The sequence below is a fragment of the Paraplanobispora takensis genome (assembly GCF_016863195.1).
GTDB classification, from domain to species: Bacteria; Actinomycetota; Actinomycetes; order Streptosporangiales; family Streptosporangiaceae; genus Planobispora; species Planobispora takensis.
In genome coordinates, this window is sequence record NZ_BOOK01000016.1 from 172,371 (window position 1) to 229,237 (window position 56,867).

Genomic DNA, 56,867 nt, shown 5'->3' on the forward strand with positions numbered 1-56,867 from the left:
GCCGCCGTCCCCACCAGGCGCCCACCATGTCGGAGACCATGAGCTCGGCGTCCAGCGGGCTGCGGACGGCGAGGAGCTCGCGGGCGGCCAGCAGCATCTCCGAGAACACCTCGTCGGGAGCCTGGCTCTCCCGGGGGTCCCTGCGGTGCCGGCGGCTCAAGCGGCCTCCCCCGCCGGCCGCGCTGTCCCGGGACCGTGGTCTCCGCCGGTCCGTCCGCTCCGCTCGATCACGTTCAACCTTCTCGCGTTCCCGACTCCATGGGTGAATGGAACGCGACATGGTGACCGTTCGGTTCAACGGCTCTCTCGGTTGTTCCTGCTTCACCGATCTGGGCCGACAGCCGCCCGCGGGTCTGTCCGGTCTCCGCAGGCGCTTTCCGTTCCCAGGGCGGGAATCACCCGGCGACGCCACATTTGTGTGATCACCCGCTCGGGCCCCTCCGCCTTTACGCGCGATCGGGGGCAATCCTAGCCCATGAAGGCCGATCGGCACGGAGGAACGGGGAACGGCCGCCGTCCGGACGCTATCGGAGGCCTCGCGGCGGGGGCGCCGAGTTCACGATCGCGAGGAGATGCTCGCGGGCGACACGTTCGATCACCTCGGCAGTGGCCTCGACGCCCAGATGCTCGGTGCACGCGAAGACGTCGGCCACGCATCTGTCCACGGTGTCGAGCGGGACGGTGAGGAACTCGGCGGCCAGGCGGGCGCTCACGGGCTCACGGAGTCCCGTCGGGCCGTTGGTGAAGCGGGTGGCGAGAGCGGGCATGGATGTCACATTCCTCCGGGTTACCGGGATATTCCCGGATGGGCGGCGAGGACGTGCGTTTTCATTCCATAACGTATCGCGCCAGTGTCAAGCCTCCGATGGGTGACATGGAAAGCTGACCCATGTCTTGACTGGCCCCTACCACGGGAGGGTAAAAGGATGTCCCGGAACGGGAAGCCAAATAGGGTGCGGGTCAGTAGGCTGATCTTGTCAGGACTCCGACCGAGACGAGGTGGGCGGTTGTCGGGACGGTCCGGCTCGATCCTGCTAGTGTCCTGGCCGCGAGCGCTGCGGGACGCCGGCGGTGCTCGCGCCGGTGTGATCAGGTCCTCGCCGTCCCCTCCGGGAGGCGGGACCGGGGGGTGCGGACGCCGGCCCGGTGGTGCGGCCACCGGTCGGCCGCGTGCCCGGCGGGGCCCTGCGAGGCGCCGTCATGCTGGAATCCCGGCGCGTTACCGTGGACATCCCGGTCCTCGGGCCGGGGGGGTCATCGCATCATGGGCGGGGCTTCCGTCCGTAGGTGCCCATCGCCGATGATGTAGTGCAGGATCCGGTTCCCCGGAGCCGTGCTACGACGATTCGCAAGTTTGGAGATGTGCCTCGTGGGAGACCCTGGCACGCGACGGAGGTGCCGACCATGAGCGCCGAAACCTCCGTGCCCCGTCCCCGGGAGTCGGATGTGGACATCTCGGACTCGGGCCTTCTCCAGGGCCTGTTGTCTCAGTCGCCGTTCGCCTTCGCGTTCTTCGACCTCGACGGCCGCTTCCAGCGGGTGGACGAGGTCTTCGCCGGCGTCGTCGGCCTGCCCGCCGAGCGCCTGGTCGGCCGCGCCCCGGGAGAGCTGCTGTCCGCCGATCTCACCGCTCTGGTCGAGGGATCGGTCCGCGGCGTCGTGGCGGGCGCCGCGGTCGAGAACGGCCAGCGGATCCGGGTGCGCACGGCCGAGGGGCAGACCCACCACTGGTCGCTGACCTTCTCGCCGGTCCACGACGACAAGGGCGTGCTGCGCGCGGTCTGCCTGGTCGGCGTCGACGTCACCGAGAGCCGGAAGGTCGAGGAGGACCTGCGGCGCAGCGAGGAGCGCTACCGCTCGCTCGTCGAGGCGCAGTCGCAGCTCGTGTGGATCACGGCTCCGAGCGGCGCGACCGTGGAGGACGCCCCGCAGTGGCGGGCCATCACCGGCCAGGGGCTCGACGAATACCTCGCCCACGGCTGGCTGGAGGCCGTGCACCCCGACGACCGCGTGCACACCGAGGAGGCGTGGCGCGAGGCCCTGCGCGGCCGGACCATGTTCGAGTGGAACTACCGCGTCCGCACCCGGGCCAGCGGCTACCGCCACTTCGAGGTGCGCGCCGTACCGATCATCCGGCACGGCAAGGTCGTCGAGTGGGTCGGGGCGAACACCGACGTCACCCCGCAGCGCGAGGCCGAGGAGATGCGCGGCCGGCTGACCGACCAGCTCGGCGCCGCGGCGCTGCGCACGGCGCGGCTGCAGGGCGCCACGGCCATGCTGGCCGAGGCGCTCACCGTCGAGCAGGTGGTCCAGGTGATCATCGACGTGGGCCGCACGGCACTGGCCGCCGACCGCTCGGCGGTGGCGCTGCTCGACGCCGACCGGGCCGCGTTGAAGCTGGTCAACAGCGGCGGCATCCCCGACGTCCCCGGTGCGCCCGGCGAGGAGATCCCGCTGTCGCACTCCAGCGTGATGACCATGGCGGTCAACAGCCGCCGCCCGGTCTTCGCCGAGTCGCCCGACAGCCTGCTGTCCCAGCTCGTCGACGCCGGAGGCGACGAGGATCTCATCAAGGGATTCGTCACCCACAGCGACGAGCGGGCCTGGGTCGGGCTCCCGCTGCTGGCCGCGGGCCGCGCCCTGGGCGCGCTGCGCTTCGCCTTCACCCGCCCCCAGAAGATCTCCCAGGAGGACGGCGTCTTCCTGGAGGCCCTGGCCGGGCAGTGCGCGCTCGCCGTCGAGCGGGCGACCCTGTTCGAGCGCGAGCACCGCACCGCCGAGACGCTCCAGCGGAGCCTGCTGCCCGACCGCCTGCCGGTGGTCCGCGGGCTGACCCTGGCCCAGCGCTTCCGCTCGGGCAGCCGTCACGTGCAGGTCGGCGGCGACTGGTACGACGCGTTCGTCCTGCAGGACGGCCGGGTCGCCGCGGTGGTCGGCGACGTCATGGGCAAGGGCGTCAAGGCCGCGGCCGGGATGGGCCGCATCCGCAACGCCATGCGGGCGCTGGCGCTGACCAACCCGCCGCCCGCGGCGGTCCTCACCGGCCTGGACCGGGTCTTCGAGGCGACCGAGGAGGAGGAGCAGGTCACCACGCTCGCCTACATGGTGGTCGAGCCCGGCACCGGAGAGGGCACGCTGGCGCTGGCGGGCCACCCGCCGCCCCTGCTCGTCTCACCGCAGGGCGTGCCGCTGCTGTGCGAGGGCGAGCCCGGCACCCCGCTCGGCTGGCCGGCCAGCCGCCGGCAGTTCCGCTTCTGCGTCCCGCCGGGCCACACCGCCGTCCTGTACTCCGACGGGCTGGTGGAGAACCGCAAGCGAGGGCTGGATGCCGGACTCGCGGAGCTTTGCTCGGTTGTGACCGAAGCGCCGCTAGAAGTTGTGGGAAGTCCCCATATGCTGCTGGATTTCCTGGTGGATCGCATGTTGGCGGGGTATGAGCAGGATGATGACGTCACGGTGCTCGCGATTCATGTCCCTCCGACGACGAAGAGTGACTGAATGAAACAGTCATAAGGGTTGCTTTCGGATATCGGTGCCCCGCTTCCGTACGCACTACTGTCTTCGTCGGCCTAGGGTGGAGGGCAACCGCCGGGAGGCGGCCGTATGAATCACGGTGCCGTGCCAGAATGTTGTGCAGGTGCGTCGCGGTTCGCACGGCCTCGCTGATCGCAACTAGAGGCATCCGCCCCTAGCGGGCATCAGAGTCCATTCTCGTCTCGCTTTCCTTCGAGAGGTGTTCGTGTCGCCTGCAAGTTCGACTCGCTCGAAGCCATCCGAGCTGAACGAGCCCGTCATTCAGCAGCTGATGGAGCGGGGGCGCTCGCAGGGGTTCCTCGAGTCCGAGGATGTCCGCAAGGCCGTCGAGGAAGCGGACATTCCGATGGCGCAGGTCGCTGGAATCCTGCGCAGCCTCAGCAAAGAGGGCATCACCGTACGACTGACTGCTGAGGACTCCGCCGGCCCCAAGAAGTCCCGGCCCCAGGCCAAGCGCCGTACCCCTGCCACGCCCGCCGCCCCGGTCAAGAAGACCAAGACCGCGGCCGCGGCGGCCAAGGAGCAGCCGGAGACCGTCACCGCGGTCGTCGGCGGCTCCGAGCCCGCCCCGGCGGCCAAGAAGCCGGCCGCCCCCGCCAAGAAGGCCGCCCCGGTGGCCAAGAAGCCGACGCCCGGTCCGGCCAAGGCCGCAGGGCCCGAGGCGCCCGCGGCCAAGGCCGACTCCAAGCCCAAGGCGGTCGACGCCGAGGACGAGGAGGAGATCGACCTCGACGACGTCGAGCTCGAGGACTTCGACCTGGAGGCCGAGGCCGAAGAGGTCGAGGTCGAGGTCGAACCGGAGCCCGAGGCCGAGGAGGAGCCCAAGGTCGAGGCCGAGGCCGGCCCGCAGACCGAGGACGAGGTCCTGATCCTCTCCGACGACGACGACGACGCCCCCGTGGCGCAGGTCGCCGCCGCCGGCGCCACCGCCGACCCGGTCAAGGACTACCTCAAGCAGATCGGCAAGGTCCCCCTGCTCAACGCCGAGCAGGAGGTCGAGCTCGCCAAGCGCATCGAGGCGGGTCTGTTCGCCGAGGAGCAGCTGGGCACCGACGGCGAGAAGCTGCCGGTGGACGTCCGCGCCGAGCTGGAGTGGATCGCCGAGGACGGCCGCCGGGCCAAGAACCACCTGCTGGAGGCCAACCTCCGTCTGGTGGTCTCGCTGGCCAAGCGCTACACCGGCCGCGGCATGCTCTTCCTGGACCTGATCCAGGAGGGCAACCTGGGCCTGATCCGTGCGGTCGAGAAGTTCGACTACACCAAGGGCTACAAGTTCTCCACCTACGCCACGTGGTGGATCCGGCAGGCGATCACCCGGGCCATGGCCGACCAGGCGCGGACCATCCGCATCCCGGTCCACATGGTCGAAGTGATCAACAAGCTGGCCCGCGTCCAGCGGCAGATGCTGCAGGACCTCGGCCGCGAGCCGACCCCCGAGGAGCTGGCCCGCGAGCTCGACATGACCCCCGAGAAGGTCATCGAGGTCCAGAAGTACGGCCGCGAGCCGATCTCCCTCCACACCCCGCTGGGCGAGGAGGGCGACAGCGAGTTCGGTGACCTCATCGAGGACTCCGAGGCGATCGTTCCCGCGGACGCGGTCAGCTTCACGCTGCTGCAGGAACAGCTCCACTCCGTTCTGGACACGCTGTCCGAGCGCGAGGCGGGCGTCGTCTCCATGCGGTTCGGCCTCACCGACGGCCAGCCGAAGACCCTCGACGAGATCGGCAAGGTCTACGGGGTGACGCGCGAGCGCATCCGCCAGATCGAGTCGAAGACGATGTCCAAGCTCCGTCACCCGTCCCGGTCCCAGGTCCTGCGCGACTACCTGGACTAGGACCGGATCGGGAAGATCGATCGTCGGCGGCCCGCACCTCCCGGTGCGGGCCGCCGCGTCGTTTACACGGTTGTAATCGATCGATAACGCAGAGTGGCGGGCGGGCGGTTACTCTCACCCGCCATGGGTGTGATCGAAACGGCCGGGGGCCGGGTCCGGGGAGCACGCGTGATCGTCGACCGCCCGTGGGCGGACGGGATGCTCGACGAGGCGGTCACCGCGGTGCACCGGGGTTTCCTCGACGCGGGGGCGGCCGCGCTGGGCGCCACCCGCGGCGACCCGGAGCACCGCGCGCTGCGCGCCGAGGCCCTGGCCAGGGCGGCGACGGGGTGGAGTCGCGACATCGAGGCCATGGCGGTCCGCGACCGGGCCGACCCCGACCTGTGGCTATGGCTGGGCCGTACCCTCATCGAGGAGGCCTGGGCGCTCAAGCCCGGCGCCAGGGCGCGTGCCGTGCAGGCGCACCGCCTGCAGGCCTTCCACCGGGCGATGGACGCCGCCCGGCGGCCGCTCCTGACGGCCGCCGCGCTCGCGCCGTCCGACCCGGTGCCCTGGGAGTCGATGATGTGGCTCACCCTCGGCCTCGACCGGCCGCGCTCCGACAAGGACGCCGTCTGGTTCGAGATCGCCCGCCGCTGCCCGGCGCTCTTCCCGGCCAACGTGGCCCGGCTGATGACGCTCTCGCCCACCTGGGGCGGGACGGCGCAGGAGACGCTCGCCTTCGCCAGGGACGCCGTGTCCCGGGCGCCCGACGGCGGCCCGATGCCCGCGCTGCTGCCGCTGGCCCACTTCGAGTGCGCCGCGGCCGGGCGCTCGCCGATGTCGCGGGGCGCCTGGTTCACCGACGAGGCGCTGCGCGAGGTCGTGGCGCACGCGGGCCGGTGGCGGACCGCGGGCCGGCACCCGCGGTCGGTGGAGGCCCACAACCTGTTCGGGGCCGCCTTCTATCTGGGCGGCCTGCGCCGGCCCGCCCGGAGGCACCTGGCCGGGACCGGTGGCAGGGTCAGCCGGCTGCCCTGGTCGTATCTGGGCGATCCGGCCCGGCAGTTCGAGCGGGCCTGCGGCAAGCTGGACCTCGTCATGGAGTGACCCCGGGCCTGGGCCCCGTCACGTCAGGACGTCGAGGGTCCAGGAGCGCCTGGCCGACGGGGCGGGACCGAGGCTGACGGTGTGGCCGAGGTCGTCCAGGACCTTGGCGAGCTGGTCGGGGGTCTGCGGGTCGGCGTCCGCCTCCAGGAGGGAGCGGGCGATCGCGCCCCGGGTCGCCTTGGCCATGTGGCTGACCACCTTGCCGTCCTTGAGCACCCGTACGGCCACCGCCCGGTCCCCGGGGTTCCAGGCGGCCGCGTAGGTGCTCGATCGCAGGTCGACCACCAGCCCGGACCCGGCGTCGAGCAGGGGCGTGATCGAACGCCGCCAGAAGGCGCCCAGGCCGCCCAGCGGCGGCAGCCTCACGCCCATGGACAGCCGGTACGGCGGGATCCTGTCGGTGATCTTGAGTAGTCCCCACAGGCCGGAGAAGACGAGCAGGCTCTCCGCGGCCCGGCCGGCGGCATCGGGGGACAGGGAGTCCAGGCCGAGGTTGTCGTAGAGCACCCCGGTGTAGAGCTCGGCGGCCGTCAGCGTGGGCGCGGTGCGCAGCTCCCGGTTCTTGCCGATCTCACCGAGCCGGCCCTCGGACAACCCGAGCACGGTGCGCGCCTGCGGCGTGTCGCACAGCGCGGTCAGCGCGTCCAGGACGGTCTGCCGGGGCAGGGACGGGAAGCTCAGGGCGGACAGGTCGAGGGCGGGACCGCGGCCCGCCTCGGCCTTGCCCTCCGACGGGGGCAGCAGGATCAGCACGTCTCCCGAGCCTAGTGCGGTTCCGGTGGCGCCCGGACCGGCACCTAGAATCCCGTTTCATGATCGATGAGGAGTTCGACCGGCTCGTCGACCGGGCCTGGCCGGCCACCGGCAGGGTGCCGGCCGGGAGCTGGACGCTGCGCACCGCCGGCGGGGTGACCAAGCGGGCCAACTCGGTGCTGCCGCTGGGGGAGCGGGAGGACCTGGAGGCGGCGGTGGAGGAGGCGGAGAGGTTCTACGCCGGGCACGGGCTGCCGTGCGTGTTCTCCATCGGCATGGGCGCGACCCCGGGGCTGGACGTCCTGCTGGAGGCGCGCGGCTACCGCGTGGTGGATCCCACGCTGATCATGACCCGGTCGCTGGCGCCCGCCGTACCGGACGGGGAGCCTGCGGGACCGGACGGGGAGCCTGCGGCGGGGGTGACGCTCGCGACGGCGCCCGACCGGCGGTGGCTGGAGGTCTGGTGGAGTGTGGACGGCAGGTACGGCGAGGGCGTGGAGAAGGCCGCGCGGATCCTGACCGGGGTGCCGGCCGTCTACGCCTCGCTGGACGGGGAGGCGGTGGGCCGGGGCGTGCCGCAGGGCGGGTGGCTGGGCGTCTACTGCATGGCGACGCTGCCGCACGCGCGGGGACGCGGTCACGGGGGGCGGTTGTTGAACGCCCTGCTCTCGCACGGGCGGGAGCAGGGCGCTGATCGGGCATATCTAGTTGTGGTGGAGTCCAACACCGGGGCCCGGTCGCTCTATGAACGACTGGGGTTCACGGTGTCGGGCCGATATCACTATCGGGTCCGGTGAACTCCTACCGCTCTTCGTCTCGTGCGATAGAGGGGGTGGCGCTGAGGCGTGCCGACTCGTCCTGAATGTCGGCACCCTTGTCCCTCAGCACGGCCACGTGCTGACGCCCGTGGTGGGCGCAGAACAGCAGCTCCCCCCCAATGGGAAGGGTCGCGCGGATGTAGGCCTGGGCGCCACACCGGTCACAGCGGTCCGTGGCCGTCAGCGGCTTGGCGGGGGCGAGAGCTCCAGTCACGTATCGCCTTTCGGGTCATCCCCGGGGTGGGGGATCTGGCGTCAGTCACTTGAGACAACATCTAACCCGATGAGGACGTTCCCAACCGACCTGCGAGTACGCCGAGAGCGGAATGTTCCCCTGAGTGACGGAGAACGCGCCTGATGTAACACGGATGTCCACCTGGTGGCAAGCTAGGACACGCCTCACCGGGAAGAGCGCGGTAGGCTACGCACACGTGTTCGAAGCACGGCACGGAGGGAGTGGGTGTGACCGCAGTTAGCACGGAGGCGGGTTATACGGCCCGTCACCTGTCGGTCCTGGAAGGCCTCGAAGCCGTCCGCAAGCGCCCGGGGATGTACATCGGGTCCACCGACAGCCGCGGTCTCATGCACTGCCTGTGGGAGATCGTGGACAACGGCGTCGACGAGGCCCTGGCGGGCTTCTGCGACCGCATCGAGGTCGAGCTGTACGCCGACGGCTCGATCGAGGTCCGCGACAACGGCCGGGGCATCCCCGTCGACGTCGAGCCGAAGACCGGCCTGGCCGGCGTGGAGCTCGTCTACACCAAGCTGCACGCGGGCGGGAAGTTCGGCGGCGGCTCCTACGCCGCCTCCGGCGGCCTGCACGGGGTCGGCGCCTCCGTGGTCAACGCCCTGTCCTCCCGGCTCGACGTCGAGGTCGACCGCGACGGCCGGATCCACGAGATCAGCTTCCGCCGGGGCGTGCCCGGCGTCTTCGACGGCGACGGGCCCGGCGCCAAGTTCAAGAAGAAGTCCGGCCTGCGCGACGGCGGCCCGCTGGCCCGCAAGGGCACCGGCACCCGGGTCCGCTTCTGGGCCGACCGCCAGATCTTCCTGCCCGACGCCGAGGTCTCCCTCGACGAGATCCACGTGCGCCTGCGCCAGACCGCGTTCCTGGTCCCCGGCCTCACCTTGTCCGTGCGCGACAGCCGCGGCGAGGAGCCCACGGAGGAGGAGTTCCGCTTCGACGGCGGCATCTCCGAGTTCACCGAGTTCCTCGCCCGCGACGAGGCCGTCTGCGACGTGCTGCGCCTGCAGGGCGTCGGCCACTTCCACGAGACCGTGCCGGTCCTGGACGACCTGGGGCACATGACCCCCACCGAGGTCCAGCGCGAGCTCACCGTGGACGTCGCGCTGCGCTGGGGCAAGGGCTACGACGTCACCGTCCGCTCCTTCGTCAACGTGATCGCCACCCCCAAGGGCGGCACCCACGTCAACGGCTTCGAGCGGGCCATGGTCCGCACGGTCAACGAGCAGCTGCGCGAGACCCGTCTGCTGAAGAACGGCGACGCCCCGGTCACCCGTGACGACATCTTCGAGGGCCTGACCGCGGTGGTGACCGTCCGGGTGCCGGAGCCGCAGTTCGAGGGGCAGACCAAGGAGGTCCTGGGCACCTCGGCGGCCAGCCGGATCGTCTCCCACGTGGTCTCCCGCGAGCTGAAGGAGCTGTTCTCCAACCCCTCGCGCACGCTCAAGCCGCAGCTGCGCGCGGCGCTGGAGAAGATCGTCGCCGCGGCCAAGGCGCGCATCGCCGCCCGCGAGCACCGCGACAACCAGCGGCGCAAGACCGCCCTGGAGAACTCCGCGCTCCCCGCCAAGCTGGTCGACTGCCGCAGCGACGACGTCGACCGCACCGAGCTGTTCATCGTCGAGGGAGACTCGGCGCTGGGCACCGCCCGCGCGGCCCGCGACTCGGAGTTCCAGGCGCTGCTGCCGATCCGCGGCAAGATCCTGAACGTGCAGAAGGCGTCCGTCGCCGACATGCTGAAGAACGCCGAGTGCGCCGCGATCATCCAGGTCATCGGCGCGGGCTCGGGCCGCTCGTTCGACATCGAGGCCGCGCGCTACGGCAAGGTCATCCTGATGGCCGACGCCGACGTCGACGGCGCGCACATCCGCTGCCTGCTGCTGACCCTGTTCCACCGCTACATGCGGCCACTGGTCGAGGCCGGGCGGGTCTTCGCCGCGGTCCCGCCGCTGCACCGGATCGAGATCACCAACCCCGGCCGGGGCAAGGAGAAATACCTCTACTGCTACTCCGACGCCGAGCTCCACCGCACCCTGCGCGACCTGGAGCGCCGCGGCAAGCGGTGGAAGGACCCGGTCCAGCGCTACAAGGGTCTGGGTGAGATGGACGCCGACCAGCTGGCCGAGACGACCATGGAGCCGCGCCACCGCACCCTGCGCCGGGTCCGGATCGAGGACGTCGAGAAGGCCGAGGAGATCTTCAGCCTCCTCATGGGCAGCGACGTGGCCCCGCGCCGGGAGTTCATCGTCAACAGCGCGGCCGAGGTCGACCGCGACCACATCGACGCCTGAGAGCCCTTCACCGGCCCGGGAGCGCCCCGGGCCGGTTTCCCTATGTCCGGGGCCGTTCGCGGCCTTCACGGGGCCGTACAGGCGCCTCAGCGCCCCCGTCGGGGCCCACGGGGCTCCGCTGCCCCCGGTTTCCCGGACGGGCCGTACGGCCTCCGCCGTCTCAGGCGGCTTCCCGGCGACTCAGCCGGTACGGCGCAGCAGGAACGTGACGAAGCCCAGGATGCCGCGATAGCCGTCCAGCCACATGTCCCGGTGTTCGAGCGCGGCGGTCAGGGCCGCCTCGCCGTCCGGGCCGGGATTGTCCAGGGCCCAGCGGGTCAGGCTGCCGGTCCACGACCATTCGTACTCGTCCCACTCGGCCCGCTCGCTGGTGTGCCCGTAGACGACCCGGAAGCCGGCGTCCTCGACGGCGCGGACGGTGCCGGGCAGGTCGGCGTACTCCTCGGGTGCCGCGCCGAGCCGGGCCAGGGCCCGCGCAGTGGGCTGCTCGTCCCAGAACCCGTCGCCGACGAGCGCCAGGCCGTCCGGCCGCAGGAGCCCGCGCACGGCCTCCAGCGCCGGTCCGAGCCCGCCGAAGGCGTGGACGGCTCCGACGCAGAGCACCAGGTCGTAGGGCTCGGCGGGGGTGAAGCCGGCGGCCGGCCTCTCGTGCAGCCGGATCCGGCCGCGGAGCCCCCGCGCCTCGGCCTCCCGGGCCGCCGACGCCAGAGCCTCCGCGGAGATGTCCACCCCGTCGGCCGTGACGTCCGGATGGAGCTCCAGCGCCCGCAGCGTCCAGGCCGCCTGCCCGCAGCCGAGGTCGAGGACGCGCGCCCCGGCCCGCAACCGCGCCCGGGTCAGCAGGCGGTCCAGGGAGGCCTGGCTGACCGGGGCGGCGATCGGGTGGTCCGCGTGGGCGACGAGGCTGATCAGTTGACGGTCCATGGGGAGCCATCCTGTCGCGGGTCCCGCACGCTCTTCCATCGAATATGCAGGTGAGGGGAGTGGTTCGCGGGGAGGCGGTCCCGGGGCCGGGCGCGCGGCCCCCGGAGGGGCCTCACAGGTCCACGGGCAGGATCTTGCCGGTGTGCACGTCGTAGATCGCGCCGCCGATGGCCAGGCCCTCGGGGAGGAACGGGCTGGTCCTGGCGCGGACCAGGTCGTGGCGCAGGGCGGCGTCCTGGTCGGGGACGGTGTGGAACTCCAGGCTGCGGGTGTCCACGCCCTGCCCGGCGGCCAGCCGATGCACGTCGTCGTCGGTGGCCTTGGCCATGCCGCAGTCGGTGTGCGGCATGATCAGCACCCGGTTCACGTTCAGCAGATAGACCGCCAGGACGAGCGTGCGCAGCACGTCGTCGGTGACCCGGGCCCCGGCGTTGCGCAGGATCTTGGCGTCGCCCGGCTTGAGGCCGAACAGCCCCAGCGGGTCGATCCGGGAGTCCATGCACGTGACCACGGCCAGCCCCCGGGCGGCTCTGCCGGTCAGTTCCGAGTCGGTGAACGTGGCGGAGAACTCCTCGTTGGCGGCCAGCAGGTCGTCGAAGGCACTCACGTATGCATCCCTCGGTCGGTGAAATCGTCGGACTAATGATTCCCCATGCCCGTTTCATGGATATTTCCGGGCGGCCCTCAACGGTCAACTTGCCGAAGGCTGCGTGATCATCGTTCACGATGCGTAATGATGCCGTCACGAAAGGCGTAGGACTTCAGGACTTGTGGAGAGTGTGGAGTGTGATGAGCAGGACCGAATCCCTGGCCGACTATCTGCGCGCCCAGGCCAGAAAGAAGCTGGACCGGGTGGAGATCCGCGACAGGGGGCGCAACGCGCGCTCGGCGCTCGCCCTGCTCGACGCGACGGCCCATGTCGAGTCGCTGCCCGACGACGATCCGCTGCTGGAGGCCCTGGCCGAGGCCGGCTGCTTCGGCCCGCTCGGCGTCGGCGAGTTCCAGGCCGGAGAGGAGATCGACAGGCTGGTGCGCTTCTGGGAGTCCGGAGAGCCCGGGGAGCTGCTGGCGGCGATCAGGGCCCTCTTCCAGGGCCTGCGGGTGTGATCCGGGGTCGCCCGCGGCGGGGACGCCGTACGGCTGCGCGTACCGGACGGCCGGGCCGCCGGGGGCGCGGGGTGAGCGGAGGGGCCGGGTGAGCGGGGAGCCTGGGTGAGCGGGAAGCCTGGGGGACGGAGAGTCCGGACGGGGGGAGGCCCGGGTGAATGAGGGGCCCGGGCACGCATGTCCGGCCGCCGCGAGGGCACTGTCTTCCTGGAACGTCGGCAACACCCCCGTAAGACTGTTGCCGGTGACACAACACCGTCATAGGGTTTTCGATGGTGTCTCACACGGGAGGAATCATGGCAATCGCCCGCATGCGGTCCGTCGTCCTCGACTGCCCCGACCCCAAACGCCTGGCCGACTTCTACGGTGAGCTCCTCGGCTGGAAGATCACCGACCTCGACGACGACTGGGTGACGCTCTCCGACGGAGGGCCCGTACGGATCTGCTTCCAGCAGGCGTCCGACCACCAGCCGCCGGACTGGCCCGACCCGGACCGTCCCCAGCAGTTCCACCTGGACGTGACGGTGGACGACCTGGACAAGGCCGAGGCCGAGGTGCTCGCGATCGGAGCGGTCAAGCACGCCCACCAGCCGAGCGAGGAGGGCGACTTCAGGGTCTTCCTCGACCCGGCGGGCCACCCGTTCTGCCTCTGCGTGGACTGAGCGGCCTCGGGCGGGCGACGCTTCCGTCGTCGCCCGCCTTCCGCCGGATGACGGCGGCCGTTACTGCCCGTCCTGCTCGGGCGAGGGCGCCCGGCCGCCGGCGGACCGGTCGTAGACGACCGTGCCCAGCGCGCCGCCCACCGCCGCCACGGTGTGGGTGAGGCGGAGGCCGGAGCCGTCGCGGCGGCCCAGCTCATCGGGGAGCGGGACCGGCTTGCCGACGGCGGAGACGGCGCGGGCCGGGCCGGGGCCCGCCCAGGCGAGCAGCAGGACGTCTTCGCCCTTGAGGAAGCGCTGGGCGCGCACGCCGCCGGTGGCGCGGCCCTTGGGCGGGTATTCGGCGAAGTCGGAGATCTTCGCCCCGCCGATCTGGGTGCCGGGCAGGGCGGTGGAGGATCCGGCGATCGTCACGACCCTCGACTCCAGGGCCGGGTCCACGGCGCCGAACCAGATGACCGCGGCGCCGTCGTTCAGCCGGACGCCGGTCATGCCGCCGGCCGGGCGGCCCTGGGGCCGGACGCTGGAGGCGGGATAGCGCAGCAACTGGGCGTCGGAGGTGATGAAGACCAGGTCGTGGTCCTCGGAGGCCAGCTCCACGGCGCCGACCACGATGTCGTCGTCCTTGAGCCCGATGACCTCGAACTCGTCGCGGTTGGCCGGATAGTCGGGCACGACCCGCTTGACCACGCCCTGCGCGGTGCCGAGGGCCAGGCCCGGCCCGTCGGGATCCAGGGAGCCGATGCCCACGACCGTCTCGCCCGGGTTCAGCGAGACGTACTCGGAGACGGGATGGCCGCCCGACAACGACGGCGGGCTGGCCGTCGGCGGGAGCGTCGGCAGGTCGACCACCTGCACCCGGATCATCCGGCCCTGGCTGGTGACCACGCCGACCTCGCCCCGCACCGTGCTGTTGACGACCGAGACCAGCACGTCGTGGGCCGAGCGCGAACCCTCGCCCGGCAGCGGGGAGGCGTCGGCCATCCGGGCCAGCAGGCCGGTGGAGGAGAACAGCACCAGACACGGGTCGTCGGCCACCTCGAGGGCGACCGGCGCCTTCTTCGCCACTCCCGACGACTCCAGCAGGACCGTGCGGCGGGGGGTGCCGTAGGTCTTGGCGACCTGCGCGAGCTCGCCGGAGACCACCTTGCGCAGCCGGATCTCGGAGGAGAGGATCTCGGTCAGCTCGGCGATCTCGTCGAGCAGGGTCTGCTTCTCCCGGTCGAGCTCGATCTTGTCGTAGCGGGTCAGGCGGCGCAGCGGGGTGTCGAGGATGTAGTTGGCCTGGATCTCCGAGAGCTCGAACACCTCCATCAGACCCTGGCGGGCCTGGGCCGAGTCGTCCGAGGAACGGATGATCCGGATGACCTCGTCGATGTTGAGCAGGGCGATGACGAGGCCCTCGACGAGGTGCAGCCGGGCCTCCCGCTTGCTGCGGCGGTGGGCCGAACGGCGGCGGACCACCTCGAGGCGGTGGTCCACGTAGACCTGCAGCAGCTCGCGCAGGCCCAGCGTGCGCGGCTCGCCGTCGACCAGGGCCACGTTGTTGATGCCGAAGCTCTCCTCCATCGGCGTCAGCCGGTAGAGCTCCTCCAGCACGGCCTCGGGGATGAACCCGTTCTTGATCTCGATGACCAGCCGCAGGCCCCGGTGGCGGTCGCTGAGGTCCTTCAGGTCGGAGATGCCCTGGAGCTTCTTGGCGGTGACCAGCTCGCGGATCTTGGTGACGACCCGCTCGGGGCCGACGTTGAAGGGCAGTTCGGTGACGATGATGCCCTTGCGGCGGGGGCTGACCTGCTCGATGGCGCAGGTGGCGCGCATCCGGAAGGTGCCGCGGCCGCGCGCGTAGGCGTCGCGGACGCCGTCCAGCCCGATGATCACGCCGCCGGTGGGCAGGTCGGGGCCGGGGACGAACTGCATCAGCTCGTCGAGCGTGGCGTCCGGCTTCTTGATCAGGTGGCGGGCGGCGGCGATCACCTCGACGAGGTTGTGCGGCGCCATGTTGGTGGCCATGCCGACCGCGATGCCGGTGGCCCCGTTGACCAGCAGGTTCGGGAACGCCGACGGCATGACCGTGGGCTCGGTCTCCTGGCCGTCGTAGTTGGGCTTGAAGTCGACGGTGTCCTCGTCGATCGACTCCACCATGGCCATGGCCGAGGCGGCCAGGCGGGCCTCGGTGTAGCGCATCGCGGCGGGCAGGTCGTCGGGCGAGCCGAAGTTGCCGTGCCCGTCGACCACCGGCAGCCGCATCGAGAACGGCTGCGCCATGCGGACCAGCGCGTCGTAGATGGCGGTGTCGCCGTGCGGGTGGAGCTTGCCCATCACGTCGCCGACGACCCGTGACGACTTGACGTGCCCCCGGTCGGGCCGCAGGCCCATCTCGCTCATGGAGTAGAGGATGCGGCGCTGGACCGGCTTGAGCCCGTCACGGGCGTCGGGCAACGCGCGCTGGTAGATCACCGAGTATGCGTATTCGAGGAAGCTGGTGCGCATCTCCGCGGAGACGTCGATATCGACGATCCGTTCCTCGAAGTCTTCCTCTGGCGGGGGTGTGGTCGTCCGTCGGGCCATGTCGAACATTCTGCCGAACGACGCAGGGTGCCCGCGACATAACACGGTGACGGTCCGTTATGGGTGAGTACGGGGACCCGCGCCGGGCCAGGGGCCGGGAGTGGAGCCCTCGTCCCGGTCGCCGGGGACGCCGACCCTGGAGTCGTAGATCCGGAACCCCCGCGCCTGGTAGTTGGCCAACGCCGCCGGGCCGTCCAGGGAGCAGGTGTGCAGCCACACCCGGCGGGCCGGTTCGAGCCCGGGGTGCCGCTCGGCGATGTCCCAGGCGCGCGCCGTGCAGAACTCCAGCAGGCGCCCGCCCGCGCCCCTGCCGATGGCCCAGGGCAGGAGCCCGAAGGAGGCGACCTCGACCGTCCCCTCGCCCTGCGGGACCAGCTCCACGTATCCGGCCGGGGTGCCGCGGTGGTAGGCCACCCAGGTCTCCACCCCCTGCGACAGCCATTCGGCCCACTGCCGCCAGGTCCACGGCAGGCGCTCGGTCCACTGCCAGTCGCCGCCGACTGCGGTGTAGAGGAAGCGGTTCAGCTCGGGGGAGGGGACCTCCGCGCGGACGATGTCGAGCTCGATCGCCGGCGGCTTGGCGGGCAGCAGATCGGAGGGTGAGGTCTGTTCGAGATACCAGGTGATGACGTCCATAGTGGCCTCATGAAACCACGGTCCCGCAGGCCGGACGCATGTGGGTGAGCCGGTCGGTTTGTCACTAATATCCCGCCATGCCGAAACGCGGAACGACGATGATCATGGCGGCGTGCCTGGTGGGGACGCTGACGGGCTGCGGCCTCGCCGGGGGTGTGCTGGGAGAACTGGCCGGTGATCCGGCGGTGATCACCGCCGGGGCGCCGTTCGAGGGGTCGCCCTCGGAGAAGTTCGCCGACGGCGCCGCGGGGATCGCGGTCCCCGAGGCCGAGGCGGTGGGGAAGTTCTCCGCCCGGGACGTCCGATCGGCTCTGAACACCAGCAGCCGCCTGCTGCAGGCCGCCTATCTCGACCGGCAGACGCTGCTCGGAGGGAAGCCCGAGGCTTACGCCGCGCTGCTCGACCCCGAGCAGCGCAAGGACTTCCTGAAGGACCTCGATCACAAGGATCCGAAGAAGGACACCCGGGGATGGGTCACCAGTTTCGCGCCGGGGACGACGGAACTGGTCGGTGATGTGATCAAGGTTCAGGGGAGGCTGGAGCCGGCGGCGTCCAAGGACGCGGACGGCAACCCCGAGCTGAAGGTGAACTACGAGGCCCGGTTCGTCTACGCGGTACGGCCCGCGGGTAAGCCGGGCCCGATCGTCCGGGTGATGGCCTACGTCAAGTCGCACCACCTGTTCTGGCGGGACAGGCCCAAGGGCAAGCTTCGCAACTGGGACGGCGAGGCGGAGAACATGTGGACCGCCGGGGTGCGGTGCGAGACTCCCGGTGCTTTCCTGCAGCCCGACTTCTCCCAGGACGGGGGAAGCGGTCCGGCGGAGGACGCCTACAGCGACAAGCCCGCCCAGGCCGAGGAAGGAGAGTGCGGGTCGGTTGAGGAGATCTGAGCCGAGAAGGAGAGTGCGGGGCGGTCGAGGAGATCTGAGCCGAGGAGGTGTGACGAGGCCCCTCTCCAGGTGAGGACCGGCCCCGGCGCTCCGGTGAGCGCCGGGGCCTTCGCGTGCGGGAAGGTCCCGGGGCGCGGAAAGGTGCCGGGTTCGGAAAGGCTTCGCGCTGCCGGAGGCCTCCGGGGCGCGGGAAGGCTTCGGGGACCGGTCGAGTGACCCACGTCACTCTCTTCCGGAAGGCGATCAGGGCATATGCTTGACCAAGCGGTTGCTTGATTGGCGCGGTCGGCACCGCCCGGACAACAGGTCGCGGCCCGCGTGCGGCCACCGACGGAGGAGCGTCCCCAGATGATCGAGTTCAAGCAGGTGACCAAGCACATCGGCGCCGAGGTCAGCGGCGTCGATCTGCGCAAGCCCCTGTCGGAGGGCGAGGTCCAGGAGATCCGCCAGGGCTGGCTGAAGCACAAGGTGCTGTTCTTCCGCGACCAGCAGATCACCGACGAGGAGCACATCCGCTTCGCCGAGAACTTCGGCACCATCAACCACCCGGCCTTCAAGAAGGACAGCGGCAGCGCGATCCACGTCCTGGACCAGACCGACCCCAAGGGCGAGGGCGGCGACGAGTGGCACAGCGACAACACCTTCGAGCCGATCCCGCCGATGGGATCGCTGCTGCGCTGCGTCCACCTGCCCAGCGTCGGCGGCGACACCCTGTGGGCCAACGCCTGCATGGCCTACGAGGCGCTCTCCCCGCCCATCCAGCGGCTCTGCGACGAGCTCACCGCCGTCCACGACATCACGGCCTCGATGAAGAAGGCCATCTCCAAGGGCCACGACTTCGACCTCGCCGAGATCCAGGCCAAGTGGCCGCCGATCGAGCGGCCCGTCGTGCGCGTGCACGCCGAGACCGGGCTCAAGGCGCTGTTCGTCAACCGCGCCTCCACCACCAGGCTCGTCCAGCTCAACGACCGGGAGAACGAGGCGCTGCTGCCGTACCTGATCGACCACATCCGCTCGCCCGAGTTCCAGGTCCGGCTCAACTGGCGGCCGGGCACGCTGGCCTTCTGGGACAACCGCGGCACCCAGCACTACGCGGTGGCCGACTACACCGAGCGCCGCCGCATGCACCGGGTCACCATCAACGCCTTCCCGGAGCACCTGGACCCGGAGTACCGGGACGGGTGAACGGCCCGCGCCGGACCGGGTGACCGTCCGCGCGGCCGGATGGTCACCGCAAAGGCGCAAAACGTCACCGGGACCTGATAGCAATGACCGGTGAGCGAAGAGCTGATGCTGCGGGAAGAGGCCGAGGAACGGCTGCGGGCGCTCGCCGGAGACCACGCCCGGCTGCGTGAGGACCAGTGGGAGGCCATCAAGGCCCTGGTCATGGACCGGCGCCGGGTGCTCGTGGTCCAGCGCACCGGGTGGGGCAAGTCGGCGGTCTACTTCATCGCCACCGCGCTGCTGCGCGAGCTGGGCGAGGGGCCGACGGTCATCGTCTCGCCCCTGCTCGCCCTGATGCGCAACCAGATCGCCGCCGCCGAGCGGGCCGGGATCCACGCGGTCACGGTCAACTCGGCCAACCCCGAGGAGTGGGAGGAGATCTACGGGCAGGTCGCCGACGGCGTGGTCGACGTGCTGCTGGTCAGTCCCGAGCGCCTCAACAACCCCGACTTCCGCGACCACGTCCTGCCCGCGCTCGCCGAGAGCGCGGGCCTGGTCGTGGTGGACGAGGCGCACTGCATCTCCGACTGGGGCCACGACTTCCGGCCCGACTACCGGCGGCTGCGCACGCTGTTCGACGAGCTGCCCGACGGCGTGCCGATCCTGGCCACCACCGCCACCGCGAACGCGCGCGTCACCCACGACGTGGCCGAGCAGCTCGGCGACGAGACGCTCGTGCTGCGCGGGGCCCTGGAGCGCGAGAGCCTCCATCTGGGCGTCGTACGGCTGCGCGGCGCCGAGCAGCGCCTGGCCTGGCTCTCCCAGACCCTGCACGAGCTGCCCGGCTCCGGGATCGTCTACACCCTCACCGTGGCCGCCGCCCAGGAGATCGCCGCCTACCTGCGCGAGCAGGGGCACGAGGTGGCCGCCTACTCCGGCCAGACCGAGCAGGCCGAGCGGCTCGCCGCCGAGCAGGCCCTGCTCGACAACAAGATCAAGGCGCTGGTCGCCACCTCCGCGCTGGGCATGGGCTTCGACAAGCCCGACCTCGGCTTCGTCGTCCACGTCGGCGCCCCGCAGTCGCCGGTCGCCTACTACCAGCAGGTCGGCCGGGCCGGGCGCGGGGTCGAGCGGGCCGAGGTGATCCTGCTGCCCGGTGCCGAGGACCGCGAGATCTGGGCCTACTTCGCCTCGCTGGCCTTCCCGCCCGAGCCGGTCGTGCGCGGCGTGCTGGACGCGCTGGCCGAGGGCGGGGTCATGTCCACCGCGGCCCTGGAGAACCGGGTCGACCTCAGCCGCACCCGCCTGGAGACCATGCTCAAGGTCCTCGACGTGGACGGCGCGGTGCGCAGGGTCAGGGGCGGCTGGGAGGCCACCGGCGAGGAGTGGGCCTACGACGCCGACCGCTACGCCCGGGTCGCCGCCGAGCGCGAGGCCGAGCAGCGGGCCATGCTCGACTACATCACCACCACCGGATGCCGCGAGGAGTTCCTGCGCCGCCGCCTGGACGACGACTCCGCCACGCCCTGCGGGCGCTGCGACAACTGCACGGGCGTGCACCGCTCACCGGAGGTGGACGCCGGCGCGGTCGAGAGCGCGGCCGAGAGCCTGCACCGGCCCGGGGTGGAGATCGAGGCCCGGCGGCAGTGGCCGACCGGGCTGACCGACCTCAAGGGCCGCATCAAGCCCGAGCTGGGCGCCGAGCCCGGCCGGGCGCTGGGCCGCCTGACCGACATCGGCTGGGGCAACCGCCTGCGCGGGCTGCTGGCCGAGGGCGCCCCCGACGGCCCGATCCCCGACGACGTGTTCGCCGCCGTGGTCGCGGTGCTGTCGTCCTGGCAGTGGGAGCAGCGCCCGGTCGCCGTGGTCTCGGTGCCCTCGGCCACCCGCCCCCAGCTGGTCCGCAGCCTCGCCGAACGGCTGGCCCAGATCGGCCGGCTGTCCTACCTCGGCGAGCTGGGCTACCGCTCGGGCCCGCCCGGCCGCCAGTTCAACAGCGCCCAGCGGGTCCAGGCGGTCCGTGGCACCCTCGCCATGCCCTCGGCCCTGGGCGCCGCGGTCGCCGCGGCGGGCGGCCCGGTCCTGCTGGTCGACGACCACGTCGACTCCGGCTGGACGATGACCCTCGGCGCCGCCATGCTCCGCCACGCCGGGGCCCCCGCCGTCCTCCCCCTGGCCCTGGCGGTGACGAGCTGACGGGCCGGCCGCGCCTCCCCGTCTCAGAACGGGTACGGCGGAGCGGGCGGCGCCGCGGGCGGAGCGGGCGGAGTCGGCGGGGTCGGGGGGATCAGCCGGCCGCCCGACCCGCTCACACCCGCGATGAGGACGGCGGCGAGGACCGCCCTTCTGATCTTTGAGCCGTACATGCTGGTTCCTCCGTTGTCCGTCGGTGGGACCAGCCAAGCCGAGAGGCGGTTACAGGGCGGGAACAACGGCGGTTACCCCGTTGTAACCGGGGATGCGGCATCCTGGGTGGATCATGAAGGTGTTGATCGTCGAAGACCATGAAGAGCTGGCCTGGACGGTGGCCGCGGGGCTGCGCCGCGAGGGCATGGCCGTCGACGTGGTGCTGGACGGTGCCGTCGCGCTCGAGCGCACCTCGGCCAACCACTACGACGTCGTCGTCCTCGACCGCGACCTGCCCGGCCTGCACGGCGACGAGGTGTGCCGGGCGCTGGCCGGCTCGGGCCATCCGGCGCGGGTGCTGATGCTCACCGCCGCCGGGACGATCGACGACCGGGTGACCGGGCTGGGCATCGGCGCAGACGACTACCTTCCCAAACCGTTCGCCTTCGCCGAGCTGATCGCCCGGATCCGGGCGCTGGGCAGGCGGTCGGTCCAGGCCCTGCCGACCGTGCTCGTCCACGACGGCCTGCGCCTGGACCCCGCCACCCGGGTCGCCACCCGCGACGGACGACGGCTGCCGCTGAGCCCCAAGGAGTTCGCGGTGCTGGAGCTGCTGCTGGCCGCCGGGGGCGCCGTGGTCTCCGCCGAGCAGCTCCTGGAACGGTGCTGGGACGAGTTCGCCGACCCGTTCACCCAGACCGTGAAGGTGACGGTCAGCCGGCTGCGCCGCAAGCTCGGCGACCCGCCGCTGATCGAGACGGTCCCGCAGGCCGGATACCGGATATGAGGCTCACGGGGCGTATGAGGCAGACGGTACGGCTGCGCCTGACCCTCCTCTACAGCGGCCTGTTCCTGCTCGCCGGGGCGCTGCTGATCGCCCTCATCTACTTCCTGGTCGAGTACTCGCCCTTTCCCGAGCCGCCGACCGCCCCGGCCGCTCCTTCCGCCCCCGCCCCCGCAGAGCCCGGAGCGACGCCCCCGCCGGCCGCTCCTCCCGCCCCCGACCGGCCGGACTCGGCGGAGCCGCCGGCCCCGGCCGCCGGTCCGGACGACCGGCAGGCCGGTTCCCTGCGCAGGCTGCTGGTCAACTCCCTGATCGCGCTGGCCGTCATGGCGTTCGCCTCGATGGTGCTGGGATGGCTCATGGCCGGGCGCGTGCTGCGCCCGCTGGGCGAGATGACGGCCACCGTACGGCGCATCACGGCCGACCGGCTCGATCGGAGGCTGGCCGCGTCGGGGCCGGACGACGAGCTCAAGGAACTGGCCGACACCTTCGACGAACTGCTGGACCGGCTGGAGGCCGCGTTCACCGCGCAGCGGCGGTTCGTCGCCAACGCCTCCCACGAGCTGCGCACCCCGCTGACCCTGCAGCAGGCCATGGCCGAGGTCGCGCTCGCCGACCCGGAGGCCGACACCGCGTCTCTGCGGGCCGTACTGGAGCGTCTGCTGGCCGCCGGCAAGCACCAGGAACGGCTCATCGAGGCCCTGCTCACCCTGGCCCGCAGCCAGCAGGGGCTGCACCACCGGCAATCCCTCGACCTGGCCGGGATCACCGGGCAGGTCCTCGACCGGCGGGGGGAGGAGGTCCGCCTCACCTCCGCGCTGCGTCCGGCGCCCGCCTCCGGCGACCGCGCCCTGCTGGAACGCCTGGTCGTGAACCTGGTGGACAACGCCTCACGGCACAACGTGCCCGGCGGCTGGATCAAGGTGGAGACCGCCGTGCGGTCCGGCCGTCCGACGCTCAGGGTCGCCAACAGCGGTCCGGTGATCCCGCCCGATCAGGTCCCCGCGCTCCTGGAACCCTTCCGGCGGCCGGCGACCGGCAGGAAGGCCGTCGGCGACGGCCTGGGACTGGGCCTGTCGATCGTCGCCGCCATCGTCGGGGCCCACCACGGCACGCTGGAGGTCCGCCCGCTCCCGGAGGGCGGCCTGGAGGTGACCGTCACCCTGCAGCCGTGACGGAGACCGCGCGGGACCGCCGGGGCGTCATCCGGGCCCGGAGACGTCAGAGGCGGGGGCGGGCACCGAGGTGGGCGATGGCCTTGGCGGCCAGGCGGTTGCCGGCGGACAGGGCCTCGGCCGGGGGCTTGCCCGCCAACCAGGCGGGCAGGAAGCCGGCGGTGAAGGCGTCTCCGGCGCCGGTGCCGTCGACCACGCGCTCCACGGTCTCGGCGGGGGCCTTGATCGGCTCGCTGCGGGTGTTGGTGTACCACAGCGCGCCCTCGCCGGCGAGCTTGATCACGACCTGGGGGAACCAGGCGGTGAGCACCTTGGCGGCGGCGTCGGGCTCGTCGCGGCCGGTCAGGACCTTGGCCTGGTCGGCGTTGGCGAACAGCAGCTTGGCGTTCTGGGTCCACTCCAGGAAGGGCTCGGCGCCGGTGCGCTCCAGCGGGGCGGAGGAGGAGCAGTCGACCGAGATCGACATCCCGGCCCGGCGGGCCATCTCCAGAGCGGCGAGGCCGGCCTCGCGGGAGCCCTCGTTGATCAGGGTGTAACCCGAGACGTGCAGGTGGCCGCCCTGGGAGAACAGGTCCCGGGGGAGGTCCTCGGGCGACAGCGCAGCGTTGGCGCCGGGATCGGAGAGCATGGTGCGCTCGCCCTTGTGGGTGACGAGCACGACGCACGTGCCGGTCGGCCGCTCGGGGTCCATGACGAGGCGGGCGTCCACGCCGTATCCCATCAGTTCCATGTCGCGGTTGCGGCCGGTGATGTCGGCGCCCCGGCGGCCGATGAAGGCCACCTCCGCGCCCTCCACCGCGAGCCAGGAGGCGATGTTGGCCCCGGACCCGCCGCCGTGCATGGTGACGATGGCCGGTGTGTCACTGGCTCTGGCCAGTGGGTAGCGGGCCCGCGCGACCGCGTCGGTCATGAGATCGCCCACCACGACCACCCGCGTCATGATGTCACCACCTTGCTGCCTTTGATCCCGACCTGCTTATGGAGCCGCCAAAAACCTAACAGCTTCCAGCCAGCGTAGGGGGCCCGGATCTCAGAGAGGGTCATAGTCGATGCACAAGCGTTGCGTGAATGGGCCCGGTTGGTCCCGCATATGAGATTCGCGTCTACTCTCGGGACTGTGGAGGCTCAGTATCCCGCCCACTGGGAGGCGGACGTCGTCCTGTCGGACGGAGGCACCGCGCACGTGCGCCCGATCCGCCCTGCGGACGCGGACCGGTTGCGCGCTTTCTACTCCCGGCTCTCAGAGGAGTCCATCTACTTCCGCTTCTTCGGGCCCCGGCCCCGGCTGTCGGACCGGGAGGTCACCTGGTTCACGACCGTCGACTACGTGGACCGGGTCGCGCTGATCGCCACCATCGGCACGGAGATGGTGGCCGTGATCCGCTACGACCGGATCGAGCCGGGGGAGGCGGAGGTCGCCTTCCTCGTCGAGGACGCCCACCAGGGCCGGGGCGTCGCCTCGGTGCTCCTGGAGCACCTGGCCGAGACCGCCAGGGAGAACGGCATCGCCAAGTTCGTCGCCGACGTGCTGCCCGCCAACCAGAAGATGATGGGGGTGCTCAAGCAGGCCGGCTACACCGCGCAGAGCCGCTTCGCCGACGGCGTCGTACGGATGACCCTCGACCTCACCCCGACCGAGACCTCCCAGGAGGTGACCGCCTCCCGCGAGCACCGGGCGGAGTCCCGCTCGATCGAGCGGCTGCTCACCCCGCGCTCGGTGGCGGTCGTCGGCGCGGGCCGGGAGCCGGGCGGCGTCGGCCAGACCGTGCTGCGCAACCTGCTGGCCGCCGACTTCACCGGCCCGGTCTATCCGGTCCACCGCGAGGCGCGCGCCGTCGCGGGCGTGCGGGCCTATCCCAGCGTGACGGCCATCGACGGCGAGGTGGACCTGGCCGTGCTCGCCGTACCGGCCGACGGGGTGATCGAGGTGGTGAAGGAGTGCGCGGAGAAGGGCGTGCGCGGGCTCATCGTCGTCTCCTCCGGATTCGGTGAGACCGGGGCCGAGGGACGGGCCCGCCAGGACGAGCTGGTCCGCATCGCCCGCGCGTACGGCCTGCGCGTCGTGGGCCCCAACTGCCTCGGCATCGCCAACACCGACCCCGCGGTCCGGCTGAACGCCACGCTCGCCGCGACGGTCCCCGGCCGGGGCCGGGTCGGCTTCTTCAGCCAGTCGGGCGCCCTGGGCACGGCCCTGCTGCAGCGGGTGGCCCAGCGCGGCATGGGCATCTCCTCGTTCGTCTCGGCGGGCAACCGCGCCGACGTCTCGGGCAACGACCTGCTGCAGTACTGGGAGGAGGACCACGACACCGACGTGATCCTGCTCTACCTGGAGTCGCTGGGAAACCCGCGCAAGTTCGCCCGCCTGGCGCGGCGGATCTCCCGGCGCAAGCCGATCGTGGTGGTCAAGAGCGGCGGCACCACCCAGGGCGTGCCCATCGGCCACGCCGCCCCGGTGCTCGGCCTGCCCGACACCGCGCTCAGCGCGCTGTTCGAGCAGGCCGGCGTGATCCGGGTCGACGACCTGATCCAGCAGTTCGACGTGGCGCAGCTGCTGGCCTACCAGCCGCTGCCGGCCGGTCCCCGGGTCGGCCTGGTGAGCAACTCCGACGCGCTGGCCCTGCTGGCGGTGGACGCCTGCGTGCGGGCGGGCCTGGAGCCCCGGCCGCCGGTCAACCTCGGCGCCCGCGCCGGCGCCGCGGAGTTCGGCACGGCCCTGGCCTCGCTGCTGCCGGAGGTGGACGCCGCGGTCGTGATCCACATGCCGCCGATCCCCGGCCGCTCCGACGAGGTCGCCGCCGAGCTGCTGCGGGTCTCGCGCGAGGGCGGCAAGCCGGTGCTCGCCACCTTCGAGGGCAAGCTCGGCATGCCGCCGGAGCTGCGGGTCGGCGCCGTCCCCGAGCGGGGTTCGATCCCGTCGTACGCGGCTCCCGAGGAGGCGGTCCGGGCGCTGGCCCATGTCGTGCGCTACGCGCGCTGGCGCGAGCAGCCGGCGGGCTCTCCCGCGGAGATCTCCGACATCGACGCCGCCGCGGCGCGCGAGCTGGTCGAGCGGACCCTGGAGGCCCCGCCGCACGCCGGCCCGCCGCGCGAGGTCCCCGGCGAGCGGCCCCCGGTCGAGATCGAGGCCTCGGAGCTGGTGGCCTGCTACGGGCTGACCGTCTGGCGCGCCGAGGTCGTCGGCTCACCGGAGGAGGCCGTGGCCGCGGCCGAACGGCTGGGCTGGCCGGTGGTGCTCAAGGCCGCCGATCCGGAGGCGGCCAAGCGGGCCGGGACGGTCCGGCTGGGCCTGGCCGGTCCCGACGGGGTGCGCGACGCCTTCGCCGACCTGATCCGCCAGCTCGGCCCCGACGCCGTGCTCGCGGTGCAGCGGATGGTCCCGCAGCCCGCGGTGCCGACCGTGGTGAGCGTCGTGGACGACTTCGCCTTCGGCGCGGTCGTCTCCTTCGGGCTGGGCGAGGTGACCGCGCGCCTGCTGCGGGACGAGGCCTACCGGATGGCCCCGCTGACGCGGGAGGACGCGGCGCAGCTCATCAGGTCGCCGCGCGCCGCCCCGCTGCTGTTCGGCGAGTACGGCTATCCGCCGGTCGCGGTGGAGGCGCTGGAGGACCTGCTGGTTCGGGTCGGCAGGCTGGCCGACGACCTGCCCGAGGTGGCCGGGCTCGACCTCGATCCGGTGCTGGTGGGGGAGTCCGGGGTGATCGTCCTGGGGGCGCACGCCGTACTGCGCAGTCCCGCCGGTCCCCGGCCGGACGGCGGGCCCCGCCGGCTCAGCTGAGCCCGGTGACGTGCCGCGGGCCGGGAACGGCCGCCCGCCGCGGGACGCCGACGGGATGGTGACGGTACGGTGTCGTGCCCGCGCCGGGGCGCTCAGGGTGAAAGAGCCCCCCGGGACAGGGCAGGATGGACCCATGAGGGAAACCCGACTCTCGTCCGCCGGCCTGCGCGACGCGATCGACCGCAGTGGCTACTACCCAGACCTGGTCGCCGACGCGGTCGAATCCGCCCTGGGCAAGGAGCAGGTGGGCGCCTACGTGGTGCACCACGAGGCCACTTTCGACCCGGCGATGGAGGTCCGCCGGCACGTCACGGTGCTGGTGCTGTCGCCCACCCGGCTGCTCGTCTGCCACACCGACGAGCACCCGGCCGTCGAAGGGGTCTCGGCCTCCCACGCCTCCACGACCACCGAGGCCGTGCGGCTGAGCCGGATCCAGTCCGTGGCCGTCACCCGGGTCGTCCCCGATCCCGCCTCCTACGTGCCGGGCGTGCCGCCCACCGAGGTCACGCTCACCATCGGCTGGGGCGCCATCTCCCACGTCGACCTGGAGCCGGCCACCTGCGGCGACGAGAACTGCGACGCCGACCACGGATACACCGGCGCCATCACGGCCGACGACCTCTCCCTGCGGGTGAGCGAGGCGGCCGACGGACCCGAGGCGGTCTCCCACGTGCTGGCCTTCGCCAAGGCACTGTCGGAGGCCACCGCCCGCGCCGCCTCGTGATCCCCCTCGTCCCGGCGTACGGCGAGGCCTCGCTCGCCGACCTGTCCGCCTCGCTGCTGGCCGCCCTGAATCTGGGCGGGTCCAACCCCCTCGGGATCGCCCCCGCCGACCGGGTCCTGCTGTTCCTGGTCGACGGCCTGGGCGCGCAGCTGCTGCGCGCCCACCCCGAGGCGGCGCCGTTCCTGTCGTCCCGGCCGGGCCAGGTGCTCACCGCAGGCTTCCCCGCCACCACCGTGACCAGCCTGAGCACGCTCGGCACCGGGCTCACGCCGGGCGAGCACGGCATGCTGGGCTACCAGCTGGCCGTGCCCGGCGCCGGGCACCTGTTCAACTGCCTGCGCTGGACCGTCCCCGGGGAGGGCGAGCCGGCCGACCCGCTGGAGTGGCAGCCGGCCGCGACCGTCTTCGAGCGGGCCTCGCGGGCCGGGGTCGCCGTCAGCTACGTCGGCCCCTCCTACTTCGAGGGCACCGGATTCAACCAGGCCGTCTACCGCGGCGTGCGCTTCGTCGGCGCCGACGAGGTCGACGACCGGATCGAGGGGGTGCGCCGCGCGCTGGCCGAGCCCCGCGCCCACGTGACGGTCTACTACGGCGACCTCGACGCCACCGGCCACATGGTCGGCTGGGGGACGCCGGAGTGGCTGGAACAGCTGTCCCGGGTGGACCGGATGGCCGAGCGGCTGGCCGAGACGCTCCCGCCCGGCTCGGCGATGTACGTCACCGCCGACCACGGCATGGTCAACGCGGCCGAGCGCATCGACGCCGACACCGTCCCCGGCCTCCGCGACGGCGTCGCCCTGCTCGGCGGCGAGGCCAGGGCCAGGCACGTCTACGCCGAGCCGGGAGCGGCCGGGGACGTGCTGGCGACCTGGCGGAGCATGCTGGCGGGGACGGCGTGGGTGGCCTCCAGGGAGGAGGCCGTCGCCTCCGGCTGGTTCGGGCCGCGTGTGCGCGACGAGTGGCTGCCGAGGATCGGCGACGTGATCGCCGTGCCGTACCTCGACGCCGTCATCACCGCCTCGGCCGCCGAGCCGCTGGAGTCGTCGTTCACCGGCTACCACGGCTCGCTGACCCCCGCCGAGCAGTACGTCCCGATGCTCGAGGTGAGCACCCGCTGACCTTCGCACGCCCCGGCCGGATCACGCGGTGCGGGGCCGTCACGTTCGACAGGAGCCGAGATGAGTCCGCTGATCACACCCGCGCAGCTGGCCGCGCTGGAGGGGGCCGCCGTCCTCGACGTGCGCTGGAGGCTCGGCGGGCCGCCCGGGATCGAGTCCTACCGGGAGGGGCACATCCCGGGAGCGGTCTTCTGTGACCTGAACGCCGATCTGGCCGCCCCGGCGGGACCCGGCGGCCGTCACCCGCTGCCGGAGGCCGGCCCCTTCCAGAGCGCGATGCGCCGCCTGGGGGTCTGCGGCTCCCGGCCCGTGGTCGTCTACGACGAGGCCGACTCCACGGCCGCGGCCCGGGCCTGGTGGACGCTGCGCTACTTCGGCCACCCCGACGTGCGGGTCCTCGACGGGGGCCTGCGCGCCTGGACCGCCGAGGGGCGCCCGCTCGCCAAGGAGACGCCCGAGCCGCCGCCGGGCGACTTCACCGCGCGGCCGGGCGGCATGCCCGTGCTCGGCGCCGAGGAGGCCGCGGCCCTGGCCGCCGACGGCGTGCTGCTGGACGCGCGGGCCGCGGAGCGCTACAGGGGGGAGGTCGAGCCGGTCGACCCCGTCGCCGGGCACATCCCGGGCGCGGTCAGCGCCCCCACCTGGGAGAACGTCGACTCCGGCGGCCGTTTCCACCTGCCGGACTTCCTCCGCGGGCGGTTCAACACCCTCGGGGCGGTGCCCGGGATCGAGGTCGGCGCCTACTGCGGCTCCGGGGTGACGGCCGCCCACCAGGTGCTCGCCCTGGAGGTGGCGGGCATCCCCGCCGCCCTCTACGCGGGCTCCTGGTCCCACTGGGTGACCGACCCCTCCCGGCCGGTCGCCACCGGCTGATCGCCGTACCCGAAACAGGCGAACCCGGACACCCCGGTCGCCGCGCTCGCCCGGGTCAGCGCCGCCGCGGGCGGGTGACCGGCGGCCAGCAGGGTGTGGAAGGCGGTCATCAGCGCCAGCGTCTCCTCGTCGCGCACCGGCACCAGCCCGGCCACCACGCACCGCGTCCCCAGGGACAGGAACGTCCCCGCCAGCCCCAGCGGCGCCCCGTCGGCCGGCGCGTGCGCCATCCCCGTGTCGCAGGCCGACAGCACCACCAGGTCCGGCGGGGTACGGAGCCGCAGCAGGTCGTAGGCCATGAGCCGGCCGTCGTCCAGGTCGATGCCGGACAACAGCGGGCTGCGCGCGCAGAACGTCCCGTGCGCGGCCAGGTGCGCCACCGCCGCCCGCTCCAGCGCCGCCATCACCGCGGCCCGGTCCGCCGGCACCCGCTCGGCCCCCGGCCGCCGGTCCCGGACCATGTCGGCCTCGTCCCCGGCATGCCGCAGCCGGGGCCCGGCCACCACCACGGTCCGGCCCCCGGCCGAGGCATGCCCCTGGCGTACGGCTCCCGCCCGGTGTGCGGCTTCCCCCTGGCGTACGGCTCCCGCCGGGTGTGCGTTTTCAGCCCGGTGCGCGGTCAGCCAGGCGGCGGCGCTCGCGGCGATGGTCACCGGCCGCTCGGCGTTCGACGGCAGAACCGGCCAGGGCAGGGTGTGCAGGGCCCCGGCCGGTACGACCACCAGGGGCCGGTCGCCCAGGCGGCCGAGCAGCGGGCCCAGGACCAGCCGTTCCACCGCCGCCGCCTCTCCGGCCGTGCCGGTCGCCGGGCCGTCGCGCAGGTGCGTCCGGCGCAGGCCGTACCGGAGCCTGACGGTGGCCTCGGCGGCGGCGGCGAAGGGTCCCAGGCGGCACAGCGTGACCCGGCCGGAGACGATCGCGACGGCGACCAGCTCGTCACCGTGACGGACGAACTCCACCAGAGCCCTCTCACCCAGCGCGGCCCGCAACTCCCCCAGGGGCGGGGCCACCGGCCGCCCGGCGCCGCCGGCGACCCCCCTGCACCGCTCCGCCCAGGCCAGCACCGTCCCACCCCTGCCGGTCTCCAGCGCGAGCGCCAGCCCGAGCGCCGCCAGCGGCTCCGCCTCCCGCACCGCCTGAGCCCGCACCGCGGGATCCTCCCCGGCTCCCGCCTCCGGCGGCACCTCCGTCCCGCCCGCCCACGCAACCCCGATCCCGGCGACAGAGGCGTTCCCCGCGTCGGCTGTCCCGGTCTCGCCGGTAGGCATGCCCCCGGTGTCAGCCGTTCCGGCCGTGTCCGGGCGTGCGATCCCGGCGGCGGAGGCCTGCGTCCCGTCGGTGCCGGTCGCGCCCCGGAGCGCCGCTCCGTCGCGGATCGCGGTCCTGGCGAGCCAGGACGCCCTGGCGCCGGCCCGGGTCAGCCCGGCCAGGATCGCGGCGAACGCTCCCCGCCGGTCTCCCCGGAGCACCCGCCGCAGCGCGGCCGCCCGGTGGGCCGCCACCCCGTTCCCGGCCAGGGCCGGCAGAGCGAGCTGCTCGCCGGCGGTGCGGTCGTCGCCCAGCCGGATCGCCAGCTCCGCGACGGTGAGCCGGAGCGGACCCGAAGGGTGGCCCGTCCGGTCGAGGTCGTCGGCGCACGCCGTCATCTCGGCGAGCAGCCGTTCACCGGCTCCCTGCCCCGGCTCGCCGCCTTTCCCCGCATCGTCCGGTGCGGCCGCGGGCCGGGCGCGGAAGGGCGTGGGGGTGCCGGGGAAGGCGAGCCTGAGGTGGGCGCGCAGGACGATCTCGGTGGCCAGGGGGACCGAGGAGCACCTGCCGTGCGCGAGAAGCTCGGATCGGGCCAGCTCCGCGCTGACGAGGGCGCGGTGCGCGTCGCCGGTGCGCAGCTCCACCTCGGCGAGCGTCAGCCGGGCCTCGGCCAGGGCCGTCGCGGCACCCGCGGCCTCCAGCTCCGGGACGGCGAGATCCAGCAGCGCCCGCGCCTCACCGGGCAGGTGGGCGGCGATCAGCGCCTGGGCGAGGTCGCAGCGGACGGTGGCCAGCCGTTCCGGGCAGCCGAACAGGCTCCGTTCCGCGCGCAGGTACGCCGCGAACGCCGCCGGGAGATCACCGCGCCTGGCCGCCAGGAACGGCAGGTTCCCCTCGGCCAGCGCGAGCACGTGGGTCAGCCCCGCCGCCCGCGCCAGCTCCGCACTCCGCCGCAGATCCGCCTCCGCGGCCGTGAAGTCCTCCAGATAGACGCGGGCGATGCCCCGGTTCAGCAGCGCCCCGGCGAGGAAGACCTGATCTTCGCCGAGGACGTCCACGGCGTGGTCGCAGTGGCGGATCGCGTCGTCGTGACGGCCGAGCCGCATCAACGCCGACGCCCGGTTCACCCCGAGCATGGCGATCTCGGACGGCGTGAGGTAAGGCTCCGCCTCCCGGGCGAGGGCGAGAGCCTGCTCCGGACGGCCCAGCTCGGTCTGCACGGGGACGAGGGAGAGACGCGCCTGGGCCGCCCGCCTGAGCGACCCGGCCGCGACGGCGAGGCGCACGGACCGCAGGAGGTGCTCCTCGGCCAGCGGCAGGTCTCCCAGCTCCCGCGCGGCCAGGGCCAGCGCCCGGTAGGCCACCGCGGCCACCTCCGGGCCCTGCGCGGCGCGCTCTCCTCCCGGAGAAGGACATGCCCGGCCTTCCGCGCGGTCGTCTTCCGCCGGCGGATCCGTCCACCGCTCCGGTCCGCCGTGCAAGCCGTCCTGCGCGCCGTACGGCGAGGCGTCCCACCCGAGACCCGCGCTGCTCCCGTCACCGGCTGCCAGGGTGGCGAGTACGGCGTCCGCCAGGGCGCGGGCGGTGGCGGGGTCCGTGGCGGCCAGGCGGATCGCGCGTTCGGCCTCGGCCACGGCGGCGTGCCCGGGTGAGGGCCGGTGACCGGCGGAGGGGGTGGCGCTCACCTACGGCCGGATCCGGGTCCAGGAGGTCGCGACGGGGGGACGGTCCTCGCGGTGGCAGACCACGCTGAACCAGCCGGGCGGGAGACCCGTGACCGCGAACCGGCCCGCCGCGGAGAGCACGCGCGACTCGGTCAGGCAGGGAGTGCGGACCTCGACCCACGTGCCCGCCTCCTGGCAGGGGGAGACCTGCCCGGCCAGATCGATCAGGCCGTCGGCGGCGTCGACCTCCAGATCGACGGTGAGGTCGCCGGTGCCGAACCGGAGCAACCGGGCCCGGTCGTCGGCCCGCACACCGGAGGGGGCGGGTACGGCCGCCCGCCGGGCCGTGACCGCGCCGGGCAGCCGCAGGGAGAAAGCGGCCCTGGCGGCGGCCGCGACGTGGTCGGGCGCGGGATCGCGCCCTGCCGCCAGATGAAGGGCGGCGATCAGGCACTCGTCGTCGGGGCGGTGGGGGCCTGCCGTCACGATGTCGTCTCCCGGGAGGTCGGGGTTGTCACGGCGCCGTCCCGCGGCCGGTGGGCGGGGGAGCCGCCGATGCCGTCTCCTCGGCGGTGAGCAGGGAGCGCAGGCGGTTCAGGCAGCGGGCGCGGGTGGGGCCGTAGCTGCCGGGCGGCATGCCCAGGCGGCCGGCCAGCTGGAGGACGCCGGCTTCGGGGGCCGCGGCCATCAGGCGCAGCAGGGAGCGGCAGGGCTCGTGCATGCTCTCGACCACTCCCCACAGGCGGCGCCCCTCGTCGGCGACCACGACGGCGAGGGCGGGATCGGCGTGGGGATGCCAGGTCTCGGCGGGTCCCGGCGGATCGGCGGGGTCGGCGACCGGCCGCTCGCCCCGGGTGCGCCTGCGGACCAGGCAGGCCTCGCGCCGGGCGGTGGTGAACAGCCAGGCGCCGATCCGGGCGGGGTCGCGGACGGTGTGCAGGCTCTCGACCAGCCGCAGCCAGGTCCCCTGCACCGCGTCGGCCGCGTCGGCGGTGCTGAGCCCGTAGGCGCGGACCGCGGACCAGACCAGAGGGGTGAGCCGCTTGACCGTCACGTCCCAGGCCGCCTGGTCGCCCGCCAGGACGGCGTCGAGCGTGTGCTGGTCGATCACCGGTGCCTCCGGGGCCGCGTCGGGCACTTTGCGTGTTCATTGCGTTACCGAGGGTGGCATCTTACCCGGGCAGCGGCACCACGGTTCCCAGATCGTCGATCCGCCCGTCCCGGCGGGGGTCCAGAACCCGGGCCACCGCCCGCGCCGGCGTCGTCTCCGCGGTGAGCGCCGCGATCACCCCGCTGACCGCGGCCGCGGCGAAGGAGGTCCCGCTCCAGCGCGCGTACCCTCCGAAGGGCTCCTCCTCCAGGAAGGCGCTGGCCAGCCACTCGCCCCGGGCGCAGGCGTCCACCCACGGGCCGTGGGCCGAGAACGGCGCCCGGGCCCGTCCGGCGGCGTCCAGGGCGCCGACGGCGACCACGCCGGGCAGGGCGGCGGGCCAGAACGGCCGGTCCGAGGCCGTGTTGCCGGCGCAGGCGACCACCGCCGTGCCGGGCAGGGCGGCCAGCGCCTCCCGCACCAGCGGGGAGGGGCGGTCGTCGAAGCTGTGCCCGCCGAAGGAGAGGTTGAGCACCTGCGGCGGGTCGTCCCGCAGCAGGGCCAGCAGGCGCAGCAGGCCGGCCTCGTCCCCGACGCCGTGGCCGTCCAGCGCCCGCAGCGGGCGCAGCCGCGCCCGCGGGGCCCCGCGCAGGATCAGACCGGCGACGAACGTCCCGTGCCCGGCCTGGGCGTCGCGCTCTCCGTCGCCGTCCGAGTCGGGCGGCTCGGCCTCCTGTCGTCGCTCCAGGAACCAGGGGCGCTCCCTCCACCACGGGTGCGCGCTCAGGCAGGTGTCGAGCACCGCCACGGTCACGGGACCCTCGCCGGAGGGCGGCGCGGTGAGCGGGCCGGCCGGGAACGGGCGGGAGGCCGGCCCGCCGAAGAAGAGGGGCTGGCCCGTCAGGACGTGGTTGGGGCAGGCGCGATGGCCCCGGTCCCGGAGGGTGGCCGCCAGGTCGCAGACGTCCACGCCGGGCGAGAGCCGTACCCGGAAGATCCCGTCGGCTCCGCAGTCCCCGGCCGCGGCGGTCCAGCGGGCGGCGGCCTCCATCCCGGGGGCGTCGGTCAGCAGCTGTCCCGGCCTGATCAGCGCGGGTGATCCTGGTACGGGCTCGACCCGCTGGACGTTCATGGCGCTCCGGGAGGTGATCGGCGGACTGCTGGACGACCTTCCGTCCGAAACGATGCCGCACCCCGGTGCCTGCGGGATTGTGAACCCGGTTTCCCGTCTCCGCCCGGGCACCCCCTCTGCCGGTGTTACGGCCCGCCGGAAGCAGGAGTCACCGATTTCCTCGGCGTTCGACAAAGTGATCGAACGTAAGGTAAAGCTGCACCTTGCCCGGGCGGGAGAACGGGGCGATCCGTCCGCTATGCCGGAGCGGAGAGGCGGTCTGCGCCATCTCGGTATGACGTCCCTCTGGTGCGATGTCACAACCGACGGTAGTCTCTCCTTCAGTCACTTGTGATCATCCGTGGGCGAGGCCGTTGGGGAAGGCGCACCTCGTACGAAACGGGAGGTCCGGTGTCTGCTCGTGGCGTGCTTTACGTCCACTCGGCTCAGCCTGCGCTGTGCCCTCATATCGAATGGGCGGTCGCGGGTGTCCTTGGCGTGCCCGTAGACCTGACGTGGACGCCCCAGCCCGCCGCACCCGGTCACGTGCGCGCACAGGCCGAGTGGCAAGGACGTCAGGGGACCGCCGCGGCCATCTCCTCCTCGCTGATGGGCTGGCAGCGCATCCGCTTCGAAGTGACCGAGGACGCCTCACCCGAGGCCGACGGCTCCCGGCACGCCTACACCCCGGCCCTGGGCGCCTTCACGGCGGTGATCGGGGCCAGCGGCGACATCATGGTGCCCGAGGACCGGCTGCGCTCCGTGATGCTCCTGGCCCGCCAGGGCAGGGTGGTGCTCGAGGAAGAGCTGGACCGGCTGCTGGGCAGGCAGTGGGACGAGGAGCTCGAGTCGTTCCGCTACGCGGGCGAGGGCGCCCCGGTGCGCTGGCTGCACGCCGCCGTCTGAGCGGGCTCGGTCCGACCTCCTCCCGGCCCGGCCCCGCCCGCTCGACCCGCCTCTGTCCGACCCCCGCCGTCCCCGCTCGCCCGGACCCCGTCCTCCCCGCCTGTCAGACCTTCCGCCTTCCCCGCCCGGCCGCCGCCGTTCCTTGCCCGCCGCCTCCCCGGAGCGGTCGGACACGCGGAGGCGGGGACACGGGAAAGCGGGTGACATACGACAACCGCCCCGCACGGAGTGTTCCGTGCGGGGCGGTTCTCGTGATCGGGTCAGAGCGGGATGTTGCCGTGCGCACCCCGGGCCGGGGTGGCCTGGGCGAGGACCTTGGCGATGGCGCCGCGGGTCTCCTCGGGCTTGATCACCTCGTCCACCACGCCGAGCTCGATGGCCCGGTCGAGGCCGCCGGCCGTGATCTCGTGCTCCTCGGCGAGCCTGGTCTCCAGGGCCGCGCGCTCCTCCTCCGGGGCCGCGGCCAGCTCGCGGCGCTTGAGGATGCGGACCGCGGCGACCGCGCCCATGACGGCGATCTGGGCGGTCGGCCAGGACAGGACCCTGGTGGCGCCCAGCGAGCGGGAGTTCATCGCGATGTAGGCGCCGCCGTACGCCTTGCGGGTCACCAGCGTGACGCGCGGCACCGAGGCCTCGGCGAAGGCGTGCAGCAGCTTGGCGCCGCGGCGGACCACGCCGTCGTGCTCCTGGCCGACGCCGGGCAGATAGCCGGGGACGTCCACCAGGACGACCAGCGGGACGCCGAAGGCATCGCACATCCGCACGAACCTGGCGGCCTTCTCCGCCGAGGCGGAGTCCAGGCAGCCGCCCAGGCGCATCGGGTTGTTGGCGATCACTCCGATGGTCCGGCCCCCGAGGCGGCCCAGCGTGGTGACGATGTTCGGCGCCCACTTGGGGTGCAGCTCCACGCCCGGCTCGTCGAGCAGGCCCTTGATCAGGGGCTTGACGTCGTAGGCGCGGCGGACGTTGTCGGGGAGCAGGTCGGAGAAGTCGACCTCGTCGACCTCGGTGCGGATGCGGCCCTGGTGGCCCAGGAGCACCGCCAGGCGCCGGGCCTGGACGTAGGCGTCGGTCTCGTCCTTGGCGACCACGTGCACGACGCCGCTGCGCTTGCTGTGCGGCTCCGGCCCGCCGAGCGCCGCCATGTCGATCTGCTCGCCGGTGACGCTGCGGACCACGTCGGGACCGGTGACGAAGATGCGGCCCTCGTCGGCCAGGATCACGATGTCGGTCAGCGCGGGACCGTAGGCGGCGCCGCCGGCCGCGGGGCCGACCACCACCGACAGCTGCGGGACCACGCCGGAGGCGCGGGTCATCGCGGCGAACACGCGGCCGACCGCGTGCAGCGACTCGACGCCCTCGGCCAGGCGGGCACCGCCGGAGTGCCACACGCCGACGATCGGGACCCGCTCGCGGACCGCGACGTCGTAGGCGTGCACGATGTGCTCGCAACCCTCACTGCCCATCGCGCCGCCCTGGACGCGCGCGTCGCTGCAGAACACCACGACCGGCACGCCCTCCATGCGGCCCATCGCGGCGAGCACGCCGCTGCGGTCCACCGGCGTGATCAGCCGGATCGACCCTTCGTCGAGGATCGCCGCCAGGCGGACCTGGGGATCCCTGGGATCGGCGGCCTCCTTGTCGGAGGTCTCTGGCGCCACCCTGTTGTCGATCACGGTCATCACAGGCTCCCTGTCAGACAGTGGTGAAGGCAACGGCGACGTCGTGTCCGCCGAACCCGAAGGAGTTGTTGATCGCCGCGATCCGGCCGCCCGGCAGCTCGCGCGGGGCGCCGAGCACGAGGTCCACCTCGATGCCGTCGTCGAGGTCGTCGACGTTGATCGTTCCAGGGGCGGTCCGCTCGTGCAGAGCCAGGACCGTGAAGACCGACTCGATGCCCCCGGCTCCGCCCAGCAGGTGGCCGGTCATCGACTTGGTGGCGGTCACCAGGGGGTGCCCGCCGATGACCTCCTTGATCGCGACGGTCTCCACCACGTCGCCCGCGGGCGTGGACGTGGCGTGCGCGTTGACATGCTTGACGTCCTCGCCGTTCAGGCCGGCGTTGTCCAGGGCGCGGCGCATGGCGAGCATGACCCCGGCGCCGGTCGGCTCCGGCTGGGCGATGTGGTGGGCGTCGGCGGAGTAGCCGACGCCGGCGGCGACCGCGTAGATCGTGGCGCCGCGCGCGCGGGCGTGCTCCTCGGACTCCAGGACCACGATGCCGGCACCCTCGCCGAGCACGAATCCGTCGCGGCCCCTGTCCCAGGGACGGGAGGCGCGCTGCGGGTCGTCGTTGCGGGTGGACATGGCTCGCATCGCGGCGAACGAGCCGATGTTCAGCGGGTGGATGGCCGCCTCGGTGCCGCCGGCCACGACCACGTCGGCCCGGCCGGAGCGGATCATCTCGATGGCGTAGCCGATCGACTCCGCGCCGGTGGCGCAGGCGCTGACGGTGGCGTGCACGCCCGCCCGCGCGCCGATCTCGATGCCGATCCAGCCCGCGGGGCCGTTCGGCATGAGCATCGGGACGGTGTACGGCGACAGCCGCTGCCAGCCCTTCTCCTTGAAGGTGTCGTAGGCGGACAGGATCGTGGTGATGCCGCCGATCCCGCTGCCCACGACCACGCCGAGCCGTTCGGGGTCGACCTTCTCGATGCCGGCGTGCGCCCAGGCCTCACGGGCCGCGACGAGCGCGAGCTGTTCGGCCCGGTCCAGCCGGCGGGCCTCGGGGCGGGGCAGGACCTCGGTCGGGTCCACGGCGGCCACGGCGGCGAACTTCACCGGGACCGAGTCGACCCAGTCCTCGGTGAGGGTTCGGACTCCCGACCGACCGGCGAGGAGTGCCGACCAGGTCGATGCGACGTCCCCACCGAGGGGCGTCGTCGCGCCGAGCCCGGTGACGACGACACGTACCTGGTCTGTACTCACGTTCTTGCGCTCCTTGTGTTCGCGGATCGTTGGAGGGGTACCGGACGCCGGAGCGGCCGGGCCAGGAGGTGCGGTGCACGCACCTCCCGGCTCCGGTCAGCCCTGGATGAAGGCGATGACGTCCTTGACGGTCTTGAGGTTCTTGAGCTGGTCGTCGGGGATCTCGACGCCGAACTCGTCCTGGGCGGCGACGGCGATCTCGACCATGGACAGCGAGTCGATGTCGAGGTCGTCCACGAAGCTCTTCTCCGGGGTGACCTCGGCCGCCGGGATGCCGGTGATCTCGTTGATGATCTTGCCGATACCAGCGAGGATCTCCTGCTCGGTCATGGCCATGTCGCGTGTTCTCCTTGAGTAGTGTTTTTCCGGTTCTGCGCGGCGGGGCCGCGCAAGCATTTTCAGGGGATCTCGATGACCTGACCGGCGTAGGTCAGGCCGGCGCCGAAGCCGAACAGCAGGGCGAGGCCGCCGGAGCGGACCTCGCCGCGCTCGATCATCCGGGACAGCGCCATCGGGATCGAGGCGGCGGAGGTGTTGCCCGCCAGCACGATGTCCCTGGCGATGACGGCGTTGTCGGCGCCGATCTTGCGGGCGATGGCTTCGATGATGCGCAGGTTGGCCTGGTGGGGCACGAAGGCGGCGAGGTCGGCGGGATCCACCCCGGCACGCTCGCACGCCTGCCTGGCCACCGGGTGAAGCGCGGTGGTGGCCCAGCGGAACACGGTCTGGCCTTCCTGATGGAGGAAGGAGTTGCGGTCCTTGATGATGATCGCGTCGGACCTGTCGCCGTCGCTGCCCCACACCACCGGGCCGATGCCGGGGGTGTCGGAGGGGCCGACCACCGCCGCGCCGGCGCCGTCGGCGAAGATCACCGAGGTGGCCCGGTCGTTCCAGTCGAGCCAGGGGGAGAACTTCTCGGTGCCGATGACCAGGACGTTGGTGGCCGAGCCCGCGCGGATGGCGTCGTTGGCCACCGCCAGCGCGTAGCAGAAGCCGGAGCAGGCGGTGTTGACGTCGAACGCGCCGGGGGCGTCGATGCCCAGCCGGGCGGCCACCCGGCCCGCGGCGTTGGGGATCTGCGTCTCCAGCGTGCAGGTGGCGACGATCACCAGGTCGATGTCGGCGGAGGACAGGCCGCTGGCGGCCAGCGCCTTGCCGCCCGCCTGGACGGCCAGGTCGATCTCCGTCTCGGAGGGCGGGGCGATGCGGCGCTCCTTGATGCCGACCCGGCTCTGGATCCACTCGTCATTGGTGTCGAGCGTCTTGGCCAGGTCGTCGTTGGTCACCACGTTGGACGGCTGGTAGTGGCCGAAGGCCAGGATCTTCGCGCCCGGGGCACCCTGTGAGATCTTCATGCGTCGCTCACCGTTCCTCGTTCGCCGTGTGGTCCGTGTCCGGTCGCTGCCGGGTCACCCGAGAACCTCCCGGGCGGCGTCCAGGTCGTCGGGCGTCTTCAGCGCGACGGTGGTGGTGCCGCGCAGGGCACGCTTGGCCAGGCCGGTGAGGGTGCCGCCGGGCAGGAGCTCGATCATCGCGGTGACGCCCCGCTCGGCCATCGTGGCCATGCAGGCGTCCCAGCGGACGGGGTTGGCGACCTGGTTGATCAGGCGCTCCATGAAGTCGGTCCCGCCGGTGACCGCCGCGCCGTCGGCGTTGGACAGCAGCGTGAGGGCCGGGTCCCGCGGCGTGACCGAGGCGGCGGCCTTGCGCAGCTCGTCGACGGCCGGGGCCATGTGCGCGGTGTGGAAGGCGCCGGCGACAGACAGGGGGATCAGCCGGGCCCTGGCCGGAGGCTCGGCGGTGAAGGCCGCCAGCCTCTCCGCGGTGCCGCCGGCCACGATCTGGCCGGCGCCGTTGACGTTGGCCGGGGTCAGGCCGTGCTTGTCGATCGCGGCGAGCACGTCGTCCTCGACGCCGCCGAGCACCGCGACCATGCCGGTCTCGGTGACCGCGGCGGCCTCGGCCATGGCGCGGCCGCGCTCGCGGACCAGGGCGATGGCCTGCTCGGCGGTGAGGACGCCCGCCAGGACGGCGGCGGTCAGCTCGCCGACGCTGTGGCCGGCGACCATGTCCGGGACGGTCCCGGCGGGACGGCCGGCGCCGGGCAGGATGCCCAGGGCCTCGGCGGCGGCCAGTCCGGCGGCCACGAGGAGCGGCTGGGCGACCGCGGTGTCACGGATCTCGTCCGCGTCGGCGGTGGTCCCGTAGGCGATCAGGTCGAGGCCTGCCACCTCCGACCACGCGGACATGCGGTCCGCCAGGCCCGGTATTTCGAGCCAGGGGGTCAGAAAGCCTGGGGTCTGGGCGCCTTGGCCCGGAGCGACGATGACGAGCACGAAATCCAGCCTGCCCTGTAGAGGTCCACCACACGGATAGAGATCCGAATGAACATTGTCCGTAATCTTTTGTAGGGAACCTACAGCGAAGGTTTCGCGGACGTTAAGTAAGGGCGATCAGGCCGTTCCCGTCTCGGCCAGCCGCCCGAGGATGAGGCCCACCTGGAGGGTGAAGGCCGAGCGGCCCTCCGTGGGCTGATAGCCGGTCAGCTCCGTGATCTTACGCAGACGGTAGCGCACCGTGTTGGGGTGGACGAAGAGCAATCGGGCCGTCGCCTCCAGGGAGGTGCCCTGCTCCAGATAGGTGGCCAGCGTGTCGAGCAGCGGCGTGCCCATCAGCGGGAGATAGACGTGCTCGATGAGCTGCGCCCTGGCGTCCTCGTCGCCGTCGATGGCCCGCTCGGCCAGCAGGTCCTCGGCGTGGACGGGCCGGGGGGCGTCCGGCCACCCGGCGGCGGCCCGCAGCCCGGCGATCGCGGCGCGCGCCGAGCTGGCGGCCGTGTGCAGGTCGCTCACCTCGGGCCCGATCACGATCGGGCCCGGCCCGAAGCGCGGCACCACGTGCTTGGCCGCGGCGCTGACGCTGTCGGCCCCGCCCACGATCACGATGAGCTGGTCGCCCTGGACGCCGGCCAGCATGTCCATCCCGGCCCTGCGGCCCCGGTCGCGCAGTCCGTCTATCACCGCCTGCGGGTCGTCGTCGGGCGCGAGGCCGGCCAGCACGACCACCGGCGAGGAGGTCCAGCCCAGCGCGGCGGCCCACGAGTGCAGGCCGTCGTCCACCTCGCCGCGTACCAGCGCGTCCACGATCAGCGCCTCCAGGCGCGCGTCCCAGGCCCCGCGGGCCTCCGCCTCGCGGGCGTAGACGTGCGCGGCGGCGAAGGCGACGTCCCGCGTGTAGCGGAGCATCGCCTGCTGGAGCTGGTCCTCCCCGCCCGGCGCGGCCAGCTCCTTGGTCTGCGCCTCGACCACCTCGACCACGATCCGGACGATGTCCACGGTCTGCTGCAGGGAGATGGAGCGCTTGAGCTCGCGGGGCGCGGTGCCGAAGAACTCGATGCTGGGCGTGGGCCGTTCACGTCCGGCGTGCTGGAACCACTCCACGAAGGCGGCGATCCCCGCCTGGGCGACCAGCCCGACCCAGGACCTGTCCTCGGCCGACAGTGCGCGGAACCACGGCAGCCGCTCGTCCATCCGGGCCATGGCCGCCGTGCCGAGGGAGCCCATGGCCCGTTCGAGCCTGCGCGTGGTGTCCTCGCGGATCCGATCGTTCACGACATAAGAGTGCCAGCTCCGTGCCGATGCGGCAGCCGCGCCCCCCGTGCCCGGAGGACGTCCGGAGGACGCCTAGATGACGGCGACGGCGGTGATCAGGCCGATGGCCAGGTGGGTGGCGGCCAGCAGGCGGGTGCCCGGCTGGAGCTCGCGTTCGGCGACCAGTTCGCGCACGGAGATCCCGGCCACCTTGTCGAAGATGATCATGCCCGCGGTCTGTACGGCGATGCCGACCAGGCCGAACACCAGGGTCGCCAGCAGGCCCTCGTGCAGGGCGCCGCCCGAGGACCAGATGGAGGCCGCCACGATCAGGCCCACGGCGACCAGCCCGGAGGTGGTGAGCAGGGTGGCGTTGGGGTTGCGGTCGGTCTTGATCAGCCGGCTGAGCTTGCCGGGGATGGCCAGGTCGATCACATAGAAGCCGATGACCAGCAGGATCACGCCGAGTACGGCGTAGCAGGCGATGGCGAGCGCGCCCCGGCCGAGGGTCTCGGCGAGCGAGTAGCTCACCAGGTCGACCGGCGCAGGCTGCGGGGTGGGACTGAAGCTCATATGGGTGTCTCCGGGCTCTGAAGGTCGGATTGTCGAAGAAGGATCACAGCTCGATGCGATGCGGTACGAAGGACGACGTGTCGTCGGTGATCCAGCCCGGCGTCTCTCGGATGCCGAGCCCGGCGGCCTCGTCGTGGACCACCCAGGCGCCGAGCACCGGCCGGTTGCCGTCGAAGACGGGCAGCGCCTCGAACGCCTGGTAGAGGTACCCCTCGGCGCCGTAGGCGTCACCGGTCTGCATGTTCCCGCCGGGGCTGACGATCCGCATGCCCGCCCCCTCCCGGCCCAGCAGCGGCTTGGCGATGTGGGCGGGCAGGTCGCGGGGCCCGTCGAGATAGGCGGGCAGCAGGTTCGGATGGCCCGGGTACAGCTCCCACAGCACGGCCAGCAGCGCCTTGTTCGACAGCAGCATCTTCCACAGCGGCTCGATCCAGGTCATCGAGACCTGCTGGCGCACGGCCCGGTCCCCGAACGGGTCGGCGATGACCCACTCCCAGGGGTACAGCTTGCACAGGGTGCGGATCACCCGGCGCTCCATGTCCACGAACCGGAGGTTGAGGCCGTCCCAGCCGATGTCCTCCATGGTCACCGCGATCGTCTCGAGCCCGGCCAGGCCGGCGGTCTCCTGCAGGTAGGCGAGGGTCATCGCCTCCTCGCCGCTCTCGTCCATGTGGGTCCAGGCGAAGTGGGCGGGACCGGTGGGCAGGGTCGGGGCGATCTCCCGCCAGCGGTCGACCAGCCGCTCGTGGATGGAGTTCCACTGGTCGTCGTCCGGATACACGTCCTTGAGCCAGAACCACTGGACGACCGAGCTCTCCAGCAGGCTGGTGGGGGTGTCGGCGTTGTACTCCAGCAGCTTGGCCGGGCCGGTCCCGTCATAGCGCAGGTCGAAGCGGCCGAACAGGTGCGGGTCGCGCCGCTCCCAGGAGCGGGCGATCTCCGGGGCGGCCCACTCCGGGATGGCGAACTCGGCGTAGCGGCCCTTGCCGACGACGTGCTCCACCGCGTGCAGGCACATCCGGTGCAGTTCCTCGACCTGCTCCTCCAGGGCCAGGACCTCGTCCATGGAGAAGACGTACTGGACGCTCTCGTCCCAGTAGGGGCGGTCGAGGCCGGCGGGGTGGGCGGAACGGTGGTAGGCCAGGCCGTGACCTTCGATGATGCGCTCCCAGCCGTCCCGGGGGAGCGAGGTCTCGCGTCTCATCGACGGGTGCTCAGCTGCCGCTGGAGCTGCGGCCGCCGAAGCCGCCGCGCTGGATGACGGCGCCCTTGCGGGTGACGATGGTGACGTCGGAGGGCTTGACGGTGGTGCCCTTGACCACCCGCGCGCCGGAGCGCGTGCCCCCGTAGTACCACCCGTAGGCGCCGTGGGATCCGCGGTAGTGGGTCTCGTCGCAGTAGTCGTCGTCCACGATCGTGTAGGACCCGTCCGGCTGCCGGCTGCCGAGGTCCACGCAGTCGGCGCCGACTTCCTCGTAGTCGTCGTCGGCCGCGCACGCGCCGATGATGCCCAGCGAGACGATGCCGATGGTGGTGATCGTGATGGCCTTGGACGCCTTGGAACCGGTCCCCTTCGAGGACTTCGGGGGTGACTGCGAACCCGGCTTGCCCGGGGGGTTCTGAGCCATCGGATGTTTGCGCGCCATCGAGCTCCAATGAGATGTGTCAGGACAGGTTATCCATCCCGTTTTGCCTGTTCAACTACGTGACCATGTCGTAAGGTTCCCGGCTGCGGGAGGCGGCAGGCGGAGGGGTGCGGACCTGCCGGTGGGCGGCCGCCGGGTTGTCGGTGGGGAGACGTAACGTCGGGGGCGTGAACCGTACCGACCGGCTTTACGCCCTCGTCGAGGAGCTGCGCGCGATCTCGCCCAGGGCCCGCTCCGCGCGCGAGCTCGCGGAGCGGTTCGAGGTGAGCGCCCGCACGGTCGAGCGCGACATCTCCGCGCTTCAGCAGTCCGGCGTGCCGATCTACGCCGAGACCGGCAGGCGCGGCGGCTACGTCCTGGACAAGAGCAGGTCCCTGCCGCCGCTGAACTTCACCCCCGAGGAGGCCGTCGCGATCGCCGTGGCGCTGGACCGCGCGGGCGACAGCCCCTTCGCCACCCAGGCCCGCAGCGCCCTGCGCAAGCTGATGGCCGCCATGCCCGACCTCGACGGCGACCGGGCCAGGGAGCTGGCCGGCCGGGTGCGCCTGCTCGTCGAGCCGGAGCCGTACCCCCGGGTCTCGCGGGTGATAGAGCAGGCGCTGCTGCACCGCCGCGTCCTGCGGATCGCCTACACCGACTCCAAGGGCCAGGCCACCGAGCGCGAGGTGGAGCCGGGCGTCTTCGTGGGCGGCCGCGGCGGCCACTGGTACCTCGTGGGCTGGTGCCGTAACCGCAGCGACGTCCGGGTCTTCCGGCTCGACCGGATCTCCAGGGCCGAGGAGACCGACGAGCCCTCGCCCGAGCACCCGCCCGAGCGTTTCTCCCCCGAGGTGCCGGGGCTGGTGTTCGGAAATCCGAAACTCGAGTGAAAACACCGACATAGGGTTGTCGCCGGGCCGGTTCATCGTAGAGGTGTTCGAGGAAAGCAATCCGAAGGGACACCTGATGATCAACACCGTCGCCTGGTTCGAGATCGCCACCGACGACCCGAAGGGCGCGGAGGAGTTCTACGGCGGCCTGTTCGGCTGGACGTTCTCCACCGACGAGGACGCGGCCAAGGGCGGGATGGACTACCGGCTGATCGGCTACGCGGACGCCGAGGGTCCCAAGGGCGGGGTGTTCGGCAACGGCGGTCGGTTCCCCAACCACGGGGTCTTCTCCGTGGTCGTCGCCGACACCGCGGCCACCTGCGAGCACGCGGAGAAGCTGGGCGGCGAGGTGGTGTTCAAGATGCTGGGCAACGCCAACGGCCCCGACTTCGCCTACATCCGCGACGTCTCCGGCAACCTGTTCGGCGTCTTCACCCCGCCGAACCTCCCCGCCGGGGCGTGAGGGCCCGCCCTTCGGCGGTACGGCGCCGCGGGACGCCCCCGGCGCCGTGCCGGCGGCCCGCCCCGGCGTGACGGACCGCCGGTCAGCCCCGGCGTGACGGGCCGGCGTGGTCCCCCAGGGCGAGCAGCATCGTCCGCAGCAGGTCGGCCAGGTCCCGCACGGCGGTCTCCGGGACGCCGGAGAACAGCTCCCGGTGCGCCCGGGTGGTCGCCACGGCCAGTTCCTCCGCGCGCCGCACGCCCAGCGGGGTCAGTCTGACCCACGAGCTGCGCCCGTCGTCCGGGTCGGGCTCGCGCTCGACGAGCCCGGCGCCGGTGAGGCGCTGCAGGATGTTGCTCGTCCCGCCGGTGGTGAGCGAGGTGCGCGAGGCCAGCAGGCTCGGCTTGAGACGGTAGGGGACCCCGGCCCTGCGCAGGGTCGCCAGGACGTCGAAGTCGGCGTAGGTCAGGCCGTACTCCCCGAGCACCGCCTGGGTGACCTCCTCCACCCGGCCCTTCAGCCGCCCCAGGCGCTTGACGATCTCCAGCTCCGTGGTGGCGGTCTCGGGCAGCTCCGCCCGCCACGCCGCGATCATCTCGTCGACGTGGTCCATCTCTTCCCGTGCCATGGGGTTGAGGGTATCTCCCTTGACTGATAGCTTTCGAAAAAGCTTTTTTGATTGCTGTCTGGAAAGGAATCTCCGTGCGCACTCTCATCGCCGGCGGGACCGTGATCGACACCGAGCCCGGCGTCCGCGTCCTGCCCGGGGCCGACGTGCTCGTCGAGGACGGGGTCATCGGCGCGGTCGGGCCGGATCTCGCGGGGGATCACGAGACCGGGGCCGCGGGTGTCGAGGTCGTCGACGCGACGGGCATGATCGTGCTGCCCGGCTTCGTCGACACCCACCGCCACCTGTGGCAGAGCGTCCTGCGCTCGCTCGCGGCCGACATGACGCTGGGCGACTATCTCGGTGTCGTCCTGGGCCGCCTGGGCCCCGCCTACCGCCCCGAGGACGTGTACGCGGCGAACCTGTGGGGCGCCCTGGAGGCGCTCGACGCCGGGATCACCGCGGTGCACGACTGGTCCCACATCCAGCTCACCCCCGAGCACACCGACGCCGCGATCGAGGCCCTGCGCGAGTCGGGGATCAGAGCGGTCTTCGCCTACGCCCACCCCGGCGGCGGCGCCGCTCGCCGGGAGGACGAGGTACGGCGGGCCGCCGCGCTGCTCGGCGGCCCGGGCCCGGTCACCGCCGGGCTGGCCGCGTCGGGCCCGGTCTACGGCTCGATCGAGGAGGCCGAGGCCGACTGGCGGCTCGCCCGTGAACTGGGCCTGCAGATCAGCCTGCACGCCACCGGGACCGGCGCGGTCGAGCGGCTGCACGCGGCCGGGCTGCTCGGGCCGGACGTCATGGTCGTGCACGGCAACGGGTTCACCGACGAGGCCGTGAAGCTGCTGGCCGGCAGCGGCGGCGTCGCGTCCGTGACCCCGGCGGTGGAGATGCGGATGGGGTTCGGCGACCCGGAGACCGGCAGGTTCCGGGCCGCGGGCATCCCCACCGGCCTGGGGATCGACACGGTGACGAACATCCCGGGCGACATGTTCGCCGCGATGCGCGCGGCCTTGGCGGCGGACGGGCTCCGGGGCGGCACGCTGACCGCCGCCGACCTGCTGGGAATCGCCACGATCGAGGGCGCGGCCGTCCTCGGCATGCGGGACCGGATCGGCTCGCTGCGTCCCGGCAAGCAGGCCGACCTCGTACTGCTGCGCACCGACCGCCCCGGCCTGGCCCCGGTCCACGACCCGATCGCCACGGTGGTCACCTCCGCCGGTCCGGCCGACGTGGACACCGTGCTGGTCGCCGGACGGATCGTGAAGCGAGGGGGCCGCCTGGTCCACACCGACCCGTCCAAGGCGCTCACCCTCGCCTCCGGCTCGGCGGCCCACGTCATGGCGGAAGCGGAGGGCCGGACGGCGGCCGCGCGTTGAGCGGGGACGGGCCCGCGACGGGGACCGGCGCGGCGAGCACGGCCCCACCCGGGGAGCGGGCGGGTGCTCTGGTGGGGGCGGTGGTCGCGGGGGAGGACGGGTACGGCGCTGCCGGGGGAGGAGCCGGCTTGGAGAGGACGGATAGGCGCTGCCGGGGAGCGGGGGTCAGCGGCCGGAGGGGAGGGCCAGGGGGGCGGTGGCGGGCGGGGCCGGGTGGAGTCCCGGGGGCAGGGGAGCGGGCGGGAGCCGTACGGTGACCACCAGGCCGCCGTCGGGGCGGGGGCGGGCCTCGACGGAGCCGCGGTGGGCCTGGGCGATGGCGCGGACGATGGACAGGCCCAGGCCCGCGCCGCCGGCCGAGCCGGTGCGGTCGCGGTCGAGGCGGCGGAACGGCTCGAACAGATCGTCCACCCGGCCGGTGGGGACGACGCGGCCGGTGTTCTCCACGGTGACGACGCCTCCCCACCGGTCCCGCCCGGTACGCAGGACGATCAGGCCGCGCTCGTCGTTGTACTTGACCGCGTTGTCGAGCAGGTTGCCGATCATCCGCTCCAGCAGCACCGGGTCGCCCGCCGCCGGGGCCGCGCGCAGCTCGGCGGTCGCCTCCGGGACCGAGGCCAGCGCGCTGCCGGCGAGCTCGGCCAGGTCCACCGGGCGGCGGTCGGTCAGCTCGCGCTCGCTCTGCGCCAGCAGCAGCAGGCCCTCGATCAGCCGTTCCTGGCGGCCGTTGGACTCAAGCAGCTCGGCCCCGGCCCTCCTGACCTGCCGCGGCAGCTGGGGATCGGTCATGGACACCTGCAGCAGCGCCCGGTCGATCGCCAGCGGGGTGCGCAGCTCGTGCGAGGCGTTGGCCACGAACCGGCGCTGGCTGTCGAAGGCCCGGTTCAGGCGCTCCAGCATGGAGTCGAAGGTGTCGGCCAGCTCCCGCAGCTCGTCGTACGGGCCGTCCAGGGCGATGCGCTCGTGCAGCGTGCTCTCCGACAGGCGCCGGGCCGTCTCGGTCATCTTGTGCAGCGGCGCCAGCACGCGGCGGGCCACGATCCACCCGATGGCCAGCCCGGCGCCCCCGACCACCACGATGGCCAGCAGCGACCACTGGAGCATCGAGGTCATCACGTTGGTGCGGTAGACGTCCCTGAGCTCCCCGACGATCCGCATGGTGCCGGGCTGGGGAAGCTGCCGGAGGGCGTCCTCGGCGGGGATCCGGACGGCGAAGGCCGTCGGTTTGCTCGCCATGACGGGCTGCTCGATCGTGCGCTGCACGAACAGGTAGTTGACCAGCACGAACACGACGCCGACCGCGAAGAACAGGCTGCCGTAGACCAGGGTCAGGCGCAGCCGTACCGAGACCCGCCGCCCGCCCGGCCCCGCCGCCTGCCGCGCGCCGGGCGGGTCCGCGGGCCCCCGCGGGGTCACAGGCGGTACCCCGCGCCCGTCACGGTCTCCACGACCGGCGGGGAGCCCAGTTTCTTGCGCAGGGTCATCACCGTGACCCGCACCGAGTTGGTGAAGTAGCTGATGTTCTCGTCCCACGCCTTCTCCAGCAGTTCCTCGGCGCTGACCACCGCGCCCCCGGCCCGCATCAGGATCTCCAGGACGGCGAACTCCTTGGGGCTCAGCCCGACGTAGCGGCCGTCGCGGAAGACCTCCCGGCGGTTCGGATCCAGGGTGATGCCGGCCCGGCTGAGCACCGGCGGGACCGCCGGGGAGGTACGGCGGGCCAGCGCCCGCACCCGGGCCACCAGCTCGGGGAAGTCGAACGGCTTGCACAGATAGTCGTCCGCGCCGATCGACAGCCCCTCGACCTTCGCCTTCAGGTCCGCGGCGGCGGTCAGCATGATGATCCGGGCCGGGATCCGGTCCGAGACCAGGCGGCGGCAGACCTCGTCACCGTGGACCACCGGCAGGTCCCGGTCCAGCACGATCACGTCGTAGTCGTTGACGGCCGCCCGCTCCAGCGCCGCGTCGCCGTCGTAGACGACGTCCACGGCCATGGTCTCCCTGCGCAGGCCGGTCGCCACGATGTCGGCGAGCACCCGCTCGTCCTCGGCAATGAGCACTCGCATGAAGGTCATCCTGATTCCGCCGGGTTAAACATCGGGTAAGGACGCGGCCCGGGGCGGCGGCACCGGACCGCCCCCGCCCCGGACCGTCCCCCGATCGCCCCGCCCCGGACCGTCCCCCGATCGCCCCGCCCCGGGCCGCCCCCGCCCCGGGCCGCCCCCGCGCCGGCCCGGGACCGCGCCGCGGTCAGGGTGTGGATCAGAGCGTGGATCAGGTCGTGTTCAGCGCGAGGGTGGGGGACATCCGCGCCGCGCGCGCCGCCGGGTAGATCCCGGCCACGGTGCCGACCAGCAGCGTCGCCGCCAGCCCTCCGGCCAGCGCCCAGGCCGGGACCACCGCGGGCAGGTCCCGCACGGCCGCGTAGCCCACCGTGATCGCCGCCCCCAGCGCCGCGCCCGCCGTACCGCCCATCGCGGACATCAGCAGCGACTCGGTCAGGAACTGCCCGCGGATCTGCCCCCGGGTCGCGCCGAGGGAACGGCGCAGCCCGATCTCGCGGCGGCGCTCCAGCACGGAGATGACCATGGTGTTGGCCACCCCCACCCCGCCGACCAGCAGGGCCACCGCGCCGACGCCGAGCAGCAGCGTCGTGAACGCCCCGTCGGCCGCGGCCTTGGCCTCCAGCGCGTCGGAGGGCCTGCTGACCTCGACCTCCTCGGGGTTCTCCGGGCTGACGGTCCTGGGCAGCACCTCCCGCACCGCGCCGACCGACTCGTCGTCGGACCTGGTGTAGATCGTGGTCGGATGCCCGTCGAAGCCCAGGTACTCCGCCGCGGCTCCGAAGCCGACGAGCACCGCGGGATCGATCTCCGGGGCGAGGGCGGACGGCTCCAGGATCCCCACGACCGTCCACCACCTGCCGTCGATCAGGATCTGGTCGCCCTCCCGCACGCCCAGCCGCTGCGCCGCGGTCGCGCCGAGCACCGCCGCGCGCTGGGCCGCCGTGGCCCCGTTGAGCCACACGCCCCGCGCGACCCGGATCCGGAGGGTGGCCGGCAGATCGAGCGAGGCCGCCTGGACGCCGAGGCCGCTGGTCTGCACCCGGGGGATCCTGTCGGTCCGCCACACGCTCTCACCGGTGGCGCCGGTCGCCCCGACCGCGGTGACCGGGCCGATCCTGGAGGTCATGGCGATCGACTCATGCGGCAGCTGCGCCTCCTCGCCGAACATGGTGTCGCCCGGGGTGACGGTGAGCAGGTTGGTGCCCAGCCGGTCGAGCTCGCCCAGCAGCCGCGCCTTGCTGGAGGAGGAGATGCCGACGACCGCGACCATGGTGGCGATGCCGATCGCGATGCCCAGCGCGGACAGGATCACCCGCGCCGGCCGGGTCCGCAGCCCCGAGGCCCCGGCCCGCAGCAGATCCGCCCAGCCGAGCCGCCCGGGGACCAGGTCCCGCCCGGCCCTCCTGCGCCGGGGTCCGGAGTGGTCCGGCGCGGCCCGCCGGGGCTCCTGAGGATCTCGTACGGCGCCCGGCCCGGCGTGGTCCGGTCGTAGCAGGCTCATCCCGTGCCTCCCGGAGGCGTCCTGTCGTCGGCGACGATCCGGCCGTCGCGGAGCCGGATCCTGCGCGGCGCCGCCGTCGCCACCTCGTCGTCGTGGGTGATGATCGCGACGGTCGTGCCGGCGGCGTTGAGCTCGCGCAGAACGGCCAGCACCTCGCCGCCGGAGACGGTGTCGAGGTTGCCGGTGGGCTCGTCGGCCAGCAGCAGGGACGGCTCCCCGGCCACGGCCCTGGCCACCGCCACCCGCTGGCGCTCCCCGCCCGACAGCTGGTCGGGCCGGTGGTCCAGCCGGTGCCCGAGCCCGACCCGTTCCAGCGCCGCCGCGGCCCGCCGCCGCCGTTCCCGCCTCGGGGTCCCGGCGTACAGCATGCCGTCGGCGACGTTGTCGAGCGCGCTGACGCCGTCGGCGAGATGGAAGTGCTGGAAGACGAACCCGATGTGCCGGGCCCGCAGCGCCGACAGCTCCCGGTCCGTCAGGCTCCCGACGTCGTAGCCGGTGATGGAGACCGTCCCGGCCGAGGGGCGGTCCAGGGTCCCGATCAGGTGCAGCATGGTGGACTTCCCCGACCCCGAAGGGCCCACGATCGCGACGAGCTCCCCGGCGTCCACCCGCAGATCCACTCCGCGCAGGGCCCGGACCCCGCCGGGATAGCTCTTCTCCGCGGCCCGCAGCTCGACCACGGGGGTCGGCGGCCCGGCGGGGGCCATGGTTTCGGCCGCGCCGCCGGTCGCGCCGCCGGTCGGGCCGCTCACAGGTGTCCCCGTCATAGCTTCGGGACCTCGACCTTCATGCCCTCGGCCAGCCCGGCACCGGACACCTCGACCCGGCCGGCCGCGAACAGGCCCGTCTCCACCGCGACGACCCGGCCGTCGGCCAGGCGCACGCCGTACCCGCCCTCGCTCAGCGCGAGCAGGGCCTCGACCGGTACGGACAGCACGTCCTGGTGCTCGTCGGTGCTGAGGTTGACCGTGACGGGGGCCTGGTCGAGGCGGCCGAGCTTCTCGGCGCCGTCCAGCCTGATCTCCAGGTCGATCGTGGACTCGCCGGTGGGCCGGCCGTTCTCCTCGACCGGCTCGGCGACCGCGCCGACCTCGCTGATGCGGCCCTTGACGGAGCCGCCGCCGGGCAGGTCCACCGTCACCCGGGCGCCGACCCTGGCGAACTGCTGGCCTTCGGCGGCGAGGTCGACGTGCACGGTCCGGCGGGTGCTCGTGACGGCCACCACGGACCGCCCGGCGGCCGTCCCCGTCTCCGCGGTGACCTCGGCGATCCTGACCGGACCGGCGGCGACGGCGATCTGGGCCGCGTCGACCGTCCCGGTCTCCTCCAGGCCCGCGTCGTCCTGCCACTCCCGTACGGCCCGCTCGGTCAGCCAGGAGAAGTCCTCGTCCACCGTGCCCGGGTCGTAGCCGAGGGCCTTGAGGTTGCGCTTCAGCTGGCGCACGTCCTTGCCGTCGGCAGAGGTCGACAGCGTGCGGTAGAGCGGGATGTCGCCGTACATCAGGACCACCGGCCTGCCGTCCACCCGGTAGAGCCAGCCGCCCCGCCGTACGACGCTCCCCTCCTGCCGCGTCCGGGTGACCGTGCCCCCGGCGTGGTTGGGCAGTGCTCGGCGGTCCGAGTATCCGAGCGTGCCGTCCACGGCCTCGGTGTCGACCAGGTCCGAGCGGGTGACCTCGGCGGTCGCCGTGGAGGCGGTGGCGGAGGCCGCCGCGGTCCCCCCGTCCCGGCCGGTCAGGGTGAGCACCGCCGCTCCGCCGCCGGCGAGCAGGACGGCCGCGGCGGCGCCGGTGATCACCCTGCCGCGCCTCACGGCCGCTTGCCCGTCATGCCGGGCAGGTACTTCTCGCACGCGGCCTGCGCCTTCTTGAACTGCGGGGAGTCCGGGTTCAGCCCGGGGCCGCCGATCCTGACCCCGCCGCCGGAGAAGTCGGGGTCGGGCATGTCGACGCCGTTCTCCCGCATGCAGCGGACGAACTGCAGCATCGCCTTCTGTGCCCCGGGGTCGTCCTTAAGGCTTTTCCCGAGCTTTGTCGGCGCATACTTCTGGCAGGCCTTGTGCGCTTTCTCAAGCGTATTCCTGTCACCCTTCGCCTGTATCCTCACCGGGCCGCCGCCCGGCTCGGGATCGGGCATGTCGACGCCGTGCTCGCGCATGCACTGGGCGAACTTCACGCCGTCCGCCTGCGACGACGCCGAAGGGCTCGCCGAGGCGGCCGGGCCGCCCGCCGAGGCGACCTCGGCCTTCGGGGCCTGCCCGCAGGCGGCCAGCGCGGCCAGCGAGACGAGCGCCACCGCCGTTCTTGCTCTTCTCATCTCCGTTTCCTTCCCGTCGCCACAGATGAAACGGGAAGGCGGTTAAACACGCGTTAAGCGGATTTCTTTAAACAGCGCTTATTCCGGCTCGGGGCCGGGGAGGCGGCGGCGCCCGGAGATGTGTAATGTTCTGGCAAAACGCCGTAGCACGAGGGGGCGGCGATGTCGGATATCGCACCGCTGCGGCCGGGGGATCCGCCGCGGCTGGGGAACTTCGAACTGAGGGGAAGGCTGGGTGAGGGCGGGCAGGGAGTCGTCTACCTGGGGGAGTCCGAGGAGGGTGAGCGCGCCGCCGTCAAGCTGCTGCACGTGCGCTTCACCGGCGAGGCCCACGCCCGCTCACGCTTCGCGCGCGAGCTGGCCGCGGCCCGGAGGGTGGAGGCCTTCTGCACTGCCCGCGTGCTCGACGCCGACCTCGACGGCGAGACGCCGTACATCGCCAGCGAGCTGATCGAGGGACCGTCGCTGCGCCAGGTCGTCGAGCGCGACGGGCCGCTGGAGGGGGAGGCGCTGACCAGGCTCGCCATCGGCACGGTCACCGCGCTCGCCGCGATCCACCACGCCGGGATCGCGCACCGCGACTTCAAGCCGGACAACGTACTGCTGGCCGCCGACGGCCCCCGGGTCGTCGACTTCGGCATCTCGAAGATCATCGACGAGAGCGGGACCATCACCACCCGCGCGGTCGGCACCCCGGCCTACATGGCGCCCGAGCAGATCGCCGGGGAGCGGGTCGGCTTCGCCGCCGACGTGTTCGCCTGGGGATCGACGATGATCTTCACCGCCACCGGCCGGTCCCCCTTCGGCAGGGAGACGATCGTGGCGACGCTCAACCGCGTCGTCAACCACGAGGCCGACGTGAGCGGTCTGCCCGAGGACCTGCGCCCGATCGTCGCCGCCTGCCTGACCAAGGACCAGAACCGCAGGCCCACCGCCGACGAGGTGCTCAGGCGGCTGCTGGGCCACCCCGCTGAGGACGCCGAGGTCTCCGACGAGGTGCTGGCCGAGGGCGTCCAGGCGGCCACCGTCGACCTGACCCAGACGGACGGGCCCGCCCGGTCCGGCCGGCGCCGCCCGCTGATGCTGACCGGCCTCGCGGCCGCCGGCGTGGCCGCGGCCGTCGCGCTCATCCAGCTGGGGCCCACGTTCGGCGACGGCGTCAAGCCGACCCCCACCCCCGCGCCCACGCCGTCCGCCACCCCGACGCCCTCCACCGGCTCGGCCCTGCTCGACCGGATCAGGGAGACCGGGCAGCTGAGAGTCGGGTATCGCAAGGGCTTGCCCGGGGTCGCGCACAGCCCGCGTGAGGGTGATCCGCTCGAAGGCTTCGAGATCGACGTGACCAAGCGTATTGCCGAGGAGCTCGGCGTGCCCGAGGACGGCCTGAAGTTCGTTGCCGTCGGCCAGGACGAGCGCGCGTCGGCGCTGGAGCGCCGGCGGGTCGACATCGTCATCAGCACTTTCTCCATCACCGGCCAGCGGGCCGCCCAGGTTGCCTTCGCAGGGCCGTACTACCTGGCCCACCGGGACATCCTGGTCCGCGCCGGCGCCGGGATCACCAAGGTGGAGCACCTGCGAGGCAAGGTTGTCTGCGTGCCGCCGGGCTCGACGGCCGCAGCGGCGCTCAGAGATAAGGGGATCACCTTCGAGACCGTCGAAGGTGACATGTCGCGATGCGCGGAGAAGGTGTCCGACGGCAGCGCGGACGCCCTGGTCGGCGACGATCTGGTGATCGCCGGGTTCGGGGCCCGTCGCGAGGGCCTGAAGATCGTCGGGGCGAAGCTCACCGATGACCGGTACGGCATCGGGCTCCGGCTGGGTGATCCGGTCGCCTGCGAGAAGATCAATGAGATCATCGCCGGCGCGTACCGCGAAGGGGCGGTCAAGCAGTGGCTTGCCCGCCACTTCGCCGCCGTGGACTTCCGTTACGAGACCAAACGGCCCCGGCCGGAGGGCTGCCGCTGAGACGGCGATCGGAACCCTTCACCGGGCCGATCGCCGCTCACCGGCGCCGATCCGCGCCCCTCCGCCGCTCGCCGTACCGGCGCCGGGAGGGGTCACGGAAGGCCGCGTGATCCTTGCCGGGGCGGGGTCAGGAGGGGCGCGTGTCTTCGGGGTGCAGGAGACCGTCAGGAAGGCCGCGTGCTCCTCAGTCCGTGTGGAGGTGAGGTCGGGAGGGGTGCGCTCCTCAGGTCGTGCGGAGCGGGGTCGGGAGGGGTGCGTTCCTCAGGTCGTGCGGGGCGGGGTCAGGAGGGGCAGGTGGTTCCGTTCTCGGGGACCTGGCCTTCCAGGAGGTAGGCGTCCACGGCCTTCTTCGTGCAGGCGTCGCCGGAGGTGTAGGAGCCGTGGCCCTCGCCCTTTCGGGTCACCAGGACGGCCTCCTTGAGCTGCTCGGTCAGCTCGGGGGCCCACTCGTAGGGGGTCGCGGGGTCGCCGGTGGCGCCGACCACCACGATCGGGGTCTCGGCGCCGGTGGCGTCGATCTTCTTGGCCTCGTCGCTGCCGGGGACCGGCCAGGCCGAGCAGATGGTCCCCATGCCGCCGTTGCCGAACAGCGGGGAGATCTTCAGCGCCTCCGTCTCGGTGCGGGCCAGCTCCGTCTCGTCGGGCCGCTCGGCGGTGTCCACGCAGCTGATCGCGGGGAAGCTGCTCATGATGGTCGAGTAGGAGCCGTCGGGGGAGCGCTGGGTGTAGCTGTCGGCCAGCAGCAGCAGTCCTCGCCCGTCTCCCTGCAGCGCCATGCCCAGCGCCTGGTCGAGGAAGGGCCAGGTCTGCTCCGAGTAGAGGGCCTCGGCGATGCCGGTGGAGGCCAGTCCCTGGGTGAGCTGACGGCCCTCGACCGCCAGGGGCTGGGCGTCCAGGTCGTCGAGGAGCTTCTCGACGTTCTTGTTCGCCGTGGCCAGGTCGGACCCGGTCTCGCACTGGCCGGCGTCCTTGACGCAGTCCTTCAGGAAGGACTCGTAGGCCTGCTGGAAACCGGCCGTCTGGATCAGCGCGGTCTCCCTCAGGGACGCGCTCGGGTCCAGCGGGGCGTCCAGCACCATGCGCCCCACCTTCTGCGGGAACTTGGTGGCGTAGACCGCGCCGAGCTGCGTGCCGTACGAGAAGCCGAGGTAGTTGAGCTTCTGGTCGCCCAGCGCCCCGCGGATCCGGTCCATGTCCTGGGCGGCGTTCACGGTGCCGATGTACGGCAGGACCTCGCCGGAGGTGGTCTCGCAGGCCTGGGCGAAGTCCTTGATCGTCTTCTCGGACTCCTCGCGCTCGGCGGCGTCGTAGGGCGGGCCCTCCAGGGCGGTGAAACGGTCCATCATGTCGGTGCCGCCGCAGCGGACGCCGGAGCTGCGCTCCACCCCGCGCGGGTCGAAGCTGACCAGGTCGTAGCGGGCGTTGAGGGTTCCGAACGCCTTGGCCGCCTGGGCCAGGGTGTCGACCCCCGAGGCGCCGGGGCCGCCGAAGTTGAACAGCAGGGAGCCGATCCGCTCACCCGGCCCGGTGGCCTTGACCCGCACGAGAGCGATATCGATCTTCTTGCCGTCGGGGTTCGCGTAGTCGAGCGGGACGGAGAGCGTGCCGCACTGCAGGCTCTTGTCCTGCGCGGGCGGGCTCTGGCCGTCGGGAT

51 protein-coding genes (2 of these 51 cut by a window edge) are annotated in these 56,867 nt (G+C 72.8%); 21 read left to right on the forward strand and 30 right to left on the reverse strand.

What is annotated here, in order from left to right:
- Positions 1-97: the beginning of a hypothetical protein gene (locus Pta02_RS12375; RefSeq protein ID WP_239130372.1), read on the reverse strand. The gene continues 1,415 nt to the left of window position 1, outside the view; 97 of the gene's 1,512 nt are visible here — the first part of the coding sequence; its start codon is at positions 95-97; its stop codon lies beyond the left edge, outside the window.
- Positions 98-524: 427 nt separating this feature from the next.
- Positions 525-767 carry a hypothetical protein gene (locus Pta02_RS12380; RefSeq protein ID WP_203874903.1) on the reverse strand — a complete coding sequence of 81 codons (243 nt, stop codon included), beginning with the start codon at positions 765-767 and terminating at the stop codon, positions 525-527.
- Positions 768-1,404: 637 nt separating this feature from the next.
- Between Pta02_RS12380 and Pta02_RS12385 the strand changes: the two genes are divergently transcribed.
- The 3 genes from Pta02_RS12385 to Pta02_RS12395 all read left to right on the forward strand — a co-directional run bounded on the left by Pta02_RS12385 (position 1,405) and on the right by Pta02_RS12395 (position 6,457).
- The gene (locus Pta02_RS12385; RefSeq protein ID WP_203874904.1) at positions 1,405-3,498 is read left to right on the forward strand and encodes a SpoIIE family protein phosphatase; all 2,094 of its coding nucleotides are present in this window, start codon (positions 1,405-1,407) and stop codon (positions 3,496-3,498) included.
- A 241-nt stretch (positions 3,499-3,739) separates the two neighbouring features.
- Positions 3,740-5,368, forward strand: coding sequence for an RNA polymerase sigma factor (locus tag Pta02_RS12390; RefSeq protein WP_203874905.1), 1,629 nt, complete (start codon positions 3,740-3,742; stop codon positions 5,366-5,368).
- A gap of 123 nt (positions 5,369-5,491) precedes the next feature.
- Positions 5,492-6,457, forward strand: a complete 966-nt coding sequence (locus tag Pta02_RS12395) for a hypothetical protein (protein ID WP_203874906.1) — start codon at positions 5,492-5,494, stop codon at positions 6,455-6,457.
- Between the two features lie 18 nt (positions 6,458-6,475).
- Here Pta02_RS12395 and Pta02_RS12400 read toward each other — a convergent pair whose 3' ends face one another.
- Positions 6,476-7,210, reverse strand: a complete 735-nt coding sequence (locus Pta02_RS12400) for a YaaA family protein (protein WP_203874907.1) — start codon at positions 7,208-7,210, stop codon at positions 6,476-6,478.
- A gap of 59 nt (positions 7,211-7,269) precedes the next feature.
- Between Pta02_RS12400 and Pta02_RS12405 the strand changes: the two genes are divergently transcribed.
- A complete protein-coding gene (locus Pta02_RS12405; RefSeq protein WP_203874908.1) occupies positions 7,270-8,007 on the forward strand; it encodes a GNAT family N-acetyltransferase in 738 nt (245 codons plus the stop codon).
- Positions 8,008-8,011: 4 nt separating this feature from the next.
- Here the strand turns inward: Pta02_RS12405 and Pta02_RS41145 are convergent, their stop codons facing one another.
- Complete coding sequence (locus Pta02_RS41145) at positions 8,012-8,242, reverse strand: DUF7455 domain-containing protein (protein WP_239130331.1); 231 nt, start codon at positions 8,240-8,242, stop codon at positions 8,012-8,014.
- Between the two features lie 248 nt (positions 8,243-8,490).
- On the opposite strand from Pta02_RS41145, the gene Pta02_RS12410 reads away from it, so the two are divergent.
- On the forward strand, positions 8,491-10,563 hold the full coding sequence (locus Pta02_RS12410; RefSeq protein ID WP_203874909.1) for a DNA gyrase/topoisomerase IV subunit B: 2,073 nt from the start codon (positions 8,491-8,493) through the stop codon (positions 10,561-10,563).
- Positions 10,564-10,743: 180 nt separating this feature from the next.
- Here the strand turns inward: Pta02_RS12410 and Pta02_RS12415 are convergent, their stop codons facing one another.
- Positions 10,744-11,487, reverse strand: coding sequence for an SAM-dependent methyltransferase (locus Pta02_RS12415; protein WP_203874910.1), 744 nt, complete (start codon positions 11,485-11,487; stop codon positions 10,744-10,746).
- 112 nt (positions 11,488-11,599) lie between these two features.
- Entirely contained in the window at positions 11,600-12,094 is a 495-nt protein-coding gene (locus tag Pta02_RS12420; RefSeq protein ID WP_203874911.1) for a beta-class carbonic anhydrase, read from the reverse strand.
- Positions 12,095-12,276: 182 nt separating this feature from the next.
- On the opposite strand from Pta02_RS12420, the gene Pta02_RS12425 reads away from it, so the two are divergent.
- Both Pta02_RS12425 and Pta02_RS12430 read left to right on the forward strand, forming a co-directional pair.
- Positions 12,277-12,594, forward strand: a complete 318-nt coding sequence (locus Pta02_RS12425) for a hypothetical protein (protein ID WP_203874912.1) — start codon at positions 12,277-12,279, stop codon at positions 12,592-12,594.
- 296 nt (positions 12,595-12,890) lie between these two features.
- Positions 12,891-13,256 (forward strand): VOC family protein, encoded by a 366-nt coding sequence (locus Pta02_RS12430; protein ID WP_203874913.1) that lies wholly within the window; start codon positions 12,891-12,893, stop codon positions 13,254-13,256.
- 60 nt (positions 13,257-13,316) lie between these two features.
- On the opposite strand, the gene Pta02_RS12435 is transcribed toward Pta02_RS12430, so the two are convergent.
- Together Pta02_RS12435 and Pta02_RS12440 are read right to left on the reverse strand one after the other, a co-directional pair.
- A complete protein-coding gene (locus Pta02_RS12435) occupies positions 13,317-15,824 on the reverse strand; it encodes a DNA gyrase/topoisomerase IV subunit A (RefSeq protein ID WP_203874914.1) in 2,508 nt (835 codons plus the stop codon).
- 57 nt (positions 15,825-15,881) lie between these two features.
- On the reverse strand, positions 15,882-16,460 hold the full coding sequence (locus Pta02_RS12440) for a GNAT family N-acetyltransferase (RefSeq protein WP_203874915.1): 579 nt from the start codon (positions 16,458-16,460) through the stop codon (positions 15,882-15,884).
- A 77-nt stretch (positions 16,461-16,537) separates the two neighbouring features.
- Between Pta02_RS12440 and Pta02_RS12445 the strand changes: the two genes are divergently transcribed.
- The 5 genes from Pta02_RS12445 to Pta02_RS12465 all read left to right on the forward strand — a co-directional run bounded on the left by Pta02_RS12445 (position 16,538) and on the right by Pta02_RS12465 (position 22,819).
- A complete protein-coding gene (locus Pta02_RS12445; protein WP_203874916.1) occupies positions 16,538-17,350 on the forward strand; it encodes a hypothetical protein in 813 nt (270 codons plus the stop codon).
- 348 nt (positions 17,351-17,698) lie between these two features.
- The gene (locus Pta02_RS12450) at positions 17,699-18,535 is read left to right on the forward strand and encodes a TauD/TfdA dioxygenase family protein (RefSeq protein WP_203874917.1); all 837 of its coding nucleotides are present in this window, start codon (positions 17,699-17,701) and stop codon (positions 18,533-18,535) included.
- Between the two features lie 105 nt (positions 18,536-18,640).
- Positions 18,641-20,710 carry a RecQ family ATP-dependent DNA helicase gene (locus Pta02_RS12455; RefSeq protein WP_203875029.1) on the forward strand — a complete coding sequence of 690 codons (2,070 nt, stop codon included), beginning with the start codon at positions 18,641-18,643 and terminating at the stop codon, positions 20,708-20,710.
- A gap of 283 nt (positions 20,711-20,993) precedes the next feature.
- Positions 20,994-21,647 carry a response regulator transcription factor gene (locus tag Pta02_RS12460; protein ID WP_203874918.1) on the forward strand — a complete coding sequence of 218 codons (654 nt, stop codon included), beginning with the start codon at positions 20,994-20,996 and terminating at the stop codon, positions 21,645-21,647.
- Between the two features lie 14 nt (positions 21,648-21,661).
- Entirely contained in the window at positions 21,662-22,819 is a 1,158-nt protein-coding gene (locus Pta02_RS12465) for a sensor histidine kinase (RefSeq protein WP_203874919.1), read from the forward strand.
- Positions 22,820-22,865: 46 nt separating this feature from the next.
- Here Pta02_RS12465 and Pta02_RS12470 read toward each other — a convergent pair whose 3' ends face one another.
- Positions 22,866-23,759 carry a carbohydrate kinase family protein gene (locus tag Pta02_RS12470; RefSeq protein ID WP_203874920.1) on the reverse strand — a complete coding sequence of 298 codons (894 nt, stop codon included), beginning with the start codon at positions 23,757-23,759 and terminating at the stop codon, positions 22,866-22,868.
- A gap of 150 nt (positions 23,760-23,909) precedes the next feature.
- Between Pta02_RS12470 and Pta02_RS12475 the strand changes: the two genes are divergently transcribed.
- The 4 genes from Pta02_RS12475 (at position 23,910) to Pta02_RS12490 (ending at position 29,309) form a co-directional block, all read left to right on the forward strand.
- Positions 23,910-26,594, forward strand: coding sequence for a bifunctional acetate--CoA ligase family protein/GNAT family N-acetyltransferase (locus Pta02_RS12475; protein WP_203874921.1), 2,685 nt, complete (start codon positions 23,910-23,912; stop codon positions 26,592-26,594).
- 133 nt (positions 26,595-26,727) lie between these two features.
- The gene (locus Pta02_RS12480; protein ID WP_203874922.1) at positions 26,728-27,318 is read left to right on the forward strand and encodes a DUF5998 family protein; all 591 of its coding nucleotides are present in this window, start codon (positions 26,728-26,730) and stop codon (positions 27,316-27,318) included.
- On the forward strand, positions 27,315-28,436 hold the full coding sequence (locus Pta02_RS12485; protein WP_203874923.1) for an alkaline phosphatase family protein: 1,122 nt from the start codon (positions 27,315-27,317) through the stop codon (positions 28,434-28,436). The genes Pta02_RS12480 and Pta02_RS12485 overlap by 4 nt, the downstream gene beginning before the upstream one ends.
- A 60-nt stretch (positions 28,437-28,496) precedes the next feature.
- Positions 28,497-29,309, forward strand: a complete 813-nt coding sequence (locus tag Pta02_RS12490; protein WP_203874924.1) for a sulfurtransferase — start codon at positions 28,497-28,499, stop codon at positions 29,307-29,309.
- On the opposite strand, the gene Pta02_RS12495 is transcribed toward Pta02_RS12490, so the two are convergent.
- The 4 genes from Pta02_RS12495 to Pta02_RS12510 all read right to left on the reverse strand — a co-directional run bounded on the left by Pta02_RS12495 (position 29,249) and on the right by Pta02_RS12510 (position 34,443).
- Positions 29,249-32,242, reverse strand: a complete 2,994-nt coding sequence (locus Pta02_RS12495) for a CHAT domain-containing protein (RefSeq protein ID WP_203874925.1) — start codon at positions 32,240-32,242, stop codon at positions 29,249-29,251. The genes Pta02_RS12490 and Pta02_RS12495 overlap by 61 nt on opposite strands.
- Positions 32,243-32,707: a hypothetical protein gene (locus Pta02_RS12500; RefSeq protein WP_203874926.1), complete on the reverse strand. Its 465-nt coding sequence runs from the start codon at positions 32,705-32,707 to the stop codon at positions 32,243-32,245.
- A gap of 28 nt (positions 32,708-32,735) precedes the next feature.
- Complete coding sequence (locus tag Pta02_RS12505; protein ID WP_203874927.1) at positions 32,736-33,332, reverse strand: RNA polymerase sigma factor; 597 nt, start codon at positions 33,330-33,332, stop codon at positions 32,736-32,738.
- A gap of 61 nt (positions 33,333-33,393) precedes the next feature.
- The gene (locus Pta02_RS12510) at positions 33,394-34,443 is read right to left on the reverse strand and encodes a S8 family peptidase (RefSeq protein WP_203874928.1); all 1,050 of its coding nucleotides are present in this window, start codon (positions 34,441-34,443) and stop codon (positions 33,394-33,396) included.
- A 390-nt stretch (positions 34,444-34,833) separates the two neighbouring features.
- On the opposite strand from Pta02_RS12510, the gene Pta02_RS12515 reads away from it, so the two are divergent.
- On the forward strand, positions 34,834-35,328 hold the full coding sequence (locus tag Pta02_RS12515; protein ID WP_203874929.1) for a DUF3145 domain-containing protein: 495 nt from the start codon (positions 34,834-34,836) through the stop codon (positions 35,326-35,328).
- A gap of 260 nt (positions 35,329-35,588) precedes the next feature.
- Here Pta02_RS12515 and Pta02_RS12520 read toward each other — a convergent pair whose 3' ends face one another.
- From Pta02_RS12520 to Pta02_RS12560, 9 genes are all read right to left on the reverse strand, one after another.
- A complete protein-coding gene (locus tag Pta02_RS12520) occupies positions 35,589-37,010 on the reverse strand; it encodes an acyl-CoA carboxylase subunit beta (protein WP_203874930.1) in 1,422 nt (473 codons plus the stop codon).
- A gap of 13 nt (positions 37,011-37,023) precedes the next feature.
- Positions 37,024-38,256 carry a beta-ketoacyl-ACP synthase II gene (gene fabF, locus Pta02_RS12525; protein WP_203874931.1) on the reverse strand — a complete coding sequence of 411 codons (1,233 nt, stop codon included), beginning with the start codon at positions 38,254-38,256 and terminating at the stop codon, positions 37,024-37,026.
- Between the two features lie 96 nt (positions 38,257-38,352).
- A complete protein-coding gene (locus Pta02_RS12530) occupies positions 38,353-38,592 on the reverse strand; it encodes an acyl carrier protein (RefSeq protein WP_203874932.1) in 240 nt (79 codons plus the stop codon).
- 62 nt (positions 38,593-38,654) lie between these two features.
- Positions 38,655-39,611 carry a beta-ketoacyl-ACP synthase III gene (locus tag Pta02_RS12535; protein WP_203874933.1) on the reverse strand — a complete coding sequence of 319 codons (957 nt, stop codon included), beginning with the start codon at positions 39,609-39,611 and terminating at the stop codon, positions 38,655-38,657.
- Between the two features lie 54 nt (positions 39,612-39,665).
- On the reverse strand, positions 39,666-40,592 hold the full coding sequence (locus tag Pta02_RS12540; RefSeq protein ID WP_203874934.1) for an ACP S-malonyltransferase: 927 nt from the start codon (positions 40,590-40,592) through the stop codon (positions 39,666-39,668).
- A gap of 117 nt (positions 40,593-40,709) precedes the next feature.
- On the reverse strand, positions 40,710-41,819 hold the full coding sequence (locus tag Pta02_RS12545; protein ID WP_203875030.1) for a PucR family transcriptional regulator: 1,110 nt from the start codon (positions 41,817-41,819) through the stop codon (positions 40,710-40,712).
- Between the two features lie 120 nt (positions 41,820-41,939).
- On the reverse strand, positions 41,940-42,419 hold the full coding sequence (locus Pta02_RS12550; protein ID WP_203874935.1) for a DUF350 domain-containing protein: 480 nt from the start codon (positions 42,417-42,419) through the stop codon (positions 41,940-41,942).
- 43 nt (positions 42,420-42,462) lie between these two features.
- Positions 42,463-43,623 (reverse strand): glutathionylspermidine synthase family protein, encoded by a 1,161-nt coding sequence (locus Pta02_RS12555; RefSeq protein ID WP_203874936.1) that lies wholly within the window; start codon positions 43,621-43,623, stop codon positions 42,463-42,465.
- A 10-nt stretch (positions 43,624-43,633) separates the two neighbouring features.
- Entirely contained in the window at positions 43,634-44,047 is a 414-nt protein-coding gene (locus Pta02_RS12560; protein WP_239130335.1) for a hypothetical protein, read from the reverse strand.
- 185 nt (positions 44,048-44,232) lie between these two features.
- Here Pta02_RS12560 and Pta02_RS12565 point away from each other — a divergent pair, with 185 nt between their 5' ends.
- On the forward strand, positions 44,233-44,934 hold the full coding sequence (locus tag Pta02_RS12565) for a helix-turn-helix transcriptional regulator (RefSeq protein WP_203874937.1): 702 nt from the start codon (positions 44,233-44,235) through the stop codon (positions 44,932-44,934).
- Between the two features lie 76 nt (positions 44,935-45,010).
- Entirely contained in the window at positions 45,011-45,397 is a 387-nt protein-coding gene (locus tag Pta02_RS12570; protein WP_203874938.1) for a VOC family protein, read from the forward strand.
- A gap of 82 nt (positions 45,398-45,479) precedes the next feature.
- Here Pta02_RS12570 and Pta02_RS12575 read toward each other — a convergent pair whose 3' ends face one another.
- Positions 45,480-46,004, reverse strand: a complete 525-nt coding sequence (locus tag Pta02_RS12575) for a MarR family winged helix-turn-helix transcriptional regulator (RefSeq protein ID WP_203874939.1) — start codon at positions 46,002-46,004, stop codon at positions 45,480-45,482.
- A gap of 74 nt (positions 46,005-46,078) precedes the next feature.
- On the opposite strand from Pta02_RS12575, the gene Pta02_RS12580 reads away from it, so the two are divergent.
- A complete protein-coding gene (locus tag Pta02_RS12580; protein ID WP_203874940.1) occupies positions 46,079-47,365 on the forward strand; it encodes an amidohydrolase family protein in 1,287 nt (428 codons plus the stop codon).
- Between the two features lie 165 nt (positions 47,366-47,530).
- Here Pta02_RS12580 and Pta02_RS12585 read toward each other — a convergent pair whose 3' ends face one another.
- The 6 genes from Pta02_RS12585 to Pta02_RS12610 form a co-directional block, all read right to left on the reverse strand.
- Positions 47,531-48,781: an ATP-binding protein gene (locus Pta02_RS12585; protein ID WP_203874941.1), complete on the reverse strand. Its 1,251-nt coding sequence runs from the start codon at positions 48,779-48,781 to the stop codon at positions 47,531-47,533.
- On the reverse strand, positions 48,778-49,431 hold the full coding sequence (locus tag Pta02_RS12590) for a response regulator transcription factor (protein ID WP_203874942.1): 654 nt from the start codon (positions 49,429-49,431) through the stop codon (positions 48,778-48,780). The genes Pta02_RS12585 and Pta02_RS12590 overlap by 4 nt, the downstream gene beginning before the upstream one ends.
- A gap of 208 nt (positions 49,432-49,639) precedes the next feature.
- Positions 49,640-50,932: an ABC transporter permease gene (locus tag Pta02_RS12595; RefSeq protein WP_203874943.1), complete on the reverse strand. Its 1,293-nt coding sequence runs from the start codon at positions 50,930-50,932 to the stop codon at positions 49,640-49,642.
- The gene (locus tag Pta02_RS12600) at positions 50,929-51,639 is read right to left on the reverse strand and encodes an ABC transporter ATP-binding protein (protein ID WP_203875032.1); all 711 of its coding nucleotides are present in this window, start codon (positions 51,637-51,639) and stop codon (positions 50,929-50,931) included. Before Pta02_RS12600 ends, Pta02_RS12595 begins: the two co-directional genes overlap by 4 nt.
- 56 nt (positions 51,640-51,695) lie before the next feature.
- Positions 51,696-52,745 carry a peptidoglycan-binding protein gene (locus Pta02_RS12605; protein ID WP_239130338.1) on the reverse strand — a complete coding sequence of 350 codons (1,050 nt, stop codon included), beginning with the start codon at positions 52,743-52,745 and terminating at the stop codon, positions 51,696-51,698.
- Positions 52,742-53,248: a hypothetical protein gene (locus tag Pta02_RS12610; RefSeq protein ID WP_203874944.1), complete on the reverse strand. Its 507-nt coding sequence runs from the start codon at positions 53,246-53,248 to the stop codon at positions 52,742-52,744. The genes Pta02_RS12605 and Pta02_RS12610 overlap by 4 nt, the downstream gene beginning before the upstream one ends.
- A 162-nt stretch (positions 53,249-53,410) precedes the next feature.
- On the opposite strand from Pta02_RS12610, the gene Pta02_RS12615 reads away from it, so the two are divergent.
- A complete protein-coding gene (locus Pta02_RS12615) occupies positions 53,411-55,213 on the forward strand; it encodes a serine/threonine-protein kinase (protein ID WP_203874945.1) in 1,803 nt (600 codons plus the stop codon).
- A gap of 281 nt (positions 55,214-55,494) precedes the next feature.
- Here the strand turns inward: Pta02_RS12615 and Pta02_RS12620 are convergent, their stop codons facing one another.
- Positions 55,495-56,867: the 3' portion of an alpha/beta hydrolase gene (locus Pta02_RS12620; RefSeq protein WP_203874946.1), read on the reverse strand. 163 nt of this gene lie beyond the right edge of the window; the window shows 1,373 of its 1,536 coding nt (coding positions 164-1,536); the start codon falls outside the window, past its right edge; it ends in the stop codon at positions 55,495-55,497.

Coding starts and splice junctions, on each gene's coding strand:
- Pta02_RS12380 (WP_203874903.1), bottom strand. CDS start 767: ATGCCCGCTCTCGCCACCCGCTTCACCAACGGCCCGACGGGACTCCGT.
- Pta02_RS12385 (WP_203874904.1), top strand. CDS start 1,405: ATGAGCGCCGAAACCTCCGTGCCCCGTCCCCGGGAGTCGGATGTGGAC.
- Pta02_RS12395 (WP_203874906.1), top strand. CDS start 5,492: ATGGGTGTGATCGAAACGGCCGGGGGCCGGGTCCGGGGAGCACGCGTG.
- Pta02_RS12405 (WP_203874908.1), top strand. CDS start 7,270: ATGATCGATGAGGAGTTCGACCGGCTCGTCGACCGGGCCTGGCCGGCC.
- Pta02_RS12415 (WP_203874910.1), bottom strand. CDS start 11,487: ATGGACCGTCAACTGATCAGCCTCGTCGCCCACGCGGACCACCCGATC.
- Pta02_RS12425 (WP_203874912.1), top strand. CDS start 12,277: ATGAGCAGGACCGAATCCCTGGCCGACTATCTGCGCGCCCAGGCCAGA.
- Pta02_RS12430 (WP_203874913.1), top strand. CDS start 12,891: ATGGCAATCGCCCGCATGCGGTCCGTCGTCCTCGACTGCCCCGACCCC.
- Pta02_RS12435 (WP_203874914.1), bottom strand. CDS start 15,824: ATGGCCCGACGGACGACCACACCCCCGCCAGAGGAAGACTTCGAGGAA.
- Pta02_RS12440 (WP_203874915.1), bottom strand. CDS start 16,460: ATGGACGTCATCACCTGGTATCTCGAACAGACCTCACCCTCCGATCTG.
- Pta02_RS12445 (WP_203874916.1), top strand. CDS start 16,538: ATGCCGAAACGCGGAACGACGATGATCATGGCGGCGTGCCTGGTGGGG.
- Pta02_RS12450 (WP_203874917.1), top strand. CDS start 17,699: ATGATCGAGTTCAAGCAGGTGACCAAGCACATCGGCGCCGAGGTCAGC.
- Pta02_RS12455 (WP_203875029.1), top strand. CDS start 18,641: ATGCTGCGGGAAGAGGCCGAGGAACGGCTGCGGGCGCTCGCCGGAGAC.
- Pta02_RS12460 (WP_203874918.1), top strand. CDS start 20,994: ATGAAGGTGTTGATCGTCGAAGACCATGAAGAGCTGGCCTGGACGGTG.
- Pta02_RS12465 (WP_203874919.1), top strand. CDS start 21,662: ATGAGGCAGACGGTACGGCTGCGCCTGACCCTCCTCTACAGCGGCCTG.
- Pta02_RS12470 (WP_203874920.1), bottom strand. CDS start 23,759: ATGACGCGGGTGGTCGTGGTGGGCGATCTCATGACCGACGCGGTCGCG.
- Pta02_RS12475 (WP_203874921.1), top strand. CDS start 23,910: ATGAGATTCGCGTCTACTCTCGGGACTGTGGAGGCTCAGTATCCCGCC.
- Pta02_RS12480 (WP_203874922.1), top strand. CDS start 26,728: ATGAGGGAAACCCGACTCTCGTCCGCCGGCCTGCGCGACGCGATCGAC.
- Pta02_RS12490 (WP_203874924.1), top strand. CDS start 28,497: ATGAGTCCGCTGATCACACCCGCGCAGCTGGCCGCGCTGGAGGGGGCC.
- Pta02_RS12510 (WP_203874928.1), bottom strand. CDS start 34,443: ATGAACGTCCAGCGGGTCGAGCCCGTACCAGGATCACCCGCGCTGATC.
- Pta02_RS12520 (WP_203874930.1), bottom strand. CDS start 37,010: ATGACCGTGATCGACAACAGGGTGGCGCCAGAGACCTCCGACAAGGAG.
- Pta02_RS12530 (WP_203874932.1), bottom strand. CDS start 38,592: ATGGCCATGACCGAGCAGGAGATCCTCGCTGGTATCGGCAAGATCATC.
- Pta02_RS12535 (WP_203874933.1), bottom strand. CDS start 39,611: ATGAAGATCTCACAGGGTGCCCCGGGCGCGAAGATCCTGGCCTTCGGC.
- Pta02_RS12545 (WP_203875030.1), bottom strand. CDS start 41,819: ATGGGCTCCCTCGGCACGGCGGCCATGGCCCGGATGGACGAGCGGCTG.
- Pta02_RS12550 (WP_203874935.1), bottom strand. CDS start 42,419: ATGAGCTTCAGTCCCACCCCGCAGCCTGCGCCGGTCGACCTGGTGAGC.
- Pta02_RS12555 (WP_203874936.1), bottom strand. CDS start 43,623: ATGAGACGCGAGACCTCGCTCCCCCGGGACGGCTGGGAGCGCATCATC.
- Pta02_RS12560 (WP_239130335.1), bottom strand. CDS start 44,047: ATGGCTCAGAACCCCCCGGGCAAGCCGGGTTCGCAGTCACCCCCGAAG.
- Pta02_RS12570 (WP_203874938.1), top strand. CDS start 45,011: ATGATCAACACCGTCGCCTGGTTCGAGATCGCCACCGACGACCCGAAG.
- Pta02_RS12575 (WP_203874939.1), bottom strand. CDS start 46,004: ATGGCACGGGAAGAGATGGACCACGTCGACGAGATGATCGCGGCGTGG.
- Pta02_RS12590 (WP_203874942.1), bottom strand. CDS start 49,431: ATGCGAGTGCTCATTGCCGAGGACGAGCGGGTGCTCGCCGACATCGTG.
- Pta02_RS12595 (WP_203874943.1), bottom strand. CDS start 50,932: ATGAGCCTGCTACGACCGGACCACGCCGGGCCGGGCGCCGTACGAGAT.
- Pta02_RS12600 (WP_203875032.1), bottom strand. CDS start 51,639: ATGGCCCCCGCCGGGCCGCCGACCCCCGTGGTCGAGCTGCGGGCCGCG.
- Pta02_RS12610 (WP_203874944.1), bottom strand. CDS start 53,248: ATGAGAAGAGCAAGAACGGCGGTGGCGCTCGTCTCGCTGGCCGCGCTG.
- Pta02_RS12615 (WP_203874945.1), top strand. CDS start 53,411: ATGTCGGATATCGCACCGCTGCGGCCGGGGGATCCGCCGCGGCTGGGG.